Source organism: Citrobacter sp. Cpo015 (assembly GCF_030333035.1).
GTDB lineage: Bacteria > Pseudomonadota > Gammaproteobacteria > Enterobacterales > Enterobacteriaceae > Citrobacter > Citrobacter portucalensis.
Map to the genome: position 1 here is coordinate 1 of NZ_JAOWGS010000029.1, position 57,671 is coordinate 57,671.

Below are 57,671 nucleotides of genomic sequence, written 5' to 3' on the forward strand. Positions count from 1 at the left end.
GCTCTCCTGAGGAGGACAAATCCGCCGGGAGCGGATTTGAACGTTGCGCAGCAACGGCCCGGAGGGTGGCGGGCAGGACGGCCGCCATAAACTGCCAGGCATTAATTTAGTGAAGAAGCCCATCCTGACGGATGGGCTTTTTTGCGTCTGTGCGGAATGAAAACCGCCGGATGCGGCGTGCCGCCTTATTCGGCCTACAGGGGCCGGGCTGAACGTATTTTGTAGACCTGATAAGCGCAGCGCATCAGGCAACACGGCGGTACATTGCCGGATGCGGCGTACCGCCTTATCCGGCCTACAGGGGCTGGGCTGAACGTATTTTGTAGGCCTGATAAGCGCAGCGCATCAGGCAACGCGGCGGTACATTGCCGGATGCGGCGTACCGCCTTATCCGGCCTACAGGGGCTGGGCTGAACGTATTTTGTAGGCCTGATAAGCGCAGCGCATCAGGCAACGCGGCGGTACATTGCCGGATGCGGCGTAACAGCCTTAATCGACCAACAAAAGCACACTGTCTCGATCTACTACACGGATCTCTCCCTCAGAACATATCTGAATCCTTTCTCTGCTAATTAAAATCGTGATCTTTACCGCACAATAAGATATAACAATTATATAACATTCTATTCACTAAAAAACACACAACCATCATTGATAAATTCACGCGATCGTTGGCAGGGGTACAATTCTAATGGCTGATAGTAGTGTAACTGAGAACGGGGCGCTGGCAGACGGCGATACCCGTCGTCGTATATGGGCGATTGTCGGAGCATCATCAGGGAATCTGGTCGAATGGTTTGATTTCTATATCTATTCATTCTGCTCTCTTTATTTTGCTCATATCTTTTTTCCATCAGGAAATACCACCACACAACTCTTACAAACCGCCGGCGTTTTTGCCGCTGGCTTCTTGATGCGACCAATTGGAGGCTGGCTGTTTGGCCGTATCGCGGATAAGCACGGGCGTAAAAAGTCAATGTTGCTGTCCGTTTGTATGATGTGCATGGGATCGTTGGTGATCGCTTGTCTACCGGGATATGAAACTATCGGTACCTGGGCGCCTGCGCTATTACTGCTGGCAAGGCTATTCCAGGGGTTATCTGTCGGTGGTGAATACGGAACCAGCGCGACCTATATGAGTGAAGTCGCCGTTGAAGGTAAGAAAGGTTTTTATGCTTCATTCCAGTACGTAACGTTAATCGGCGGACAGTTACTGGCATTACTGGTTGTGGTCATATTACAGCACACGTTAGAAGACTCTGCGCTCAGAGAATGGGGTTGGCGTATTCCATTTGCGTTGGGCGCCGTGCTGGCTATTGTTGCGCTATGGTTGCGTCGCCAACTGGATGAAACCTCGAAACAGGATGTTCGCGCGCTGAAAGAAGCGGGTTCCCTGAAAGGTCTGTGGCGTAATCGCAAAGCTTTTGTCATGGTGCTTGGTTTTACCGCCGCGGGATCATTGTGTTTTTATACGTTCACAACCTATATGCAGAAGTACCTGGTTAACACAGCCGGTATGCATGCCAACGTAGCCAGCGGGATTATGACGGCGGCATTGTGTGTGTTCATGCTGGTACAACCGCTGTTCGGCGCCTTGTCAGACAAAATTGGCCGGCGTACTTCAATGCTGTGTTTTGGCGCGTTGGCCGCGATTTTCACCGTTCCCATTCTGACAGCATTGCAAAGCGTAACATCCCCGTATATGGCGTTTGCTCTGGTGATGTGTGCTCTGTTAATCGTCAGTTTCTATACGTCAATTAGCGGTATTCTGAAGGCTGAAATGTTCCCGGCGCAGGTGCGCGCTCTTGGGGTCGGCTTATCTTATGCGGTGGCCAATGCGCTGTTTGGCGGTTCAGCCGAATATGTCGCGTTGTCCCTGAAGTCTGTTGGTATGGAAACGACATTCTTCTGGTACGTCACTGGGCTGGCAGTAGTTGCGTTTTTAGTATCGCTAATGCTGCATGGGAAAGGGAAAGGTCTGCGCCTCTAGTAATGTGCCAGTTGCCAGACCGCATAGCCGGTAGATGCGCCTGCAACATCCCAGGCGAAGTCCTTCCAGCTCCAGCCGCTCCCTGCGGGACGGCTGTCCCATAGCTCTTTTGACGCACCCAGGCTGACTGAGAACATCAGGCCGATAGCCGCACTGCGATCGCGGCTGTTGCCCTGATGTTGGGCATATTCATTGCCGGCTGCGGCAAGCATGGCGGAGGCGATGAAGTGTTGAGCTTTGTCTTGTCCGCTCCACTGGTCGTTAGCCATATGGCTGCAGCCCGAAATGGCAAGGACACTGGTAAGAATGAACAGGCGCACCGTTACCTCCATATGAAAAACCCCGTCACTGGACGGGGTCTTGATTACAGAATACGGCTAATTAATCTGTCTATACGAATACGGCGTAGTCGACGGATGAGCTTACGCACTTTGACTGGATAGTCAGCAATGCTTTGCAGGTCGCGATAGTGCTTAACGACGGTAGTATGCGTACGGATAAGCTCCAGCTCTTTATCGCGCTGAGGGGTGAGCTCTTGCTTAGGATCGTGGATAAGGATGGCGTTTTCCAGATCCAGACGCCAGGCGCGAGGGTTAAGGTTGTTGCCGGTGAGCAGCATCCATTTATCATCAACCCACATACCTTTCAGATGATAGGTATTGTCATCATCTTTCCATAAGCGCACGACCAACTGGTCGGTATTCACGTAATACTGCAATCTGCTCAAGAAACGGCGCAGATTTATTTCATACAGATAAGGCAGCGCACCGATGATCTTGAATGGCTCATCTTCCGGGATGAAAAAGTCGTTGGCGGTTTTATCACCGACAATGATTTCAACCTTTTTCCCTTCACGCAGCAGTTGAATGATATTGCGCACCAGTATGGCGGGAAGGTTGAAATAAGGGGTACAGATTGTAAGCTTGTGCTCCGCGCAGGGCATAAGATGGAAAATGGTCTTATTTAACAGACTGGATTTCCCAAGGCCCACCAGAGGCGTAACCGAAAGCTGTTCGTTATCAGCATCACCCTGAAAATGGAATGACGCATCGCGCAGTTCCTGACGGTACAGGCGGATGTCGTTTTTAATTTCTGGGCTTTTAGGGCGGTTGATATCATCAAGACGGTTAACGCCGCGACCGTTCATCAGGTTTTGCGTCACCCAATCGAACATGATATCGGCCATTTGCGCGTTGCGAATCAACTGATAACGGTCATAGCGATATTTATCATGCTGATGCAGGTAAACATCGTTCAGACTGGCCCCGCTGTACAGGACGCTGTCATCAATGATAAAGCCTTTGAAATGCAGGACGCCAAGCGCTTCGCGGGTGTTAATCGGAACGCCATAGACAGGAATATCGATACCAGGGTTTTCTTGCGCCATTCGGCAATACCAGTCAGCATTGGTATTGGATGCCGCAGCACCAATACGACCGCGCTGGGCTCGGTGCCAGTCGACAAGCACCCGGACATCCAGTTCAGGACGCAGCCGTTTTGCCGCATAGAGAGCGTCAAGTATGCCTTTACCACCGTCATCCTGTTCCAGGTACAGCGCAATAATGCAGATCCGTCGCGTCGCGCTGGCTATTTTTTCCAGCAGAGTCTCCCTGAAATTAGCGGGAGCATAAAAGAAATCTACATCATCAACTGACTGAGAAATCTTGGGTAGTTGGGCAAGGTGTTGTTGATGTTTATTACGCTTAAATTTTGACAACATCACAGTGCATTTCTTCTCTGTTCATTGAAGGGTCCTCTGTGCTATGCAGACGACATAAGCGGGCAATGATACCACCAGTACCCATTAATGTGGTCAACATTTCCAGTACCTTACTCACGATTCCTCACATTGGGCCAGATTAAGCGTTAGCCCAACAATTCCCTCTTCGAGCTGGACGTCAACAACAAACCCGAGTTTTCGGGCCAGGGCGACCATCCCACGATTGTTCGGCATCGTAATACCATTCAAACGTATAAGTCCGTGATCTCGAGTATAGGCAATTAATTTTTCCATCAATCGGCGACCCAGTCCAAGCCCTTTGAGATCGGAACGAACCAGTACGGCAAACTCAGCGTCTACGTTATCAGGATCCGAGATTGCTCGCGTTACGCCGAGGATCTCTTCGTGATTATCTTTACAACGCACCGCAACAAAGGCCATTTCCCGATCGTAGTCGATCTGCGTCATATTGGCTAAATCTTCGTGGGTAAATTCGTTGATCTCACTGAAATAGCGATAATAAAGATCTTCTTTTGTCACCTGAGAAATGAACTGCTGAAGATGAGGTTCATCCTCCGGCAAAATGGGGCGGAACAGACAGCGCTCGCCGTTCTTCAACTCCACCCACTCTTCAAGCTGATGAGGGTAGGGACGTACAGCCAGTCTGCTTTCGTTATCGCCCGTGAAAGGGGCAATATCCAGCGTAACGTCCAGCGCGGTAAATTCTCCGGCCGAGGCCAGCAGCGGATGAATATCCAGACGCTGAATTTCCGGGCAATCGACGATCAGGTTGGAGACCTGCACCAGAAGTTGGCTCAACCCGGCGATATCCAATGGGCGCAGTGCGCTGCGCGCGCGGATCTTTTTATTTTTGATCCCCTGGATCACCAGATAACGCGCCAGATTCATGTTCAATGGCGGCAATGCCACCACGGCTTGATCTTCCGGTCGCCACTCAACACCACCTTCACCCAACATAATCAACGGGCCAAATACCGGGTCGTGTTCAACGACGACACGAAGCTCCTGAGCGCCGGCGCGATTCGCCATACTTTGCACTAATAAGCCGTGAATGCGTGCCTGCGGCCAGGCCATTTTTACCCGATCGAAAATTGCATTGGCGGCCTGCTGTACTTCAGTGGCTGTACGCAGGTAGAGCATCACCCCCTGAACTTCTGATTTATGCGGAATATCAGGAGAACGCAGCTTGAGCGCCACCGGGTAGCCGATTTGCTCCGCGATGTGTACGGCTTCCGCGCTGTCGCTGGCGATCCACGTTGGCAGCGTGTGTAAGCCATAAGCCTGTAAAATCGGCTGCACTTCATGGGTATCAAGCGATGTCGCTCCTTCAGCAATCGCCCGCTGTAACAGATTATGCGCTTCGGCGGTGTTGGAGGTCAGGCTGTCAGGCAGCGCAGGCGTTTCCCGCAGCTGCTTCTGGTTTCGCCGATACTCCACCATATGCATAAATGCGGTGATGGTACCTTCCGGCGTGCGGTAGGTGGGCAGTCCGGCTTCGCTAAACAGTCTGCGGGCTTCCTGAGAGGAAAACTCTCCGCACCAGTTGGTCAGCAACGAGACGAATTTTCCTCGGGGGTGATGCTTTACCGCTTCAATCAATGCCAGTGCGCTTTCGGTTCCGGGAGCGGCTGCGCTGGGTGAATGAATCACCATCAGCGCGTCGAAATCCTGGCTGGCGAGCAAAATATCCAGCGTCTTAACGTAGTGTTCGCTGCTGGCGTCATCACGCAGATCCAGCGGGTTGGCGATATCAACATGTTCAGGCAATGCATCGCGTAATTTCTGGCAGGTGTCTTCACTCAACGTCGCCAACTTGCCATTTTTTGACCACAGTTCATCTAATGCCAGTGCGGCAGGCGCGGCCCCATTGCTGATGATCATCAGCCTGTCGCCACGTAGTGGACGCATGTGGCTCAGGGTTTCGACCGCCGAAAACAGCTCGTGAGTGTCTTGCACGCGTAATAAACCGGCACGCTGAATAGCGGCATCCCACGCAGGGTCCATCCCGGCGCTGGTATGCAGTAAACGCTGCGCCGCTGGACTACGACCGCTCTTAATCACCAAAATAGGTTTATTGCGCGAGGCGCTGCGGGCGGCGGAAACAAAGCGTCGGGCATCACTTAAATGCTCGAGATACAGCAATATCGCGCTGGTTTTGCTGTCGCGCGCCAGGTAATCCAGCAGCTCATCAACGTCGATATCCAGGCTATCACCCAGCGCGATAAAGTAAGAAAAGCCCATTTCTCTCTGCTGTGCCCAGTCGAGTATGGTATTGGATACGGCAGCGGATTGAGAGATAAAAGCCAGCTTGCCGCGCTTAATCGGGACGGGGGAAAAGCTGGCGTTAAGCCCTTGCCAGGGCGCGAGAAGTCCCAGGCTGTTGGGGCCCAGCAAACGTATGTTGTAGCGTGATGCGCAGGCCAGCAGCTCTGCGTGCTGCGCCGCGGGAGCTGAAAGAATAATGCAGGTTTTACAGCCTTTCTCGCCAAGCGCTTCGAGTAACGCAAGGTTACGGCTGGCATTGGTGCACAACACGGCGAGATCCGGGCTAAAGGGCAGGCTGTTGATATTGGGCCATGCCAGTACGCCCAGCACCGCTTTCCATGCGGGCGTCACCGGTAAAACAGGTCCATTGAAACCGCCGGCAAGCAGGTTACGCATCATCAGGTAACCCGCGCGATTAGGCTTCATTGACGCCCCAATCACCGCAATGGATTTCGGTCGCAGTAGTGCTTCCAGACCACGCTGACTCATATCGGCTTCCTTAATGACACCAGTGACCGAATGATTTTAAACGTTTTCTGATGAATCTGCTGTGACGCTTCCCTGATGTTGAGTTTTTCCTGCCAGGTAGCGGGTTTTAAAGCGAGTGAAATGATCGCTTAACCCTTCTGCGGCTTGCGTATCTCCCGCCAGATCCAACAAGGCGATGGCCACTTCGGCAGTGCAATATTGCCCTTCAGCGTGAACGCCACGCAGGTGGTAAGCAGAAAGGCGTGATAAATCAACGGAGATCACCGGTAGGTTATCGAGGTACGGGCTTTTGCGGAACATTTTACGCGCCTCAGGCCAGGTACCGTCGAGCATGATAAACAATGGTGGCTTACCGGCTGGTGGCGTGAAAATCACTTCACGCTCTTCACCCGCATAGGAGGCCGGGAATACAACCATCGGCTGGTAATCCGGATTTTTCACCAGTTCCAGCAGCGCCTGCGGCGGCTCGGTGCGTGACCACTGAAAAGCCGTGGTATCGGGCAGAATATCAGCAATCAAACGCCCCGTGTTGCTGGGCTTCATCGGCTCGGTATCAAACATCACCAGACAAAAGCGACTTTTTGCCTCTGAGGGTGCCAGCGTTGCGCACAAGCAGAGTTTCTGCGGCAGCAGGCAGCGCTGACAGCGGCGAACGCGATTACCTCGGGCAAGGAAAGGACGCGTGGCGCGCGCGAGGCGCTCAGCGCGTAACTGAAGAACAGCGTTATCGGTCATGGGGAAACACGTTGAAAAACGCTATTGTCGCAGAGGTGAAAACGGGGCACAAGATGCGCCCCGTAGAGATTATAATGATTCGTTAAGCCAGCTATCAAATGGGGCTTTTGGTACAGCGCCGTTAAGCATGTCGACGATTTCCCCTTTTTTGAAAATCATAATGGTCGGAATGCTGCGGATACCGAAACGGGCGCTGAGTTCACGCTCGGCTTCCGTATTCACTTTAACAAAACGCACTTTACCGCTACGCTCTTCCGCGACATCTTCAAAAATCGGGGCGAAGTTACGACATGGACCACACCAGGGGGCCCAAAAGTCAACGACCACCGGGAGATCGTCTTTTAACAGTTTATCCAGTGTCTCACCGGTCGCATTGATCACCTCCCCATCAAACAGGTCGTGACCACAGCGTCCGCATTTAGCCGCTTCCTGGACACGATCGTCGGGGATGCGGTTGATAGCCTGGCAGCTGGTACAAACGGTATTCATAACTAACCTCTGGATGAGTGGAGTGGACTTCACGGCAGGAACGCCAGTATGTTTCTATTATGTTACATATTATCGGGGAGTCTGTTCTAAACAACAATGCGTTTTATTCAATGAGTACAATAGTCCTTAGCTTTTAAATGAAATAATGGCTAACGACGTGCACATCGGGTAATCTGCGCGCTTCGCGCAGAGCAGGTGGAGAAAAACATGAGCGACGAACTGAAGAACAAAAACGGCAAGGTCAAAGTGATGTACGTCCGCAGTGACGATGACTCGGATAAACGCACCCAAAATCCACGTACTGGCAAAGGCGGCGGTCGCCCCGGTACTTCCCGAGCCGAAGGCGGTCGTCGCCCTGCCCGTGATGACCGAAAGGGTCCGAACAGCGAACGCGGTCGTGAACGTGGTCGTGACCGCGATGTAGAACGTGACCGCAGACGTGAAGATTCACCGTGGCGTACCGTGTCCCGCGCACCGAATGATGACGCAGCGGATAAAGCCGATCACGGCGGTATTAGCGGTAAGAGCTTTATCGATCCTGAAGTATTACGCCGTCAGCGTGCGGAAGAAACCCGCGTTTACGGTGAGAATGCCTGTCAGGCTCTGTTCCAGAGTCGTCCGGACGCCATCGTCCGCGCCTGGTTTGTTCAGAGCGTAACCCCGCGCTTTAAAGAAGCATTACGCTGGATGGCGGCAAACCGCAAAGCCTATCACGTGGTTGACGAAGCCGAGCTGGCGAAAGCCTCTGGCACTGAACACCATGGTGGCGTCTGTTTCCTGATCAAAAAACGTAACGGTACTACCGTTAAGCAGTGGGTCGGTCAGGCAGGGGCGCAGGATTGCGTGCTGGCACTGGAAGATATCGCTAACCCGCATAACCTGGGCGGCATGATGCGTAGCTGCGCGCACTTCGGTGTGAAAGGCGTAGTGGTTCAGGATGCGGCGCTGCTGGAATCAGGTGCGGCCATCCGTACCGCTGAAGGTGGTGCAGAGCACGTTCAGCCGATTACCGGCGACAGCATTGTTGATGTGCTGGACGACTTCCGCCAGGCGGGTTACACGGTTGTGATGACCTCAAGCGCGAAAGGCAAACCGCTGTTTACTACCACGCTGCCGGAAAAAATGGTGCTGGTATTAGGGCGTGAGCGTGAAGCTCTGCCAGAAGCAGCATGCTCAGCCGACGATCTGTGTGTTGCAATTGACGGCACTGGCAAGGTAGAAACGCTCAACGTTTCTGTGGCAACAGGCGTGCTGCTCGCGGAGTGGTGGCGTCAGAACAAAGCCTGATAATAAAAATGCCAGCGAATCGCTGGCATTTTTTTACTCGCTTTCTGCGGGTAATACCGGCATCCAGTCAATTGGCTTTTCACCTCGTTGTTCCAGCCATTCATTCGCCAGTACAAAGTGATTGCAGCCAAAGAAACCGCGATGCGCAGAGAGCGGTGATGGGTGGGGCGCTTTCAACACATGGTGACGCTGCGTATCAATAATCGCGCCTTTCTTCTGTGCGTGAGAACCCCAGAGCAGGAAAACCACGTCTTCCCGATGTTGGTTAATCAGACTGATGACTTTATCGGTAAATGTTTCCCACCCAAGGCTGGCGTGAGAATGTGCCTGGCCGGCGCGGACGGTGAGTACGGTGTTAAGTAACAGTACCCCCTGGCGTGCCCAGCTTTCCAGATATCCGTGCGTTGGGCGCGTGAAACCTGGAATCGTTGCCTCCAGCTCTTTGTACATGTTCAGCAACGAGGGTGGAGTGGCAATGCCGGGGCGAACAGAGAACGCGAGACCGTGTGCCTGGCCTGGACCGTGGTAAGGATCCTGACCCAGGATGACGACTTTCACGTCACCAAGCTCGGTAAAGCGAAAAGCGTTAAACACATCTTTTTGCGGCGGATAAATTGTCATTCCCGATTGACGCTCGCCGGCAACAGTATGCAGTGTGTTAACAAAATAAGGCTGCTGTTTCTCTTCAGCCAGCACATCGTGCCAGGTTAATTCGGTGGCCATCTCGCTCTCCTGCGAATTTTCAATCCCCCTAGCTTAACTGCTTCTTTCGACGTCGCAAAATTCTGTACGTTACTCAATGGTCTACCCCTTAAAGATAGTTGAAAATTTATGTAAAAAGTTTATCTGCATACATGGCGTAAGTTGATGTAAAACAATAAAATCCACCTATCACCACTTTTCATGTGTGGTTTTTATTGATTTAAATCAAAGATTCAAGGGTGTGTGAGGGGTATATATACACTCAAGCAACAATGGTTTTACCAATTGGCCGGATGACGGCCAACCGAGATCAAATAATTTTGCCGGGGAGGCATCAAATGATTACAGGTATCCAGATTACTAAAGCTGCAAACGACGACCTGCTGAACTCTTTCTGGCTGCTGGACAGCGAAAAAGGCGAAGCACGCTGCATCGTTGCGAAAGCAGGTTTCAATGCTGATGAAGTCGTTGCAGTCAGCAAACTGGGCGAAATCGAATACCGTGAAGTACCGGTAGACGTACAGCCGGAAGTACGCGTGGAAGGTGGTCAGCACCTGAACGTGAACGTTCTGCGTCGCGAAACGCTGGAAGATGCAGTTAAGCATCCGGAAAAATATCCGCAGCTGACCATCCGTGTTTCTGGTTATGCAGTGCGTTTCAACTCTCTGACCCCAGAACAGCAGCGCGACGTTATTGCTCGTACCTTTACTGAGAGCCTGTAAGGCTCACGGGGAATAACCCCGTTTAGTAGAGAATCAAAAAGCGGAAGATGCCAGTGCGTCTTCCGCTTTTTTGCATCTGTTAGTAAAAGATCCTCACCGCGCAATACACCAACAGCAGCGCCAGAATGATATTCAACTGTCGACCGTAACGGCAAAAAACGCGCTGAAAAAGATGGCCCGCCAGCGCCCAGCAGGCATTCCCGAAGGTGCCGATCAGCGCTAACAGAATACTCACCCCAATCAGCCAGTGGGCGTCCTGAGTGTACGGTAATACGAACGTGGATAACGCGGTAATGCCGTACAAAATGATTTTCACGTTAACAAACTGCAAGCCAAAACTTGCCCAGAAGCTAATCGGCTCTGACTGCAATCTATCGTTCGAGGTCGGGCTGGTGGCGATCTTCAGCGCCAGCCACAGGATATAAGCGGCCCCAGCCCAACTAAGCAAATGGATGATGGCTGGATCCATGACCGCCAGTGAAAATGAAATCCCGGCGCACATCAGCATGACGATTAAAAAGCCCAGGCTCATTCCGGCCAGTACGCGTGTACTCTGACGAAAACCGTGTGACGTCGCGGCACTGAGCGCAAGGATGTTGTTTGGTCCGGGAGTTAGCGCGGTAATCAATGTATAGGTCCAGAATGCACTTAAAAGGGTGGGGGTCACTTGTTATCTCCTTTGTTTTGATAGACAGTACCCGAGACTAAATATTTAAAAAAATGAATGTTTTTGCATTCTGAATTCGATATTTTCGATGGGTTGGTGCGGATGGATTTACGTCGGTTTATTACGCTAAAAACGGTGGTGGAAGAGGGCTCATTTCTGCGGGCATCACAAAAACTGTGCTGTACGCAATCAACGGTTACCTTTCATATTCAACAGCTTGAGCAAGAGCTTTCGGTGCAGTTGTTTGAAAAAATTGGTCGCCGGATGTGTCTCACCAGTGAGGGAAAACGGCTGATGCCGCATATCCATGACCTGACGCGCGTGATGGCATCGATTCGACAGTCGGCACATCAGGATGCGCAGCCGAGCGGCGATCTACGTGTCGCAACAGGTGAAACGCTGCTGGCGTATAAAATGCCGCAGGTTTTACAGCGATTTAAACAACGTGCGCCCCATGTGCGGCTGTCTTTACAGTCGCTGAATTGTTATGTCATTCGCGATGCATTGCTCAGTGATGATGTTGATCTGGGGGTCTTTTATCGGGTGGGTAATGACGATGCCCTGGAGTTGATGCCGCTTGGCGATCAGTCACTGGCATTAGTTGCTTCGCCACTGCTTCAGCACGTTGATTTTACTCAGCATAACCAGCACATTCCCTGCAGTTTTATCATTAATGAGCCGCAATGTATTTTCAGACAACGCTTCGAGGGGCTACTGCGTAAACGACAGATTACGCTGGAAAATACCATTGAGTTATGGAGCATTGAAAGTATTAAGCAGTGCGTATCGGCAAATCTTGGGATCAGCTTTTTGCCGCATTTTGCCGTCGAGAAGGAGTTACGTTCAGGGGAGTTGATTGAATTACCGTTCAGTGAACAACCTGAGTTAATTACGGCATTGTGTGGTTATCATGCCGGAAAAGTCGTTAGCCCGGCGATGCGGGTGTTTCTTGAGTGCATTGAAGAGAGTTTTGCATCACGTGAAAAAATGCCGGGCTAAATGGCCCGGCATTCGGTTTACTCTTTGTCGGACTGCTGGGTAGCAGCTCCGCTCGGCTTACGACGTTTGCCGATATTTTTGGCGTCGCGGTGACGTTTTTTCACCCGCGGCTTCTCTTTCTCTTTCGCCTTTTTCTCAGCGCGCTTCGCCAGCACTTTCTTGGATGGCTTACCGTTAGATTTCTCACTTGGCGCGCGCGTGGTTGGACGCAGTTCGTCAATGACGCGAGCTTTCAGCGGTTCGTCAATATAGCGGCTCGCTTTGCCGAGCAGCAGGTGGTCGTGCGCTTCAACCAAAGAGATCGCAGTGCCTTTACGGCCAGCACGACCGGTACGGCCAATACGGTGCAGATAGGCATCGCCACTGCGCGGCATGTCGAAGTTAAACACGTGGCTGACGTCAGGAATATCGATCCCGCGAGCGGCGACGTCGGTTGCTACCAGCACGTTCACACGACCATCGGTCAGGCGTTTGATCGCTTCGTTACGTTTGTTCTGCACCATCTCGCCTTCGAGATAGCAGTTATTAATGCCCGCCTGGCGCAGCCAGCCTGCCAGTTCGTGCACACGCTCACGTTTGCGTACGAAGACAATCGAGCGAGTCGCTTCCGGCTGTTTTAACAGGTGGATCAGCATGGCAGTTTTGTGCTCGATGTCATCGGCACGGTAGTAAAACTGATGGATCTTCTTGCGTTCACGGGTGGACGGATCCGCTGAGACTTCGACCGGGTCTTCCAACAGACGCTCGGCAAAATCTTTAATCGCATCGCCTTCCAGCGTGGCGGAAAACAGCATGGTTTGCTTACGCCAGCGTGTTTCACCGGCGATATGCTCGATGTCCTGGGCAAAGCCCATGTCCAGCATACGGTCTGCTTCATCGAGAATTAGCGTTTCAACCGCATGGCAGTCGAAGTTTTCTTCTTTAATGTATTGCAGCAGACGACCCGTGGTGGCGACCACGATGTCCTGGTTTTCGCTAAAGACTTCCATGTGGTTCATGTAAGCCACGCCGCCGGTAATTGTAGCGATATCCAGATGTGTATTCTTCGCCAGCTCACGAGCGTGTTCGGCAACCTGCATCGCCAGTTCGCGCGTTGGCGTCAGGATTAAAATGCGCGGCGGACCAGATTTCTTGCGCGGGAAGTCGAGCAGGTGCTGCAACGCTGGCAGCAAATATGCCGCCGTTTTACCGGTGCCTGTCGGCGCAGAACCGAGTACATCACGGCCATCGAGCGCAGGCGGAATGGCGGCAGCCTGAATGGCGGTCGGGCGAGTGAAACCTTTTTCCTGGAGGGCATCCAGAAGGCTTTCATCGAGTTCAAGTTCGGAAAAAGTCGTTACAGTCATGTTCTACCTCTGAGTGGGGCGCTGATTATAGACGTTACGGCTGCAATCTTCATCTGTTTGTATGGATATACCTTCTCAGGTATTGTTTTTATCCTATGTTATCGTTTTTTTTCCAGGAAGGTTGTTCTTCATGCCCCAGTCTACATCCGTACTGAGACGTAATGGATTTACTTTTAAGCAGTTTTTTGTGGCACACGATCGCTGTGCAATGAAAGTCGGAACAGACGGCATTTTATTGGGGGCCTGGGCCCCCGTTGCGGGCGTAAAGCGGATCCTGGATATCGGTACCGGGAGCGGCCTGTTGGCGCTGATGTTGGCCCAGCGCACTGATGAAAACGTCATCATTGACGCCGTGGAGCTTGATGTCGATGCCGCGCAGCAGGCGCAGGAGAACATCGCGCAATCTCCGTGGATGCATCGCGTGAGTGTTCATACAGAAGATGCACAGCAGTGGATACCGCGTCAGACCGTGCGTTTTGATTTGATAATCAGCAACCCTCCCTATTATGAACAGGGCGTGGAATGTGCTACACCGCAGCGCGAGCAGGCGCGCTATACCACCACGCTCGATCACCAGGCGTTGCTTACGCTGGCGGCGGACAGCATTACGGAAGAAGGTTTTTTTTGTGTCGTGCTGCCGGAACAGATTGGGAACGCGTTTACCCAGCAGGCATTAAGTATGGGCTGGCATCTGCGATTACGTACGGATGTAGCAGAAACGGAAGCCCGACTACCGCATCGGGTATTGCTGGCATTCTCCCCGCAGGCCGGGGAGTGCTTTAGCGACAGGCTGGTGATTCGTGGGCCAGACCAACGTTACTCTGAAGGTTATACGGCGCTGACCCAGGCGTTTTACCTGTTTATGTGATGACTTAGCGGCGAGAGAATGGACGGGCCGGCTTCTGGAAGCTGCTCTGGGTAATCCAGCGTGTAGTGCAGGCCCCGACTCTCTTTGCGCATCATTGCGCAGCGGACAATCAGCTCGGCAACCTGTACCAGATTGCGCAGTTCCAACAAATTGTTCGACACGCGGAAATGGGCGTAATACTCGTCGATTTCCTGTTGCAGCATGGTGATACGGCGCAGAGCGCGCTCCAGGCGCTTGGTCGTACGCACAATACCGACGTAATCCCACATAAACAGCCGCAGCTCATGCCAGTTATGCTGGATAACAACCAACTCATCCGGATTTTCTACCCGGCTTTCATCCCAGCCCGGGAGCGTGCTAACGCCGCGAGCATAAGGCATGCGCCTGTCGATATCTTCAGCCGCGGACCAGCCATAAACCAGACACTCCAGCAATGAGTTTGATGCCATCCGGTTGGCACCATGCAGGCCGGTGTAACTCACTTCGCCGATCGCATACAGCCCGTCGACATCGGTACGGCCAAAGTCATCCACCATCACACCGCCGCAGGTATAGTGCGCTGCAGGCACGATGGGAACCGGCTCTTTGGTTAAATCAATGCCCAATCCCAGCAACTTTTCATAAATCATCGGGAAATGCTGACGAACAAATTCTTCCGGCTTATGGCTGATATCGAGGAACATGCAATCTGCACCAAGGCGCTTCATTTCATGATCAATGGCGCGGGCGACAATATCGCGGGGAGCCAATTCGCCACGTTCGTCAAAATCGGGCATAAAGCGTGAACCGTCCGGGCGCTTCAGGTGCGCTCCTTCGCCGCGCAGCGCTTCGGTTAGCAGAAAATTGCGCGCCTGCGGATGATACAGCGCTGTCGGGTGAAACTGGTTAAACTCCAGGTTGGCGACGCGGCATCCTGCGCGCCAGGCCATTGCAATCCCGTCACCCGAGGAAATATCCGGATTGGTGGTGTATTGATACACCTTTGATGCGCCGCCGGTGGCCAACACTACCGACTTCGCATGGCAGGTTTCGACGGCTTCTTTATTACGATTCCAGATCCAGGCACCAACAACCCGACGCGTTCCCGGCAGACCGATTTTATCGGAGACAATCAGGTCGACGGCGTTGCTACGCTCAAGAACCCGGATATTGGGATGATTTTGTGCCTGGCTGACGAGGGTGGTTTCGACTTCTTTGCCGGTAGCATCCGCAGCGTGCAGGATGCGTCGATGGCTGTGACCGCCTTCACGGGTCAGGTGATAGCTCTCTTCGCCGTTAGGCTGAACCTGTGTATCAAATAAGACGCCCTGATCGATAAGCCATTGAACGCAGGTGCGAGCATTGCTGGCGACAAATTCAACCGCATGGCGATCGCACAGCCCGGCCCCGGCAATCAGCGTATCTTCAACGTGGGAGTCGATACTGTCGGTTTCATCGAAAACCGCGGCAATACCCCCCTGGGCATAAAATGTCGAGCCTTCGCTGACCGGCCCTTTGCTCAGGATAATAACCTGATGTTTTTCAGCCAGGCGCAGCGCCAGTGAGAGTCCGGCAGCCCCGCTGCCAATGATCAGCACGTCACAGGATAATTCAGGAGTCGTATTCATGATGTTTGTTTAATTTACTAAACAGTGTTTGGTCACCATAGCACCACATTGCGCGATACTGCACGTTTTATTTTTAAATGTGTTGCAATGACTAAACATGAAAGAAAAGCATGATGAGGGCGAAATAGGCAAAAATATTTTGTGAAGCAGGCCGTTAGCATCAGATTATGTGATGAAATAAAGTGCCCGTTGGGTTACTCTGCAAGCGGTGAAATGGGCATTTCTGTACAGATAGTGCGTTGATCGGGTTATGTAGACTTATAATGAGAGATAAGACCTGTCTACAACATGACAAACAAAAAACAATGCGTAACGGAACTTTACGAAACTTGAGCACTCTAAGCATTTGCTTGCTCATAGTGAAGCTGATGGAGTGGCGTTTCGAAAGCGCGTGGAAATTTGGTTTGGGGAGACTTTACCTCGGATGAGCGAGCAGTTAACGGACCAGGTCCTGGTAGAACGGGTCCAGAAGGGAGATCAGAAAGCCTTTAACCTACTGGTAGTGCGCTATCAGCATAAGGTGGCGAGTCTGGTTTCTCGCTATGTACCGTCGGGTGATGTACCCGATGTAGTACAAGAAGCATTTATCAAAGCCTATCGTGCGCTGGATTCGTTCCGGGGAGATAGTGCTTTTTATACCTGGCTGTATCGTATTGCAGTCAATACAGCGAAGAATTACCTGGTCGCTCAGGGGCGTCGTCCACCTTCCAGTGATATTGATGCGATTGAAGCAGAAAATTACGAAAGTGGCGGAGCACTGAAAGAAATTTCGAACCCTGAGAACTTAATGTTGTCAGAAGAACTGAGACAGATAGTTTTCCGAACTATTGAGTCCCTCCCGGAAGATTTACGCATGGCAATAACCTTGCGGGAGCTGGATGGCCTGAGCTATGAAGAGATAGCCGCTATCATGGATTGTCCGGTAGGTACGGTGCGTTCACGTATCTTCCGAGCGAGGGAAGCTATTGATAATAAAGTTCAACCGCTTATCAGGCGTTGACGATAGCGGGATACTGGAAAAGGTATTAGGCATGCAGAAAGAGAAACTTTCCGCTTTAATGGATGGCGAAACGCTGGATACTGAGTTACTCAAAGAGCTAACTCACGACCCGGAAATGCAAAAAACCTGGGAGAGTTATCACCTGATTCGCGATTCCATGCGAGGTGATACCGCCGACGTTCTCCATTTCGATATTTCCGCCCGCGTAATGGCCGCCATCCAGGATGAGCCAGTACGTCAGACGGCGCCATTGATTCCTGAGGCCCAGCCAGCACCGCACCAGTGGCAGAAAATGCCATTCTGGAAGAAAATGCGTCCGTGGGCCGCGCAGCTTACCCAAATGGGTGTGGCCGCGTGCGTATCACTTGCAGTTATCGTTGGCGTCCAGCACTATAATGGGCAATCTGAAACGTCCCAGCAGCCCGAAACACCGGTATTTAATACATTACCGATGATGGGTAAAGCCAGTCCGGTTAGCTTGGGTGTACCTTCTGACGCGACGGCCAGCGGCGGTCAACAACAGCAGGTACAGGAGCAGCGTCGTCGTATTAATGCCATGTTGCAGGATTACGAATTGCAACGTCGACTGCACTCTGAACAGCTTCAGTTTGAGCAGGCCCAAACACAGCAAGCCGCTGTGCAGGTGCCAGGAATTCAAACTTTAGGAACGCAATCGCAGTAATGAAGCAACTTTGGTTTGCCATGTCACTTGTGGCTGGTAGCCTGTTCTTCTCTGTAAACGCCTCGGCCAATCCTGCGTCCGGGGCGTTGTTGCAGCAGATGAATCTGGCCAGCCAGTCGCTAACCTATGAGCTGTCATTTGTCAGCATCAATAAGCAGGGTGTTGAATCCCTACGTTATCGTCATGCCCGCCAGGATAACCGTCCACTCGCGCAACTATTACAAATGGATGGACCGCGCCGGGAAGTGGTGCAACGCGGCAACGAAATTAGCTATTTTGAGCCTGGTCTCGAACCGTTCACGCTGAACGGCGATTATATCGTTGACTCTCTGCCATCCCTGATTTACACCGATTTCAAACGCCTTGCTCCCTACTATGATTTTATCTCAGTAGGCCGCACCCGTATTGCCGATCGGCTCTGTGAAGTGATCCGCGTTGTGGCGCGTGACGGCACCCGTTACAGCTATATCGTTTGGATGGACACGGAGACCAAACTGCCAATGCGTGTCGATCTCCTCGATCGTGATGGCGAAACGCTGGAACAGTTCCGTGTGATCTCCTTTACCGTGAATAACGGTGTTAGCGACAGCATGCAGACGTTAGCAAAAGCGAATTTACCACCGTTGCTGTCGGTTCCTGCAGGCGAGAAAACCAACTTCAACTGGAGTCCGTCGTGGTTGCCACAAGGTTTCAGTGAGGTCTCAAGCAGTCGACGTCCGCTGCCGACGATGGATAACATGCCGATTGAATCACGCCTTTATTCTGATGGCCTGTTTAGTTTCTCCGTGAACGTAAACCGTGCGACGCAGAACAGCGCCGATCAACTGCTGCGTACTGGCCGCAGAACGGTCAGCACCAGCGTGCGTGATAACGCGGAAATTACGATTGTGGGCGAGCTTCCACCACAAACGGCGAAGCGTATCGCGGACAATATCAAGTTCAGGGCAGCACAATGATTAAAGAGTGGGCGACGGTCGTCTCCTGGCAAAATGGTCTGGCGACGGTCAGCTGTGATGTTAAAGCATCATGTAGCAGCTGTGCTTCCCGGGCCGGATGCGGGAGCCGCGTACTGAACAAACTGGGACCACAGACCACACACACTATCGTGGTGCCCTGCGACGAACCCTTGACCCCTGGTCAAAAAGTTGAACTGGGCATTGCCGAAGGTAGCCTGCTGGGTTCGGCGATGCTGGTCTACATGTCTCCGTTGGCGGGACTGTTTCTTTTCGCGGCGCTGTTCCAGGTGCTGTTTGGTTCCGATCTTGCGGCATTAAGCGGCGCAGTGCTGGGGGGCGTGGGCGGATTCCTGATTGCTCGTGGATACTCTCGTAAGCTTGCTGAGCGCGAAGCCTGGCAGCCGGTCATTCTGAACGTTGCTCTCCCACCCGATCTTATTCGCGTCGAAACCCAGCAGTGATATCTTTGCCTGATGGCGTTGCGCTTATCTGGTCTACAGCGTGCTCAGATGCAGGCGTAGGCCGGATAAGGCGTTTATGCCGCCATCCGGCAAAAGTTTCACCGACTTTGCAAGGTTGTTTCCAGTTCCCGCTATCCTTGCTCTATGAACGTTTCCTCGCCTCAGCGTTGTAGTGTAGAATGCGGCGTTTCACTTAAACAGACGTTAAGCTCAGATCAGCGACTTCTCAGAGCCTGCTTCGGCGGGCGTAAGGCACAATAATTACACTATATGAAGAACATACGTAACTTTTCAATCATAGCTCACATCGACCACGGTAAATCGACGCTGTCTGACCGTATTATCCAGATCTGCGGTGGCCTGTCTGACCGTGAAATGGAAGCGCAGGTTCTCGACTCGATGGATCTTGAGCGTGAGCGCGGTATTACTATCAAAGCGCAGAGCGTGACGCTCGATTTCAAAGCATCTGATGGTGAAACCTATCAGCTTAACTTTATCGACACCCCGGGCCACGTTGACTTCTCGTATGAAGTTTCCCGCTCGCTTGCTGCCTGTGAAGGCGCATTGCTGGTGGTTGATGCCGGACAGGGCGTAGAAGCGCAGACCCTGGCTAACTGCTATACCGCCATGGAAATGGATCTGGAAGTAGTACCGGTACTGAACAAAATTGACCTGCCAGCCGCCGATCCTGAACGCGTAGCGGAAGAGATCGAAGATATCGTCGGTATCGATGCGACAGATGCCGTTCGCTGCTCGGCGAAAACCGGCGTTGGCGTCACTGACGTTCTTGAACGTCTGGTACGCGACATTCCGCCGCCGGAAGGCGATCCGGAAGGCCCATTGCAGGCGCTGATCATCGACTCCTGGTTCGATAACTACCTTGGCGTGGTGTCACTGGTGCGTATTAAAAACGGCACCATGCGTAAAGGCGACAAAATTAAAGTGATGAGCACCGGTCAGGTCTATAACGCTGACCGTCTGGGTATCTTCACGCCAAAACAGGTTGACCGTACCGAGCTGAAATGCGGCGAGGTAGGTTGGTTGGTTTGTGCGATTAAAGACATCCTCGGCGCACCGGTTGGCGATACCCTGACGCAGGCGCGTAACCCGGCAGACAAACCGCTGCCAGGCTTTAAAAAAGTGAAGCCGCAGGTTTACGCCGGTCTGTTCCCGGTGAGCTCTGACGACTATGAAAACTTCCGTGACGCGCTTGGCAAACTGAGCCTGAACGACGCCTCCCTGTTCTACGAACCGGAAAGCTCTACCGCGCTGGGCTTCGGCTTCCGTTGTGGCTTCCTTGGTCTGCTGCACATGGAGATCATTCAGGAACGTCTGGAGCGTGAATACGATCTGGATCTGATCACCACCGCGCCGACCGTAGTCTACGAAGTCGAAACCACGGCGAAAGAGACTATCTACGTCGATAGCCCGTCCAAGCTGCCGCCGCTGAACAACATCTACGAACTGCGTGAGCCGATCGCTGAGTGTCACATGCTGCTGCCGCAGGCTTACCTTGGCAACGTCATCACCCTGTGTATCGAGAAGCGTGGCGTCCAGACCAACATGGTTTACCACGGTAACCAGGTGGCGCTGACGTATGAGATTCCAATGGCGGAAGTCGTACTCGATTTCTTTGACCGTCTGAAGTCGACCTCTCGCGGCTATGCGTCGCTGGACTATAACTTCAAACGCTTCCAGGCGTCTGACATGGTGCGTGTTGATGTCCTTATCAACAACGAACGTGTCGATGCGCTGGCGCTGATTACCCACCGCGACAACTCCCAGAGCCGTGGCCGTGAACTGGTTGAGAAGATGAAAGATCTGATCCCTCGCCAGCAGTTTGATATCGCGATCCAGGCGGCCATTGGTACGCACATCATCGCGCGTTCAACGGTTAAGCAGCTGCGTAAAAACGTTCTGGCGAAATGCTACGGTGGTGATATCAGCCGTAAGAAAAAGCTGCTGCAAAAACAGAAAGAGGGTAAAAAGCGCATGAAGCAGATCGGTAACGTCGAACTGCCGCAGGAAGCGTTCCTCGCCATTCTGCATGTCGGTAAAGACAGCAAATAATCTTAAGGAGTTGGCATGGCGAACATGTTTGCCCTGATTCTGGTGATTGCCACACTGGTGACGGGCATTTTATGGTGCGTAGATAAATTCATCTTCGCGCCAAAGCGCCGGGAGCGTCAGGCAGCAGCGCAAGCTGCTGCAGGTGATTCACTGGATAAAGCTACGCTGAAAAAAGTGGCACCTAAGCCAGGCTGGCTGGAAACCGGGGCGTCCGTTTTCCCGGTACTGGCGATTGTGCTGGTGGTGCGTTCATTTATCTATGAACCATTCCAGATCCCGTCAGGTTCGATGATGCCGACGCTGCTTATCGGTGACTTTATCCTGGTGGAGAAATTCGCCTACGGGATTAAAGATCCGATTTACCAGAAAACGTTGATCGAAACCGGTCATCCGAAACGCGGTGATATCGTGGTGTTTAAATACCCGGAAGATCCGCGTCTGGACTACATTAAACGTGCTGTCGGTTTACCGGGAGACAAAGTAACGTACGATCCAGTGGCGAAAGAGGTGACTATTCAGCCTGGATGCCGTTCCGGTCAGGCGTGTGAAAACGCGTTGCCGGTAACGTACTCTGATGTTCAGCCAAGTGATTTTGTACAGACCTTTGCTCGTCGTAACGGCGGTGAAGCGACCAGCGGCTTCTTTGAAGTTCCGCTGAACGAAACAAAAGAGAACGGTATTCGCCTCTCTGAGCGTAAAGAAACGCTGGGTGAGGTTACGCACCGCATTCTGACCGTGCCGATTGCGCAGGATCAGGTGGGGATGTATTACCGTCAACCTGGTCAGCCGTTGGCAACCTGGATCGTTCCGCCGGGACACTACTTCATGATGGGTGATAACCGTGATAACAGCGCGGACAGCCGTTACTGGGGATTTGTACCGGAAGCGAATCTGGTTGGTAAAGCGACCGCTATCTGGATGAGTTTCGATAAGCAAGAAGGTGAATGGCCGACCGGTGTGCGTTTAAGCCGTATTGGTGGCATTCACTAATCACCGATAATCGTTCACGTTGTCGTCATTACGGCGGCAGCGTGAATTATTTCTCGGATAAATTCCCGCAGACTAACGACATCCCTTGTCGTTGTGTATAGAATATTCCCCCGAAGTTTTAGGTTGGCACCGACAGGTTGCCACGGCACACGAAACAGCGTTGGTTTGTATATAAATGCATGCAGGCGAAGCCAGATGGCTCAGCGAAGTGCGTATATCAGGTCTGTTTCGTGTGCTGAATTGTTGACGCATTCATTTATTGGTATCGCATGAACCCCATCGTAATTAATCGGCTTCAACGGAAGCTGGGCTACACTTTTAATCATCAGGAGCTGTTGCAGCAGGCATTAACTCACCGGAGCGCCAGCAGCAAACATAACGAGCGTTTAGAATTTTTAGGCGACTCTATTTTGAGCTTTGTTATCGCTAATGCGCTGTATCACCGTTTCCCGCGTGTGGATGAAGGTGATATGAGCCGCATGCGCGCGACGCTGGTTCGCGGCAATACGCTGGCTGAATTAGCCCGTGAGTTTGACCTCGGTGAATGTTTACGTTTGGGGCCAGGTGAGCTGAAAAGCGGCGGCTTCCGTCGTGAATCAATCCTGGCGGATACCGTTGAAGCTTTGATCGGCGGCGTCTTCCTCGACAGCGATATTCAAACCGTTGAGCAATTGATCCTGAACTGGTATCAAACTCGTCTGGATGAAATTAGCCCAGGCGACAAACAAAAAGATCCGAAAACGCGCCTGCAGGAATATTTGCAGGGCCGCCACCTGCCTCTGCCGTCTTATTTGGTTGTACAGGTCCGTGGTGAAGCACACGATCAAGAATTTACTATCCACTGCCAGGTCAGCGGCCTGAGTGAACCGGTGGTTGGCACAGGTTCGAGCCGTCGTAAGGCTGAGCAGGCTGCCGCCGAACAGGCGTTGAAAAAACTGGAGCTGGAATGAGCGAAGAGAAAACCTACTGCGGATTTATTGCTATCGTCGGTCGCCCGAACGTCGGCAAATCCACCCTGTTGAATAATCTGCTTGGGCAGAAGATTTCTATTACCTCACGTAAGGCTCAGACAACACGTCACCGTATTGTTGGCATCCATACCGAAGGCGCGTATCAGGCGATTTATGTTGATACCCCGGGTCTGCATATGGAAGAAAAACGGGCTATTAACCGCTTGATGAACAAAGCGGCGAGCAGCTCTATCGGTGATGTTGAACTGGTTATTTTCGTTGTTGAAGGCACCCGCTGGACGCCGGACGACGAAATGGTGCTCAACAAGCTGCGTGATGGCAAAGCCCCGGTTATTCTGGCCGTCAACAAAGTCGACAACGTTCAGGAAAAAGCCGATCTGCTGCCGCACCTGCAGTTCCTGGCAAGCCAGATGAACTTCCTTGATATCGTACCGATTTCTGCCGAAACCGGCTTGAATGTCGATACCGTTGCGGGCATCGTGCGTAAGCATTTGCCGGAAGCTATTCATCACTTCCCGGAAGATTACATCACCGACCGTTCTCAGCGCTTTATGGCCTCTGAAATCATCCGTGAAAAGCTGATGCGTTTTCTGGGTGCTGAACTGCCGTACTCCGTTACCGTGGAGATTGAGCGTTTTATCTCTAACGAGCGCGGTGGCTACGACATCAACGGTCTGATCCTCGTTGAACGTGAAGGGCAGAAGAAGATGGTTATTGGCAACAAAGGGGCCAAGATTAAAACCATCGGCATCGAAGCGCGTAAAGACATGCAGGAGATGTTCGAAGCGCCCGTTCACCTCGAACTGTGGGTGAAAGTGAAATCCGGCTGGGCCGATGACGAACGCGCGCTGCGTAGCCTCGGTTACGGCGACGACGTCTAAACACATCCTCTGAAACACGGCGAGTATATGGAAGGATGGCAACGCGCTTTTGTCCTGCATAGTCGCCCCTGGAGCGAAACCAGTCTCGTGCTGGACGTCTTCACGGAAGAGTCGGGTCGCGTGCGCCTTGTGGCTAAAGGCGCACGTTCCAAACGCTCCAATCTTAAAGGCGCACTCCAGCCTTTTACCCCGTTGTTGCTTCGCTTTGGTGGACGTGGCGAGGTCAAAACCTTGCGCAGCGCCGAAGCCGTTTCTCTGGCACTCCCCCTTAGCGGAATCACGCTGTACAGCGGCTTGTATATTAACGAGCTTATCTCGCGCGTACTCGAATACGAAACCCGTTTTTCTGCACTCTTTTTCGATTATCTGAACTGCATTCAGGCGCTGGCTGGCGCGACGGGTTCGCCAGAACCTGCGTTGCGTCGCTTTGAGCTAGCCTTACTTGGTCATCTGGGGTATGGCGTCGATTTTACCCACTGTGCGGGCAGCGGCGAGCCGGTAGACGACACCATGACCTATCGCTACCGGGAAGAAAAAGGGTTTATCGCAAGCGTAGTGATTGATAACGCCACCTTTACCGGACGCCATCTGAAAGCACTCGAATCGCGGGAATTTCCGGATGCTGATACGCTTCGCGCCGCGAAACGCTTTACCCGCATGGCGTTAAAGCCGTATCTTGGTGGTAAGCCCTTAAAGAGCCGCGAATTATTCCGGCAGTTTATGCCGAAGCGAAAATAAAAAACGAGGATTGTCATGGCCGAATTACTGTTAGGCGTCAACATTGACCACATTGCCACTTTACGTAATGCACGCGGTACCGCATATCCGGACCCGGTTCAGGCAGCGTTTATCGTTGAACAGGCGGGCGCGGACGGTATTACCGTACACCTGCGTGAAGACCGTCGTCATATCACCGACCGTGACGTACGTATTTTGCGCCAGACGCTGGATACGCGCATGAATCTGGAAATGGCAGTCACCGAAGAGATGCTGTCGATTGCCGTTGAGACTAAGCCGCATTTTTGCTGCCTGGTGCCGGAAAAACGTCAGGAAGTTACCACTGAAGGTGGGCTGGACGTCGCCGGTCAGCGTGACAAGATGCGCGATGCCTGCAAACGGCTGGCGGACGCAGGCATTCTGGTTTCGCTGTTTATCGATGCCGATGAAGAACAGATTAAGGCCGCTGCGGAAGTTGGCGCACCGTTTATTGAGATTCACACCGGCTGTTACGCCGATGCGAAAACCGACGCAGAACAGGCCAGCGAACTGGCGCGTATCGCCAAAGCGGCAACCTATGCTGCAAGTCTTGGCCTGAAGGTGAATGCGGGTCACGGTCTGACGTATCACAACGTTAAAGCTATCGCGCGGATCCCGGAAATGCACGAGCTGAACATTGGCCATGCCATTATTGGACGTGCGGTGATGAGCGGCCTGAAAGAGGCCGTAGTCGAAATGAAGCGCCTGATGCTGGAAGCGCGTGGCTAATGGCGATTCTGGGACTAGGTACGGATATCGTGGAGATTGCCCGCATCGAAGCGGTGATCTCCCGTTCCGGCGACCGCCTGGCAAGACGTGTGCTCAGCGACAACGAATGGGCAATCTGGGAAACGCATCAGCAGCCGGTGCGTTTTCTGGCGAAGCGTTTTGCAGTCAAAGAGGCGGCAGCAAAAGCCTTTGGCACGGGTATTCGCAATGGGCTGGCGTTTAATCAGTTTGAAGTCTTTAACGATGAACTCGGTAAGCCGCGTCTGCGATTATGGGGAGAGGCGTTAAAACTGGCGGAAAAACTCGGCGTTGCGCACATGCATGTGACGCTGGCCGATGAGCGTCACTACGCCTGCGCCACGGTGATTATCGAAAGTTAGATTCAGGACGATGCCGGATGGCGACGCGTAGCGTCTTATCCGGCCTACGGGTTATGCGTTTGTTGCAGGGGCAGGGTAGGGGCTTCATCGCCAGATGGCGACGCGGCTAAAGTTTATCGGCGTGATGCATCAGCACAAACTTATCCCACAGCTGCTCTTCTGTTTCGACATGCGCCGGATCTTTCAAAATAGTATTGGGGATCGGGCACACCTTCTGGCAGGTTGGCGTGTCGTAATGGCCTACGCATTCCGTACACTTGTCGCTGTTAATCTCGTAAATGCTATCACCCATCGAAATCGCCTCATTCGGGCATTCGGGCTCGCACATATCGCAATTGATACACTTTTTAGTGATTAACAGGGCCATCAGGAAACTCTCAAAACATCACAAATCGGGCGGGCATTATACGCGCATTCTTTGCTCAGACCAGTTTTTTTACCAGTGCCTCACTGTGGCGAATACGTTCCGGGGCATGCTCCAGATCCTGCTGTACCAGCGCCATAAACAGTAAATCAGTGAGCATCATTTGCGCATGGGTGGAGGAAATCGCTGCGCTGCGCGTGGCCTGCTCCTCGGCAATGGTGTACAGACAATGACTTGCCCGTTGCTGCAGTGCGTTCGGTGTAAATCCGGTGATGGCGAGGATTTTCGCGCCGGTGCGCAACGTTTCATCCGCAGCCAGGTTGAGCTCGCGACGCTCTCCGGTATACGAAATGGCCAGCAGTAGATCGTTGGGCGAAAGCGCCTGCACCGTCGCCAGTAGGGCGTGCATATCGCGTTCCACCACCGCGTTAAAACCAATCTTCAGCAGCTTCCAGGCAAAATTCTGCGCTACCAGACCCGATGCGCCAATCCCGGTCACGATAATGCGGCGGGCTGAACGCAGCATCGTGACGCTCTCCATCAGTTTCTCTTCGCTGTTGACGTCCAGCGTCGCATGCATCGCCGCCACGTTCTCTTTAATCAGTTTCTCGCCTACCATTCGCATCGGGTCGTCACCGCGAATCTGATTATGTACCGGAATGGAATGGGGGTTGGGATTGCTGGCCAATGCTTCGCTAATCGCCAGTTTGAGTGCCGGGAATCCTTTAAAGCCCATCTTTTGCGCGAATTTCACCACGCTGGACTGGCTGACGCCCGCTTCAAAGGCCAGCTGCTGTGAACTGAGATGACGCGCAGTATCCGGCTGAGCAAGAAGATAATCCGCAAGTTTTTTATCGCTTTGCGCGAGATCCGGATAACGCTGACGAATGCGAATTAAACAGTTCATGCTTTCTCCTGGCGAAAATGTGATGGCGATTACAAAACAAAATATCACTCGCCTTAGTGAATATAATATTCCATTATGACAGATTATTATGAATTAAAAATTCCTAAGGAACAAAAAATGAATCTCGGTGCGTTAGTTTCAGAAACCCGCAATCCTCAGACCATGGATCTGGATGCGCTCTCCACTCTGGAGTTGGTTCATCGTTTTAATCAACAGGATACGCTGGTAGCTGAAGCAGTAAAAGCAACTCTTCCTGAAGTTGCGCGTGCGGTTGATGCGGCAACTGACGCGCTAAAAGCCGGTGGACGCATTATTTACATGGGAGCAGGTACCAGCGGGCGTCTTGGGGTGCTGGACGCGTCTGAATGCCCACCGACCTTCGGCGTCCCGCACGGTCTGGTGGTTGGGCTGATTGCCGGGGGACCGGGCGCTTTGCTGAAGGCAGTAGAAGGCGCAGAAGACAACCCGCAGCTAGGCGAAGACGATCTGCGCGGGCTCAATCTTACCGCACAGGATCTGGTGGTGGGGCTGGCAGCTTCTGGTCGCACGCCGTATGTAATTGGCGGGTTGAAATATGCGCGTTCGGTGGGCTGTACAACGGCGGCTATTTCTTGCAATCCGGATTCCCCTATCGCGCATGAAGCGGATATTGCTATTTCTCCGGTAGTGGGGCCTGAGGCGCTGACCGGGTCAACACGACTGAAATCCGGCACCGCGCAAAAGCTGGTGCTCAATATGATCTCCACCGGCGCGATGGTGAAATTTGGCAAGGTGTACCAGAACCTGATGGTGGATATGCAGGCAACCAACGTCAAACTGGTCGATCGGGCGTGCCGTATGGTGGTTGAAGCCACCGGTATTGCGCGGGCTCAAGCTGAAACGCTGCTGAAACAGACGGATTATGATGTTAAGCCAGCTATTTTAATGGCGCTCACCGGCCTGGATGCCGCTGCCGCCCGCGAAAAGCTTGCCGCTCACCAGGGTTTTTTACGCGCGGCGTTAGAACACTAAGAGGTGTATATGGATAAGACGGCGTTGCTGGCCAGCGACATCTTGCTGGGCGTTGGCGGAGAGAACAATATTCTGCGTCTGGAAAACTGTATGACCCGTGTCAGGGTGGAAGTTCAGGATGATGGGCAGATCGATATTCCCCGCCTCAGGCAACTGCCCGGCGTTAGCGGCTACGTGAAGCAGGGCGCACAGCACCAGATTATTGTCGGCCCCGGTAAAGCTGCCAAAGTGGTGGATGCCATGCGTTCCCTGATTGCCGATGGCGGCGAGCGAGCAGGTGCCAATGATATTGAGCGCACCAAGTCAGAGGCCAAAGCGAAGTACAAAGCGCCGATGAGCGATGCGCTGCGCAAGCTGGCGAACGTCTTTATCCCTCTTATTCCGGCGTTTATCGCCTCCGGTTTGATTACCGGCATTATTAACATCCTTAAGCGCCCGGATATCGTGGGGGATTTTGCGACCCACTATCCAAATATGCTGGGGTTGATGGGCATATTTGGCAGCGCCGTGTTTGCCATTATGAATATTCTGGTCGGGGTGAATACCGCCAAAGTTTTCGGTGGCTCCCTGGCAATGGGCGGGGTGATGGCGGGGATCCTTTCCAGCCCTCAACTGGCGCAAATTACCCTGTTTGGCGAAGCGTTGCAGCCGGGGCGCGGTGGGGTGATCGCGGTATTGCTGGTGGTTGCGCTGATGTGCTGGATCGAACGTAAATTCCGCACGCTGTTGCCGGAATCACTGGAGCTTATCCTTAACCCGCTGCTAACCACCATCATTACCGGCGTAATCGCGATTGTGGCGCTGCAACCGCTTGGCGGATGGATTTCTGAATCTATCGCTCACGGCGCATCATGGGCTATCGATCGCGGCGGTTTTCTGGTCGGTGCCGTGCTGGCAGGTACCTTTCTGCCGTTGGTGCTCACCGGACTTCATCAGGGATTGGTGCCCATCCACGTTGAGCTGGTTCAGGCACACGGTTATAACGCGCTTTTTCCGATCCTGGCGATGGCGGGCGTTGGGCAAATAGGTGCTGCGATCGCGGTTCTGATGAAAACTCGTAATGCGCGGCTAAAGAAAGTGATCAAAGGGGCGCTACCGGTCGGACTGCTGGGGATTGGCGAGCCGCTCATTTTTGGCGTAACGCTGCCGTTGGGTAAGCCGTTTATCGGTGCTTGTCTTGGCGGCGCGGTAGGTGGGGCGCTGATTAGCTACTGGAAGGTGGCGACGGTCATCACCTTTGGCATCTCCGGATTACCGCTGGCACTGACGATTGTTGCCGGAAAAGTGATGTTCTATCTGTTAGGCTATCTGGTAGCAGTTATCGCCGGGTTCCTGTTTACCTGGCTATTGGGATTCACTGATCCAGAGGAATAAGGTTTGATCAATCACCAGCGCCGCGTTGTCTTTTTTGATTTGGATGGCACGTTACACCAGCAGGATATGTTCGGTAGTTTTATTCGTTATCTGCTGCGTCGCCAGCCGCTGAACGCGTTGCTTGTGCTGCCTTTGTTACCGGTGATTGCGCTGGCGTTGCTGATAAAAGGACGTGCCGCCCGCTGGCCAATGAGCCTGCTGTTATGGGGATGCACTTTTGGCCGCAGCGAAGCGCGTCTGAAAGCGCATCAGGCCGACTTTGTGCGCTGGTTTCGCAGTAACGTGACGGCGTTTCCGCTCGTGCAGCAGCGGCTGACAACCTATCTGTTAAGTTCTGACGCTGATATCTGGCTTATTACCGGCTCTCCGCAGTCACTGGTCGAGCAGGTTTACTTTGATACTCCATGGCTACCGCGAGTCAATCTGATCGCCAGCAAAATGGCGCGGGGCTACGGCGGCTGGGTACTGACTTTGCGCTGTCTGGGCCATGAGAAAGTGACACAACTGGAACGCCACATTGGCGCGCCGCTACAGCTTTACAGTGGCTATAGTGACAGTAATCAGGACAATCCGCTGCTCTCCTTTTGCCAGCATCGCTGGCGCGTCACGCCGCGCGGAGAGCTTCAGCAACTCGAATAGCTAACGCACATGCAATTTGAAGTATGACGTGTATAATTCGCCCGCTTTGATTACTGGAGTTACCCCTTTGTCAGATGTTGAATTTAGCCACGAATACTGGATGCGTCATGCTTTAACGCTGGCTAAGCGCGCCTGGGATGAGCGTGAAGTCCCGGTGGGTGCGGTATTGGTACATAACAACCGAGTGATTGGCGAAGGCTGGAACCGCCCGATTGGACATCATGATCCGACTGCCCACGCTGAGATTATGGCGTTGCGTCAGGGCGGCCTGGTGCTGCAAAACTACCGCCTGTTAGATGCCACCCTGTACGTCACTCTGGAACCGTGCGTGATGTGCGCGGGCGCGATGGTGCACAGCCGTATCGGTCGGGTCGTTTTTGGCGCGCGCGATGCGAAAACGGGCGCTGCCGGGTCATTAATGGATGTACTGCATCACCCTGGAATGAATCATCGGGTTGAAGTGACAGAGGGGGTACTGCGGGATGAATGTGCCACGTTGCTCAGTGATTTCTTCCGCATGCGCCGGCAGGAAATCAAAGCCCTGAAAAAATCTGCTAATCAGTAACTCTCAGCCTGATGGCAGTGCGCTTATCAGGCGTACAAGACTACTTCTCCTCTTTTTTATGCGGTGAAAACAGCAGGGAAGGGGAGTGCGTCAGGTAGTTTGACGACGTTTGAGACAGAAACGCCGAAAGCGGGAATTTCTCTTTACCTAATAGTTCTGCGGGCGTCACCGTCGGGTAATCCTGCGCCAGTTGCTGCGTTTCTATCGCCTGTTTTTCTTTCTCTTGCAGATATCCCACCAGGCTAATCTGATACTTACGGATATTTTCCACATAGGCGTAAGCTTCGTGGCCACGCGCATAGCCATAGGTCAGCTTGTTGTAATACGGCTTTTGGCTGAGCAGCGGTAATCGCTGTTTTACGTCAGACCAACTGTTCGGATTGCCTTTGGTTTTCACCGTCAGCGCCCGCGCATCCAGCATGTGTGCATAACCCATGTTATAGGCTGCAAGGGCAAACCAGATGCGTTCTCCTTCGGGGACGGTATCCGGTACTTTACTCATCATATCCTGCAAATATCGCGCGCCGCCGCTGATACTCTGTTCGGCATCGGTACGGTCGGTCAGCCCGAGACTCTGGGCAGTATTTTTGGTCAACATCATCAGCCCACGTACGCCGGTTGGAGAGGTGGCCTGCGCGTCCCAGTGTGATTCCTGATATGAGATAGCGGCCAGCAGTCGCCAGTCTATCTCTTGCGCATATTTCTCAAACAGCGGCTTGAGGTCCGGCAACACGCTGTCTACGGCGCGTAAAAAGGAGCGGGTATCGACATAGTCAAAATCATCGCCATGCCCGAGATATTTCTCTTCCAGCCGTGCCAGAGAACCGTCTTCATTCATAGTGTTGAAGAAATCCAGTAGGGCGGCAGACAGCGTGTTGTCATCGTCCAGCCGACTAAACCATGTCACCGGTTGTTCGTCAGAGACGTCGAGCGCTACGGCCAGCTCAGGATGCACGCGTTGATATAAGCTGATGGCGACAGAATCGGCAATGGTGTAATCCAGCTTTCCGGCGATTACATCATCAAGCAGTTCGGTGGTGCCCTTTTTGTCATCGACTTTCCAGCTCAGATCGGGAAATTTTTTCTCTTTTAGCTGCTGGAGGTCATTAACCACCACGTGCCCCGGGGCGATAGTCAGTTGGTTTTCGTTCACGGTGGCAAGTGTGCGCGGGCGGTATTGCCCAACCCGGTACACCAGCTGTTGTGAAACCGAATAATAGGTCGGGCCTGGCTGGTAATTTTTCACCCGCTCGCTGTTATAGACCAGACCAGCGGCTAACAGGTCGGCATTGCCGTTATCCAGGTCGTCAAAAAGCTGGCTGATGTTCTGGCGTACGGTAACTTTTAACTTCACGCCTAAGTAGTCGGCAAATTCCTGGGCCAGTTCATAATCCAGGCCGAATTTTTTGCCGTTGAGGGTCGCGTAAGTTAACGGTGAGTCGATGGTACTGACGCGCAGCTCTCCCCGCGACTGAATGGCGGCGATACGATTTTCGGCTTTACCGAACCAGGGGATAGATGGCCAAAGGGCCGCTGCCAACAACAGCGTCAATATGCCGATGAACAGATAATTAATCTTTAATTTTTTCAATTAGTTAATTCTCTGAACCGTACGTTGTCTCTGTCTGCTGTGGTGTTGATTAAGAAGTGAAGTCGTCATTAATGAACGGCATTTTGCTTAAACTTGCGTCAGTTGGCAACTTATTCAGAAATCTGACCGCATTTGATGATAAGTGACGGTCGTGATTTTATTTCGACGCAAACGGTTTCGTCGGCGCGGTAGATTCTTTATAATGACGCCCGTTTCCCCCACTTGGGCACACCGAAAGCTTAGAAGACGAGAGACTTATGATGGAAATTCTGCGTGGTTCACCTGCACTGTCTGCATTCCGTATTAACAAACTGCTGGCACGTTTTCAGGCTGCCAACCTCCAGGTCCACAACATTTACGCCGAGTACGTCCATTTTGCCGATCTGAATGCACCGTTAAATGAAGATGAGCACGCGCAGCTTGCACGCCTGCTGAAATATGGTCCTGCTCTGCAAAGCCACGCCCCGGAAGGCAAACTGCTGCTGGTTACGCCTCGCCCAGGCACCATCTCCCCGTGGTCTTCTAAAGCGACTGATATTGCCCACAACTGCGGTCTGCACCAGATTAGCCGCCTGGAACGTGGCATTGCCTGGTATGTAGAAGCCTCTACGCTGACCGCTGAGCAATGGCAGATGGTGGCCGACGAACTGCACGACCGCATGATGGAAACGGTTTTCTCTGCGCTGAACGATGCCGAAAAACTGTTTGCCCATCACCAACCGGCGCCGGTCTCCAGCGTTGATCTACTGGGTGAGGGACGTCAGGCGCTGATCGACGCTAACCTGCGTCTGGGTCTGGCGCTGGCGGAAGACGAAATTGACTATCTGCAGGATGCGTTCACCAAACTGGGACGTAACCCGAACGATATTGAACTATACATGTTTGCGCAGGCCAACTCTGAGCACTGTCGCCACAAGATTTTTAACGCCGACTGGGTTATCGATGGTAAACAGCAGCCGAAGTCGCTGTTTAAGATGATCAAGAATACCTTCGAAACCACGCCGGACCACGTGCTGTCTGCCTATAAAGACAACGCTGCGGTAATGGAAGGCTCTGAAGTGGGCCGCTATTTTGCCGATCACAAAACTGGCCGCTACGATTTCCATCAGGAACCAGCCCACATTCTGATGAAGGTTGAAACTCACAACCACCCGACGGCCATCTCTCCGTGGCCAGGTGCTGCAACCGGCTCCGGCGGCGAAATCCGCGACGAGGGCGCAACAGGTCGCGGTGCAAAACCGAAAGCCGGGCTGGTGGGTTTCTCCGTTTCCAACCTGCGTATTCCTGGCTTTGAACAGCCGTGGGAAGAAGACTTCGGTAAGCCGGACCGTATTGTTACCGCGCTTGATATCATGACCGAAGGTCCGCTGGGCGGCGCGGCATTTAACAACGAATTTGGTCGTCCGGCGCTGACTGGCTACTTCCGTACCTATGAAGAAAAGGTCAACAGCCATAACGGCGAAGAGCTGCGCGGTTACCATAAACCGATCATGCTGGCAGGCGGGATCGGTAACATCCGTGCCGATCACGTGCAGAAGGGCGAGATCGTCGTTGGCGCTAAGCTTATCGTCCTCGGCGGCCCGGCAATGAACATTGGCCTTGGCGGCGGGGCAGCCTCCTCTATGGCTTCTGGCCAGTCTGATGCCGATCTTGATTTCGCTTCCGTACAGCGTGACAACCCGGAAATGGAACGTCGTTGCCAGGAAGTTATCGACCGTTGCTGGCAGATGGGTGATGCGAACCCGATTCTGTTTATCCATGACGTTGGCGCGGGTGGACTGTCTAACGCTATGCCGGAGCTGGTAAGCGATGGCGGTCGTGGCGGTAAGTTCCAGCTGCGCGATATCCTCAGCGACGAGCCGGGTATGAGCCCGCTGGAAATCTGGTGTAACGAATCCCAGGAACGCTACGTGCTGGCGGTTGCTGCCGATCAATTACCGCTGTTTGACGAACTGTGTAAGCGCGAGCGCGCGCCGTATGCGGTGATTGGTGAAGCTACCGAAGAACAGCATCTGACCTTGAGCGACAGCCACTTCGACAACCAGCCGATCGACATGCCACTTGATGTGCTGCTGGGTAAAACACCGAAAATGACCCGCGATGTGCAGACGCTGAAAGCCAAAGGCGATGCCCTGAATCGTGGTGAAATCTCGATTGCAGATGCGGTTAACCGCGTGCTGCATCTGCCGACTGTCGCGGAGAAAACGTTCCTCGTGACCATCGGTGACCGTACCGTTACCGGCATGGTTGCGCGTGACCAGATGGTTGGTCCATGGCAGATCCCGGTCGCTAACTGCGCGGTCACTACCGCAAGCCTCGATAGCTACTACGGCGAAGCGATGTCTATCGGCGAACGCGCGCCGGTTGCACTACTGGACTTCTCTGCCTCTGCGCGTCTGGCGGTCGGTGAAGCGCTGACCAACATTGCGGCAACGCAGATTGGTGACATCAAACGTATTAAGCTGTCGGCAAACTGGATGGCGGCTGCGGGTCACCCTGGTGAAGATGCTGGCCTGTACGAAGCAGTAAAAGCCGTTGGGGAAGAGCTATGCCCGGCGCTCGGCCTGACCATTCCAGTGGGTAAAGACTCTATGTCGATGAAAACCCGCTGGCAGGAAGGTAACGAGCAGCGTGAAATGACCTCGCCGCTGTCGCTGGTGATTACCGCCTTTGCCCGCGTAGAAGATGTGCGCCACACCATTACCCCGCAGCTGTCTACTGAAGACAACGCCCTGCTGCTGATTGACCTCGGTCTTGGTCACAATGCGCTGGGCGCTACGTCGCTGGCGCAGGTTTACCGTCAACTGGGCGATAAGCCTGCCGACGTGCGTAACGTTGAGCAACTGAAAGGCTTCTACGATGCGATTCAGGCGCTGGTCGCTGCGCGTAAGCTGCTGGCCTATCATGACCGTTCTGACGGCGGTCTGCTGGTTATGCTGGCGGAAATGGCCTTCGCCGGTCACTGCGGTATTGACGCTGATATCCACTCTCTGGGTGAAGATCGTCTGGCGGCGCTGTTTAACGAAGAACTGGGTGCGGTGATTCAGGTTCGTGCTGCTGAGCGTGAGGCGGTGGAAGCGATTCTGGCTGCCCACGGCCTGGCAGACTGCGTACACTTCCTCGGTAAAGCCGTTGAAGGTGATCGTTTCACCCTGACCGCTAACGGCCAGCCGGTGTTTAGCGAAAGCCGTACAACCCTGCGTATGTGGTGGGCGGAAACCACCTGGCAGATGCAGCGTCTGCGTGACAATCCGGAATGCGCCGATCAAGAACACGACGCTAAAACCAACGATGCGGACCCTGGTCTCAACGTTAAACTGTCGTTTGATATCAACGAAGATGTTGCCGCTCCGTACATCGCCACCGGTGCGCGTCCCAAAGTGGCCGTACTGCGCGAGCAGGGTGTGAACTCCCACGTTGAAATGGCAGCAGCCTTCCACCGTGCGGGTTTCGACGCCATCGATGTGCACATGAGCGACCTGCTGGGCGGACGTATCGGCCTGGGTAACTTCCAGGCGCTGGTGGCCTGCGGCGGCTTCTCTTATGGCGATGTGCTTGGTGCTGGTGAAGGTTGGGCGAAGTCGATTCTGTTCAACAACCGCGTCCGTGATGAGTTCGAAACCTTCTTCCATCGCCCGCAAACGCTGGCACTCGGCGTGTGTAACGGTTGTCAGATGATGTCTAACCTGCGTGAGCTGATCCCAGGAAGCGACCTGTGGCCGCGCTTTGTACGTAACCACTCCGATCGTTTTGAAGCCCGCTTCAGTCTGGTCGAAGTGACGCAAAGCCCATCCTTACTGCTTGCTGATATGGTGGGTTCGATGATGCCGATTGCCGTTTCTCACGGTGAAGGTCGTGTGGAAGTGCGTGACGGTGCGCATCTGGCTCAGCTTGAGAGCAAAGGTCTGGTGGCGCTGCGCTACGTTGATAACTTCGGTAAGGTGACCGAGACCTATCCGGCTAACCCGAACGGTTCGCCGAACGGTATTACTGCAGTGACCACTGAAAATGGTCGCGTCACCATTATGATGCCGCACCCGGAACGTGTGTTCCGTACCGTGAGCAACTCCTGGCACCCGGAAAACTGGGGCGAGGATAGCCCGTGGATGCGTATTTTCCGCAACGCGCGTAAACAGCTCGGTTAATTCGCTCAATAGTCATCAAGCCCCTCTTCGCGAGGGGCTTTTTTTTGTCTGCCGGATGAAACCCGCCTGATGACGCTACGCTTATCAGGCCTACAGGGAAAATGCGGTTGTAGGCCGGATAAGGCGTTCACGCCGCCATCCGGCAATAAACTCAGCGCTTGCACCTAAAAGTAAAGTGTCGGGAAATGCCGACATGGACAGGGTTGTGGTGTCGTCAAAAAGAGACGTTTAATTATTTGATTTAATAGGGATTTGTTTTTAAGTGCTGCAAGTGTTGCTGATTGGCGACAGAGAGAACAAAAAACAGCCAGAATTGTTATTTGTGAAAATAATAATATTTTTCATACTTATCATTGTGTTAATAAAGTGTTTTGAATATTGGCACAGATGCTGCATAATATTAACCAGTGGCTCATTCACCTTCTTATGTCAGCCCCTTCGGGACGTGCTACATAAACTTCGAATGACGCACAACAAGGTGCCTGCCGTCCAACATCTGATATTAGCATTGCTCATATCAACCTCCGGGCGAAACGTCGAGTTAGGCACCGCCTTATTCCACAACAAAGCCGGGTTAATCCCGGCTTTGTTGTATCTGGCGTTCCCCTCAGTTAGCATCAATCTATTCCTGTCCATTGAGAGTAACGCCTTGAAGCGCTGGTCAGTTTTTCCCCGATCTTTACGTCAATTGGTGACGTTGGCCTTCTTGCTTATCCTGCTGCCGTTGTTAGTTCTGGCCTGGCAGGCATGGCAAAGTCTGAATGCCCTGAGCGCGCAGGCTGCGCTGACAAACCGCACCACGCTGATTGATGCCAGACGCAGCGAGGCGATGACCAACGTCGCGCTGGAGATGGAGCGCAGCTATCGGCAATACTGCGTGCTTGATGACCCAACATTGGCCAGGGTCTACCAAAGCCAGCGTAAACGCTACAGCGACATGCTGGATGCGCATGCGGGGGTGTTGCCGGATACCAAGCTCTACCAGGCGTTGCGTCAGGATCTTAACGATCTCGCGCAGTTGCAGTGTAAAAACAGTGGTCCTGACAGTGTGTCGGCTGCACGGCTGGAAGCGTTCGCCAATGCCAATACCGAGATGGTGCAAGCGACGCGTACCGTGGTCTTTTCTCGTGGGCAGCAGTTACAGCAGGAAATAGCCGAACGCGGGCAGTTTTTTGGCTGGCAGGCACTGGTGCTGTTTCTCGTCAGCCTGGCGATGGTCTTGCTGTTTACCCGCATGATTATCGGTCCGGTGAAGGGCATTGAACGGATGATCAACTGTCTGGGAGAAGGGCGCTCGCTGGGGGATAGCGTATTATTTACCGGGCCGCGGGAATTGAGATCCGTGGGGCAGCGTATCATCTGGTTAAGCGAACGCCTCTCCTGGCTTGAGTCGCAACGGCATCAGTTTTTACGCCATCTTTCCCATGAGCTGAAAACACCGCTGGCGAGCATGCGCGAAGGTACCGAATTGTTGGCCGATCAGGTGGTTGGCCCGTTAACACCGGAGCAAAAAGAGGTGGTCGGTATTCTGGATGACAGCAGCCGTAACCTGCAAAAGCTGATTGAACAACTCCTCGATTACAACCGCAAGCTGGCGGATGACGAGGTGGAACTTGAAAGTGTGGAAATCGCGCCGCTGGTGGAAAGCGTTGTTTCTGCGCATAGCCTGCCCGCTCGCGCCAAAATGATACATACTGATGTTGCGCTTGCGGTGAACACTTGCCTGGCAGAACCGATGCTGTTGATGAGCGTGCTGGACAATCTTTATTCCAATGCGGTGCACTATGGTGCTGAATCCGGTAACATTTGGATCCGCAGCAGTTTGCATGGCTCAACGGTATACATCGATGTAATGAATACCGGCACACCGATTCCAGAAGCAGAACAGACCATGATCTTCGAGCCTTTTTTCCAGGGGAGTCATCAGCGAAAAGGGGCGGTAAAAGGAAGCGGGTTGGGGCTAAGCATTGCCAGAGATTGCATCCGCCGTATGCGGGGCAAGCTGTATCTGGTTGATGACCATGCGCAAAACGTTTGTTTTCGCATAGAACTGCCGCTAGCTGCTGCGAAAAATCACTAAAATAAACCTAAGTCTGGTGAGTATGCCATACGTTGTTGTCCGAATGCTTAAACGACATTTTCTTCGTCGCGTCATCCTCGCAAGCCTGCCGTGCCTGGCGCTGGTTGGTTGTGTCCCGAACGCGGTGAATCATATTATCGGCGATCCCTCGCAGGAGAAAATTCCGCCTAATCAACTGGCGGACTACCTTGCAACCGACTGTACGGATATCTGGTCGCTGTCTGGCCAGTCTACAGAAACCAATCCGTTGTACTGGCTGCGGGCGATGGATTGCGCCAATCGCCTGATGCCGGTGCAGGCGCGTAGTGAAGCCAGCACCCTGATGGCAGATACCTGGCAGGGCGCTTTCAGGCGTGGGATCCTGCTCGATAATGCCAATATTACGCCGCCAGAAAGGCGGGAGGCTGTTACGCGCCTCGATGCGTTAAGCCCGCAAATTCCGCCACAGGTACGCCCGCTGTATCAGGTCTGGCGCAGCAGCCAAACGTTGCAGTTGCAGCTTGCCGAAGAGCGTATGCGCTACAGTAAACTCCAGCAGGCATCCGACAGCGATCTCGATACGCTGCGTCAACAGCAGCAGCATTTGCAGTCCCAGCTCGATCTCACGACCCGCAAGCTGGAGAATCTGACCGATATTGAGCGCCAGCTTTCCACGCGCAAACCTGGCGGTAACTACAATCCTGATGCGCTGCACGGGAACGATAAACTCACTACGCCTGATAACGAAGAAGGCGCAGCGCCGTCTGCCGATGAGGTTACGCCATGATAAGCCGTAAGCCCGCGCATCTGCTGCTGGTGGATGACGATCCGGGCCTGTTGAAATTACTTGGAATGCGACTGACCAGCGAAGGCTACAGCGTCGTGACCGCGGAAAGTGGGCAGGAAGGGTTACGGGTGCTGAACCGTGAAAAAGTGGATCTGGTTATTAGCGATCTGCGCATGGATGAAATGGATGGCATGCAGCTGTTTACTGAAATCCAGAAAGTACAGCCTGGAATGCCGGTGATTATCCTGACCGCTCACGGCTCCATCCCGGACGCCGTTGCGGCGACCCAGCAAGGGGTGTTCAGTTTCCTCACTAAACCAGTCGACAAGGACGCGTTATATCACGCGATTGACGGGGCGCTGGAACAGTCTGCGCCCGCCACCGATGACAGCTGGCGCGAATCTATCGTTACCCGCAGCCCGCTGATGCTACGCCTGCTGGAACAGGCGCGAATGGTGGCGCAATCGGACGTTAGCGTCTTGATCAACGGTCAAAGCGGAACCGGGAAAGAAGTTTTCGCTCAGGCTATTCACAACGCCAGCCCACGCAGCCAAAAACCTTTCATTGCCATTAACTGCGGCGCGTTGCCGGAACAACTGCTGGAATCAGAACTGTTTGGTCATGCGCGCGGTGCTTTTACCGGTGCGGTGAGCAATCGTGAAGGGCTGTTTCAGGCCGCAGAAGGAGGTACGCTGTTTCTCGATGAGATTGGCGATATGCCTGCGCCGTTACAGGTGAAACTGCTGCGCGTATTGCAGGAACGAAAAGTCAGACCGTTGGGCAGTAACCGCGATATCGACATTGATGTGCGGATCGTTTCTGCGACCCACCGCGATTTACCCAAAGCGATGGCACGGGGCGAATTTCGCGAGGATTTGTACTATCGCCTCAATGTGGTGAGCCTGAAGATCCCTGCGCTGGCCGAGCGTACGGAAGATATTCCGCTGCTGGCGAACCATCTGCTGCGCCAGTCTGCTGAACGGCACAAACCGTTCGTACGCGCCTTTTCAACCGATGCCATGAAGCGGTTAATGACCGCCAGCTGGCCGGGCAACGTGCGTCAGCTGGTCAACGTAATTGAGCAGTGCGTGGCGTTGACCTCTTCGCCGGTGATCAGCGACGCGCTGGTGGAGCAGGCGCTGGAAGGGGAAAACACCGCGCTGCCGACCTTTGTTGAGGCGCGTAACCAGTTTGAGCTCAACTATCTGCGTAAGCTGCTGCAAATCACCAAGGGCAATGTGACCCACGCGGCAAGAATGGCGGGGCGCAACCGCACCGAATTCTATAAATTGCTTTCTCGGCACGAGCTGGATGCAAACGATTTCAAAGAATAAATCTGCGGATTATGTTAGCTTTATTCGATCAAAAGACAGGCGACCTTTTCAAGGAATAGCATGAAAAAGATTGATGCGATTATTAAACCCTTCAAGCTGGACGACGTCCGCGAAGCGCTGGCAGAAGTCGGCATTACCGGTATGACTGTGACAGAAGTGAAAGGTTTTGGCCGTCAGAAAGGCCATACCGAGTTGTACCGTGGCGCGGAATATATGGTGGATTTTCTGCCGAAGGTAAAAATTGAAATTGTGGTTACCGACGACATCGTCGATACCTGCGTCGACACCATTATCCGTACTGCCCAGACCGGCAAGATCGGTGACGGTAAGATTTTTGTCTTCGACGTGGCACGCGTTATTCGTATTCGTACCGGTGAAGAAGACGACGCGGCAATCTAAGCCGCGCCGTTAATTTGTAGGCCTGATAAGCGTAGCGCATCAGGCAGAGTGATTGCCGGATGGCGGCGTAAACGCCTTATCCGGCCTACTCGCGTAACACATTACAAGACTTTGTGCGGACCGAAGCATTCGTAATGAATGTTCTCGTTTTTCACGCCCAGACCGACCAACTGCTTCGCGGCGAACTGCATGAAACCAACCGGACCGCACAGATAAAACTGCATCGCCGGATCGCTGATTGCGCTTTCCAGTTTGTTCAAATCCATCAGACCTACGCTATCAAAGGCACCTTTCGCACGATCGGCTTCGGTTGGCTCACGATACCAGGTGTGTGCGCTAAAGCGTGGCAGCGTTTTGCCGAGTTCGTTGACTTCATCAGCGAAGGCATGCACGTCACCATTTTCTGCCGCGTGGAACCAGTTAACCTGCGCCGTATGCTTCGCTTTTGCCAGCGTATCCAGCATCGCCAGCATTGGGGTTTGTCCCACGCCTGCGGAGATCAGAGATACCGGGGTGTCGGTCGCGACGTCCATAAAGAAATCGCCCGCTGGTGCGGCCAGGTGAACAACGTCGCCAACATTCGCATGGTTGTGCAGCCAGGTTGAAACCTGACCACCGTCTTCACGCTTAACCGCAATACGGTAGCCTTTGCCATCGGGTTTACGGGTCAGTGAGTACTGACGAATTTCCTGATGCGGGAAACCTTCCGGCTTTAACCAGACGCCCAGATATTGCCCCGGATGATATTCAGATACTGCGCCACCGTCGACAGGTTCAAATTCAAAGCTGGTGATAAGTGCACTGCGTGGGGTTTTTGCCACGATGCGGAAAGGACGGGTACCTTCCCAGCCGCCATTTTTATTGGCATTTTCGCTGTAAATCTGCGCTTCACGGTTGATGAAAACGTTCGCCAGCACGCCATATGCTTTGCCCCACGCATCCAGAACTTCCTGGCCTGGGCTGAACATTTCGTCCAGCGTTGCCAGTAAATGGCCACCCACGATGTTGTACTGCTCGGGTTTAATCTGGAAGCTGGTATGCTTCTGTGCGATTTTCTCAACAGCCGGCAACAGTGCCGCCAGATTTTCGATATTGCTGGCATACGCGGCAATAGCATTAAACAGCGCTTCACGCTGATCGCCATTACGCTGATTACTCATGTTGAAGATTTCTTTCAGCTCTGGGTTATGCGTAAACATGCGGTCGTAGAAATGGGCGGTCAGCTTCGGACCTGTTTCAACCAGCAGGGGAATGGTGGCTTTCACTGTAGCGATGGTTTGTGCGTCAAGCATACGGTCTTCCTTTATCTGAAACTTTAATGATGTATGTCAAATACATCTTATAAAAAATACCCCTGCATTGTAAATGGTTCTTTGTAACTTTGCGTTGTAAAGGTTACATCGTGAAAAATCTGCATCACAAACCTGAAAAGAAATCCGTTGAAATTCAGCAGACCTTTGTTCTCCAAAGCCTTGCGTACCTTGAAGGTAATCGTTTGCGTAAAATCCTTTGTCAAGACCTGTTATCGAAGAATGATTCGGTTATACTGTTCGCCGTTGTCCTACGGACCGCCTTTTAAGGCCGAAAATTTTATTGTTAGCTGAGTCAGGAGATGCGGATGTTAAAGCGTGAAATGAACATTGCCGATTATGATGCCGAACTGTGGCAGGCTATGGAGCAGGAAAAAGTACGTCAGGAAGAGCACATCGAACTGATCGCCTCCGAAAACTACACCAGCCCGCGTGTTATGCAGGCGCAGGGTTCTCAGCTGACCAACAAATATGCTGAAGGTTATCCGGGCAAGCGCTACTACGGCGGTTGCGAGTACGTTGATATCGTTGAGCAACTGGCTATCGATCGCGCAAAAGAGCTGTTTGGCGCTGACTACGCTAACGTACAACCGCACTCCGGCTCTCAGGCTAACTTTGCTGTTTACACCGCTCTGCTGCAACCGGGCGATACCGTTCTGGGTATGAACCTGGCACAAGGCGGCCACCTGACTCACGGCTCCCCGGTTAACTTCTCCGGCAAACTGTACAACATCATCCCTTACGGTATTGATGAGTCCGGCAAAATTGACTACGAAGACATGGCGAAGCAGGCCAAAGAGCACAAACCGAAGATGATCATCGGTGGCTTCTCTGCTTACTCCGGCGTTGTTGACTGGGCAAAAATGCGCGAAATCGCCGACAGCATCGGTGCATACCTGTTCGTCGATATGGCGCACGTTGCGGGTCTGATTGCCGCAGGCGTTTATCCGAACCCGGTTCCACACGCACACGTTGTGACCACCACCACCCACAAAACCCTGGCGGGTCCACGCGGTGGCCTGATCCTGGCGAAAGGCGGTGACGAAGAGCTGTACAAAAAATTGAACTCCGCTGTGTTCCCAAGCGCGCAGGGCGGCCCGCTGATGCACGTGATCGCGGCGAAAGCTGTGGCGCTGAAAGAAGCGATGGAGCCTGAGTTCAAGGTTTACCAACAGCAGGTTGCCAAAAACGCCAAAGCGATGGTGGAAGTGTTCCTGAACCGTGGCTACAAAGTGGTTTCTGGCGGTACTGAAAACCACCTGTTCCTGCTGGATCTGGTTGATAAAAACCTGACCGGTAAAGAAGCTGACGCCGCGCTGGGCCGTGCTAACATCACCGTTAACAAAAACAGCGTACCGAACGATCCGAAGAGCCCGTTTGTGACTTCCGGTATCCGTATCGGTTCTCCGGCTGTGACTCGCCGTGGCTTTAAAGAAGCTGAAGTGAAAGAGCTGGCTGGCTGGATGTGTGACGTTCTGGACAACATCAATGACGAAGCTGTTATCGAGCGCGTCAAAGGTAAAGTGCTGGATATCTGTGCACGTTTCCCGGTTTACGCGTAAGTCATACGGATTGCCTGATGGTGGTGTAAACACCTTTTCTGGCCTACAGGTAACTCACATGTAGGCCAGATAAAACGAAGTGCCATCCGGCAGTTATATTGACTTAAGCAAGATTGTTTCATCGATTAAAGCCGCCACTGGCGGCTTTTTCTTTGCCTGAATCCATTTTCTCAATAAACGTATTTCTCGGCCCTGATTCAACGTTACTGCCCCAACAATCACGCCATCCTGTAGGTTAAACCATATTGCTCTCTGCGCATCTGAATTGCCGCGTATGAGCCAGCTGTCTCCCTGCATTTCGCCAATAAACTGCAAATTATCGCGATATTGATCGGTCCAGAACCAGCCCGGCGTTGCTGCTGGCTGCGGTTGATTGAGCATCGCGGCGGCGGCAACCTGTGCCTGAAAATTGGCGTTTTCCCAGCTTTCCACGCGTACTAACGAACCGTCAGCCTGGCGTGTTATCGCTACGTCACCGGCGGCGAAAATCGCGGGATCGGAGGTGGTGCAGGCGGTATCAACGATAATGCCGTTCGCCGTCTCCAGCCCCGCTTCGCGGGCCAGCATATCGTTCGCCACGATACCGATGCCATAGATCACCGCATCAGCGGTGAGAGTTTCGCCGTTTTGTAGCGTGAGCGAGAGAGACTCTCCTGCTTCGACATGCTCTATCGCGCTGTTAAGCAATACCCGCACGCCCGCAAGTTGGTGGCGGGCTAGCAGGTAGTCGCGCGCCGGAGCAGGCGCGTTGCGGCCCATGACCGTTGGCGCCAGCTCCACCACCGTCACCTGACAGTCGCGTTGAGTCGCGCTGGCCGCCAGTTCCAGACCAATGGTGCCCGCACCGACAATGACAATCGACTTGCCCGGCAATAAATTGTCGCGCAGGCGCTCGGCATCGCCCGCGTGGCGCAGGGTGAAGCAACGATCGCCCAGCTTATCCAGTTGCGGAAGGGGGCGTGCCGCAGCGCCCGTCGCAATCAGTAGCCGATCCCATGGATAACTCTGCCCATTAGCCAGCACCAACTGATGCGTTTGGCGGCCGAGCGTCTGCACAGTAACCCCCAGATGCAGCTGTACGTTGTGTTCCCGCCACCAGTCAGCGGGGAGTATCGGCTGAAGTTGCGGATTGTCGTCCAGTAGCATCGCTTTGGAGAGCGGTGGGCGTTCATAGGGTAGATGCTGCTCATCGGAAAACAGGTGTAATTCGCCGTCAAAACCTTGTTGGCGCAGTGCAGCGGCAGCCATAGCCGCCGCCTGACCGCCGCCGACGATAGCAATAGTTTTTGGGTTCATAACGTCTCCTCAGAGATCCAGTCCGGCGGCGACGTGACGAATACCGCGAATACCCAGACCGGCGTCGGCATTGATCATCACGCCACTTAATGTGCGGTTGTTGCGTTTTGACGCCAGCATTACATACGGGCCGGTAAAATCCGCAGGCTCAGGGAAAAACTGTAGCGGCAAAATAGCGGCGATTTTTTCCGGCGTCAGCGACTGCATAATCGATGTATCGTTTTGTCCCAGCGCCTGCGGGCCGCGTAGATCTGTCGCCATACCGCACGGACCGACACCGTTAACACGTACCTTTGGTGCCAGCTCGTAGGCCAGCTGGCGAATCAGCCCGGTAGCCGCATGTTTGCTGGCGGTATACAGCGGGCCGCCGCCGCCGGGATACCACGACGCATTGGACAGGGTAAAGATGATGCTGCCTTCGCTGGCGATAAGTGCGGGAGCGCAGGCTTTCGCGCCCAGCAGATAGCCCAGGACGTTAACGTTAAACAGCTCGTGGAAGCCGCTCTCCAGCGCCTCCGCAGGCGTATTGACCAACGAGGCGTTGTGATCCCATATCCCCGCATTTCCGATAAAACAGTCCAGCGTACCGTAATGCGTCAGGATTTGATCTACCGCGCGCTGATAGTCGGCGTAGCAGGTGACGTTGCCTTCGATTGCCAGCACATGTTCGCCAAAGCGCTGACGCAGGCTGGCAACTTTAGCTGGCGACAGCTCCAGCGTGGCGACCCGCGCACCTTCTTCGATGAAACGCTCGACCAGTGCCAGACCAAGACCGGAGCCGCCGCCGGTGATAAAGACCACGTTATCGCGTAAATCGCTCATCTTGCGTCCTCTGGAATATCAACAAACACATCGCTACCGTCTACATATACCGCGTAGGTGGTGAGCGCGTCGGTGGCGGGTAGACACAACGCCTTGCCGGTTTTCAGGCAAAAACTGGCGGCATGCAGCGGGCATTCCACCGTAGCGTCGTCTTCCAGATAGCCTTCCGACATCGAGGCGTTACCGTGGCTACAGCGATCGTTAATGGCATAGAACTCGCCGCCAACGTTGAACAGCGCGATGACGGGCGAAGTATCAAGCCGGAGCGCTTCACCCTCCGGCAAATCCCCTACGGGGCAAGCATAAACACGACTCATCAGAACAGTACACTCAGGTTATGGGAGGTGATCACCGCTTGATCCAGCACGATCTCACGCTCCAGTAAGCGCCACTCATCGCCCGGCAAACGGCGCACTTTGTCTATGCGCATGCCGACGTAAAAGGTTTCATCGCGCTCTTTTTGCGCGCGATACAGCAGATAATTAAGGCGAACGGCAAAGACGTCGGGAACTCCAGTTTCACTGACCTGGCAGTTGCTGATCAGGTGCCGGGTACGCGACGGTGGCTCTTCCGCCCAGGCCATGCCGGTTTCCAGCCGCGCGATACGACGTTCGAGCTGGTCTTTGTTGTCGTTGAAAATCCAGGTGGTCGGCGGCTGCACGCCTTTGCGACGATCGCGCGTCTGGGCATTGACCGTCGTACGCATGGTGTAGCGAATGTCTTCATCCAGTTGTGCCAGCCAGTCACGAAACTTCCAGTCATCCAGCAGGCTGGCTTCATGGTAGAGAAACTGTGTAATGAGGTGGTGTAGTTCCTGAGAAACTAAGGTGCTCATTTCATCACCTCCTGCTGGTAAGCGGCGGTTTTTTCCTGCACTTCCTGCCAGCTTTCGCTGCTGAGTAAATCGGCCCAGCGCTGATACATGCCGCGCGCGGCGGTTTCCGAAAAGATGTAGTTGGTGATCCCCGGAATGCCGTCTTCACGACGTTTCTCCTGGCCAAGCCCCATTTCCAGACACAACCTGGTGTTGCGTGCGCGATGACCCTTCAGCAGTTTTTGAATTTCACACCAGTTTTCCGAGTCGTCCTGCTCCAGGAATCCGGCGGGGCCAAAGGCGCGCGTGGCGCTGTTTTCAAACGCAGCTTTCACTTCATCAGAGGCGGCTTTATCGGTAATACAGAATGCCCATACTTCAACTTGATCCGGCCCGCGCGGATGCCAGACCCTTAAGGTGGCAGTGCCGTTGAGCCAGGAAAGCGTTGGGAAAATGTTGTTGTGACCGGCCAGACGCAGGGCGCGAACTTTACCCAGACGCTGCTCGGCTTCCGCGTAGGTGTCGCGGTAATAGCTGGAGACTTCGCCGTCGACCCAGACGTTGGCATCGGGATTTTCGGTAAAGAAAAATCCGCTACCGTGCCCATCCTGACCGAACTGTAGCGCGTCTTTGGCGGTTTCCCACACCGGGCGGGCGGTTTGTCCGTCGCCCAGGCGTTTGTCGCTGCCGTCGTCTTTTGCCCCCAGTACCTGCACGGCCGAGGCATGGCTGAACAGCGCGTGATACTGGTCGCTGGCAAACTGTTCAGCGGGGAATTTCCAGTTACAATCGATGGTCCACTTTTGTACGCCACCGACGATTTCGGTGCCGCCTTCACGACGATCCAGCACACCGTCGAGATACCAGGCGATGTCGCCGAGATAATCGCGCAGCGCAGGCGCGGAGGTATCCCAGTTGCCGAAAATCAGTCCCTTGTAGCTCTCTACGCCAGGAACTTCGTTCAGACCCCAGTGCGATTTGCACAGCCCTTGCGGGTAGGCGCGCGGTTCCAGCGGGACGTCGATCAGCTCGCCGTTAATGCCGTACGACCAGCCGTGATACGGGCAGGTGAAGGCGCGGGTATTGCCGCAGTCGGCGTAGCTGACGCGCATAGCGCGGTGGCGACACTGGTTGAGAAACGCTTTGATGCTGCCGTCTTTTTGGCGAACCACCACAACTGCATCCTCGCCCATGTAGGTGTTAAAAAAATCACCGGGTTTGGGGATTTGGCTTTCGTGGGCGAGAAATAACCAGCAGCGTCCGAAGATGCGTTCCAGCTCCAGTTGGTAAATTTCAGGGTCGGTATAAATTCGTGGGGTTACGCGACCGTTTTGCGTGTCGATCAGTTGGTAGATGTCTAAATTTGAGGGTGTGGTCATATTTTTTAATCCTGAAAGCTAAGATGTATTGACCTTCTTTTTTTGTACCTTAAGGATGTTGCTGGTTAGTTATCAATCTGTGAAATAGTAAATTTCTACCAGTTGAGACATTTTTTCGATAACAAGGAGAAGGGCATGGAACTGAGGCACTTACGCTATTTCGTAGCGGTGGCGCAGGCGCTGAATTTCACCCGAGCGGCAGAAAAGCTGCATACCTCTCAGCCGTCGTTAAGCAGCCAGATCCGCGATCTGGAAACGTGCGTGGGCGTTCCGTTGCTGGTGCGGGATAAACGAAAAGTTGCGCTGACGGCGGCGGGAGAGTGCTTTTTGCAAGATGCGCTGGCGATCCTCGAACAGGCGGAAAACGCCAAAGTTCGTGCCCGTAAAACGGTGCAGGAAGATAATCATTTCGCCATCGGTTTTGTCCCTTCCGCAGAGGTAAATCTGCTGCCGAAGGTGCTACCTCTGTTTCGTTTAAAACAGCCGGATACGCACATTGAGCTGGTAAGCCTGATCACCACCGAGCAGGAAGAGAAAATCCTCAGTGGAGAGCTGGATGTGGGCTTAATGCGCCACCCGGTTTATAGCCCGGATCTCGATTATCTGGAGCTGATTCATGAGCCGTTGGTAGTGGTATTACCGGTGAATCATCCGTTAGCTAATGAGCAAGCAATCTGCGCAGAACAACTACACGGCGTGAATTTTGTCAGCACCGATCCGGCCTACTCCGGCGCGTTAGCGATGATTGTCAAAAACTGGTTTCAGCAGCAAAAAAGCCAGCCCAATATTGTGCAGGTTGCAACCAACATTCTGGTGACCATGAACCTGGTCGGCATGGGGCTGGGGGTGACTTTGATACCCGGTTATATGAATAATTTTAATACCGGACAGGTGGTTTTTCGCCCCATTGTTGGCGATGTTCCGACCATTGCCTTGCTGATGGCATGGAAAAAAGGGCCAATCAAACCGGCTTTGACCGATTTTATCGCCACGGTACATGAACGTTTAGCGGTGAGCCTGACGGAGTAATGGCTATAACTCGCTAAGCTGTGACTCGACATACAGATAGCCAATGCCCATAAGTTGCTGAGTGCGATTAAGCTGACCGAAGCTTATCTGCGTGGCTCTGGCTCGTGGGTTATCGCCGTGATCGAACGGGTTAAACCCAGTTTGCTGCACCAGCGTATTGAGCCAGCTGTCGCCAAATGCACAGCTACGCCCATACAACCATATTTGGTTAATATTCAGTATATTCAAAAAGTTATAAAGACTCAGTCCGATGGCGCTGGCGGCATTTTCGGCCCAGGCCTGAATGCGGACATCTCCGTGCTGCCAGGCCGCAATTAGCTGGTCAGTGGTGAGCGTTTCCGGATCGTAAAGGGATGTCGGCTGCGATTTCATCCACACCCGGGCCTGCTTTTTCAATGCGCTTAATGACGCTACGGTTTCCAGACAGCCATAGCGACCACAGTCACAGGCGACGCCATCGGGATGAATGATGGTATGCCCAATCTGACCGCTGCCATACAGGCTACCGCGCCAGATGTTATCGTTAATCACAAACGATGAGCCAATACCGTAATCAACGTTAATCACGCAGAAATCACCGTTGGCCGCCGGGTTTTGCCATTTTTCCGCCAGCGCCAGCATCACGCAGTCATTGTCCAGCCGGACCTGCACGCCGAGCTTCTCCTCAAGCAGATATTTTATTTCCACCGGGGTTTTCCACGGGGCCTGGGGCATGGTTTTTGATGCACCGGTTATCGGATCAACTTGACCATGAACGCCAAGCGCCAGATTAATCGTCACATCGGGAAATTCCCGACGATACTCCCGCCAGTGTGCCGCCAGGGCTGACAGCAGCGCTTTTGGCGATTCGGGGTTGATGACTTCATGCTGCCAGTCGCCTACGGCCACCAGTCGCGCGTCAGCCAGTTGACTGGTGATGCTGGTGGGGGTGACGTTGATGCACAGTGTCCAGGCGCCTTTTTCTGGCAAATGATAGCTGCCGCTGCTCAAACCGCGCTGGCTTAAGGTTTCTCGCGAATGGCTGATTCTCCCTTCATCCATCAGTTCTTCGAGGATATTGCTGACCGCCGGGATCGACAGGCTGGTGAGCTGCGCCAGCTGTGACTTGCTGAGCTGTTTTTCCCGCCACAGGTGAGACAAAAAGATCTGTTTATTCGCCTGACGGACCCTGACATTGTTGAACCCCGAACGCTGCATTCACTTAACTCCCTTAACTATATTGCGTGAGCATTGCGCATTTTAACGCCACCTAACTGCCGCAGAATAGCATCAAGTTGAATTTTTACTTTTGTTTATTGAGTGGAGAGCGGCATGTACGGTTCAGTTAAAGTCTGGCAGGAAACGATCACCCTCCCAACGTGGGCGGCGGGTGAAGAAGATGCCAACCCAATGTTTCTGGAAAAACGGGTGTATCAGGGATCTTCTGGAGCGGTTTACCCTTACGGCGTGATTGATACGCTGACCGGCAAACGTGAAATGCGCGACTATCAGGCGGTGTGGATGGAGAACGACTTCATTCGCATCATGCTGCTGCCGGAGTTAGGCGGGCGTATTCATCGAGCGTATGACAAAGTGCAGCAGCGCGACTTCGTCTACTACAACGAAGTGGTGAAACCCGCGCTGGTCGGTCTGCTTGGGCCGTGGATCTCCGGCGGTATCGAGTTTAACTGGCCGCAACATCATCGCCCGACCACCTTTATGCCGGTGGATTTTACTCAACAGCAGGGTGAGCAGGGTGAATACACCGTGTGGATGGGTGAGGTTGAACCCATGCGCGGTTTACAGGTGATGACCGGATTCACGCTGTATCCGGATCGCGCGTTGATCGAGATAACCGGGAAGGTGTTTAACGGTAACGCTACCCCGCGCCACTTCTTATGGTGGGCGAATCCGGCGGTGAAGGGCGGCGACGATCATCAGAGCGTGTTCCCTCCGGATGTGACGGCGGTATTTGACCACGGTAAGCGCGATGTCTCAGCGTTTCCAATCGCCACCGGCACATACTACAAAGTGGACTATTCGGCCGGTGTGGATATCTCACGCTACAAGAACGTACCCGTACCGACCTCCTATATGGCTGAAAAATCAGATTATGATTTTGTTGGCGCGTGGCATCACGGCGAGCGTGGTGGGTTGCTGCATGTGGCCGATCACCATGTTTCGCCGGGGAAAAAACAGTGGACCTGGGGATACGGCGACTTTGGTGTTGCCTGGGATCGTAATCTCACCGATGACAACGGTCCGTATATTGAACTGATGACCGGGGTCTTTACCGATAATCAGCCGGATTTCACCTGGCTTGCGCCGTACGAAGAGAAAGTCTTCGTGCAAAACTTCTTGCCCTACAGCGAACTGGGAATGGTGCAAAACGCCAGCACGCAGTTGGCGCTTCGTCTGGTGCGTGAGCGTAGCCAGCTTTCTGTGGGCGTTTATGCTATTGCGCCGCTACGCGATGTTCAGGTTACGCTTGCTGCGCACGGGCAGCCGTTCTATGAAAATACCCTCACCCTTGAGCCTGGACAGAGCTGGCTGGCCGATGTGTCTGACAATGGCCATGCCCGGGTGACGATGACCGTCACAAGCGTCGATGGCACTACGCTTTTGCAGTACGAAGAGCACATCGCGAAAGAATTACCGCTGCCTTCGGCGGCCGTTGCGCCAGCGCTGCCAGAAGCGCTTTCTAATACCGATGAACTCTATTTTATTGGTCAGCATCTGGAGCAGTACAACCACGCCAGCCGCTATGCCGAAGATTATTATCGCCGCGCGCTGGACGTTGATCCGCTGGACTACCGCAATAATGTGGCCCTGGGGACGCTGGCGCTAAACCGCGCCGACTGGGCGCTGGCGGCACAATGTGCTGGCAAGGCGCTGGAGCGGGCGCATAAGCTCAATAAAAATCCGCGTGATGGTGAGGCAAGTATGCTGCTGGCCGCCGCACAGGAACGTCAGGGCGATGATGACAGCGCGTGGGATAATTATTATAAGGCCAGCTGGAGCGGCAACTGCCGGGATGCGGCTTTCTGGTCGTTAGCGCGTCTGGCGATGAAGCGTCAGGACTACGCTGGCGCATTGGAAAAGGTCGAGCAGAGCCTGCGCTTTAACGGCAGTAATAACCTGGCAATGGGGCTGAAAGCGCTGGCGCTGGCAAAGCTTGATCGCAATGCGCAAGCGCTGGACTACATTCGCCAACAGCTGGTGGATTATCCGCTGAGCTATACCCTGCACTATGCGCGCTGGGCTATCTGCCAGGACGAGGCGACGGCGCAAGCTCTGATCTCAATTACCGGGCGGCGCGGGACCAACGCGTGTGAACTGGCAGGCTGGCTGACTTCTTTGGGGCAAAAGGATGCTGCCCGTAGCGTGCTGGAACTGCTCGACAGCCAGGAAACGCTGCCGATGCTGTGGCGCGCTTCGCTGAGCGATAATCCACAACCGTTCATTGAACGTGCTCGTGAGTGTCTGCAAAACCGCGTGCGCTTCCCCAATACGCTGGATGAAGTGCAGATGCTGCAAACTCTTGAGCAAAGTGCTTTTGCCCGCTATTTCCTCGGCTGCTTCTGGTACAGCAAACGGCGTTATGTCGAGGCGGTTTCCTGCTGGCAGTTCACGCTTGCGCAGGAAGCGGATTTCGCACCGGTACACCGTTTACTGGGAATCTATGCCTGGAACAAACTGCACGATGCACAGCAGGCGATGCAGTATTTGTCGCAGGCCGTGGCGCTGGAACCACAGAATGCTCGCTTCCTGTTTGAACTCGACTATCTCAAGAAGTTAATGGCACAACCCGCTGAGCAGCGTCTGCAGCGACTGGAAGCCAGTAAAGAGATTGTCTTCCATCGAGACGATCTGACGGTGGAACTGCTCAGCTTGTGGAATGGGGTGGGGCGCTACGACGATGCCGCCGCAGTGTTACGTGAACGCGTGTTCCATCCGTGGGAAGGTGGTGAAGGTAAAGCCACCGGGCAATATCTGCTGAATCAGATGCATCGTGCCCTTGCTGCCGTTCAGTCCGGCGACCTGCAAACCGCCATCGCGCAGCTGCAACAGGCGTTGCACTACCCACAAAACCTCGGGGAGGGGCGTCTGCCTGGGCAAACGGATAATGACATCTGGTATTTGTTGGGGCATTGCGCGCAGCTGCAAGGCCATTTCGAAGAATCTCAGCGCTACTTCTCCCGTGCGACGCGCGGCGGCAGCTCACTGGATGCCGGACGTTACTACAACGACCAGCCAGTGGACTATCTCTTCTGGCAGGGTATGGCGCAGAGAAAACTTGGCGATGACGCAGAGGCGGACGCTCTGTTCAATAGCTTCCTGCAATGGAGCGAGTCGCATCACGACAACGTGCCGGATGTCGATTTCTTTGCCGTATCGCTACCCGACCTGGTGGTGCTGGATACCTCAGCACAAGCAAAACACCAGCAACACTGCCTGTTTATCAATGCGCTCGGGCATCTGGGGCTGGGAAATAGCGCCGCCTGTCAGCGCGGACTTGATGAACTCCTGCAACTCAATCCGGCACATGACAAGGCATTACTGCTGCGTCACGCCATTAACGTAAGGCTTTTCCAGTAACACCCGAAACGGGTGGGGGTAACCTCACCCGAAACCTACTGTACCCTGCGTTTCCCTGAAAGAGGAATCATAATGAATAACGCGCAGACACATTTAAAGATTGGTTACGTCTGGACTATCTGCCTGGTTGCGGCCTGCGGAGGTTTACTGTTTGGCTATGGCTGGGTGGTGATCGGCGGGGCAAAACCCTTCTATGAAGCATATTTCTCGATTACCGATCCGGCACAATCCGGCTGGGCGATGAGTTCCGCGCTGGTTGGTTGTATCTTTGGCGCGCTGATTTCCGGCTGGTGCGCCGATAAATTTGGCCGAAAAATGCCGCTGATTCTCTCAGCGATCCTCTTTAGCGCTTCCGCCTGGGGAACTGCCGTCGCCAGTAACTTCGATATGTTTATTGTTTATCGCATCGTTGGCGGCGTGGGGATTGGTCTGGCGTCTGCGCTAAGCCCACTGTATATCGCCGAGGTTAGCCCCGCTGAAAAGCGTGGTCGCTTTGTGGCCGTTAACCAGCTCACCATCGTCATTGGCGTGCTGGCGGCGCAGCTTATCAACCTGATGATTGCCGAACCTGTCGCCACAGGCGCTACGCAGCAGGCAATTGTTGAAAGCTGGAACGGTCAGACGGGCTGGCGCTGGATGTTTGGCGCAGAATTAGTGCCCGCGGTAATTTTCCTGGTGCTGATGTTCTTTGTTCCTGAATCGCCGCGTTGGCTGGTGAAAGCGGGGAAAGCCGATCGTGCGCGTGCCATGCTGCAGCGCATTGGTTCGGCGGAATATGCCGGGCAAACGCTGAAAGAGATTGAACATACGCTGCAAAAAGATAATCACAAGGTCGCGTGGTCAACGCTGTTACAACCACAGATCAAACCGATCGTGATTATTGGCATGGTGCTGGCAGTGTTTCAGCAGTGGTGTGGGATCAACGTTATTTTCAACTATGCGCAGGAGATCTTCGCCTCTGCCGGATTCGACATCAACGGTACGTTAAAATCGATCGTAGCGACCGGGATCATCAATCTGGTCTTTACCCTTGCCGCTCTGCCGTTAGTGGACAAAATTGGGCGTCGTAAACTGATGCTGTTTGGTGCATCAGGGCTGACGGTTATCTACGTACTCATTGCCGGGGCATACGGGTTGGGCATTCTGGGCTGGCCGGTTTTGGTTCTGGTGCTGGCGGCGATTGCCATTTACGCCCTGACGCTGGCTCCGGTGACCTGGGTACTGCTGTCTGAAATTTTCCCTAACCGCGTTCGTGGGTTGGCGATGTCGCTGGGGACGCTGGCGCTGTGGATTGCCTGCTTCCTGCTGACCTATACCTTCCCACTGCTGAATGCGAGTCTGGGCGCGTCGGGAAGCTTCCTGCTGTACGGTGTGATTTGCGCGATGGGCTTCATATATGTTCTGCGTAATGTGCCGGAAACCAAAGGTGTGACGCTGGAAGCGCTGGAAGAACAGCTTGCGGCGCAACATATAAAAGCTGGCGCATCAGCCCAGCAACGAAGCGCCCGATAATGGATGGTCTGCTGACGCTACAAAACGCACATCTGCGGATGTGCGTAGACTCGCAGGGCGGCTCGCTATTAAGTCTGATTTCGTTACAACATCAACAGGCCATTTTACGCGAAGGTCATGGTCAGCAACCCGGTGATTGCGGCCTGTTCCCGATGCTGCCGGTCGCGAATCGGGTGGCGGGAAATCGTTTTATGCTGCGCGGTGAAGAGGTGGTTTTACCTCAACATGGCGCAGATGACACCTTTTTCCTGCACGGTGACGGCTGGCTGCAACGCTGGCAGGTTATCACTGTCACCCAAAGCGGTTGTTTGCTGCAGTTGCGCAGTTGGCATCCCTGCGGCTATGACTATACGGCGCAGCTTTGCTATCAACTGGAAACCTCGAGCCTGCACGCCTCGTTGACGCTCACTCATTGCGGTGAGCAGCCAATGATTTACGGCTGCGGGTTCCATCCGTTTTTCGCCTTTGATAAGCGCAGTACTGCGCAGTTCACCGCCAGCGGCTACTGGCCGGAGGGGGAGCAGCATCTGCCGCTGGAATGGCAACGTGATATCCCTTCAGCGGCTGATTTCATGCATGCGCAATACGGTGAGGATAGCTGGCTGAATGTCGGATATTCTGGCTGGAGCGGGCGGGCCGTTATTCATCGGGATGTGATGAAAGTCACGATTTTAGCGCAAACTCCGTGGTTGATGCTGTTCAGAATGTCGGGTGAGGAGTTCCTGTGTCTGGAGCCGCAAACGCATCCGGTGAATGCCCACAACATGCAGGGGCAGCCGGGATTGCAGGTTTTAGCCCAGGGAGAACGCTGCCATTTTGCGATGCAAATTAGTGTCGAATAGGGCAAAAATCATGTTATCTGCCTGTTAATGCTCTCTTGCGCCAGCCTGCGTTTGTCGCCAGACTATCGCCTCCAAATGGGAGGGATTCATGGCTTTGCATTCCACGCGCTGGCTGGCGCTCGGTTATTTCACCTACTTCTTTAGCTACGGTATCTTTCTGCCATTCTGGAGCGTCTGGCTCGAAGGGTTAGGGCTGACGCCGGAAACCATCGGTTTACTGCTGGGCGCGGGGCTGATTGCCCGTTTTCTCGGTAGTTTGCTGATTGCGCCGCGTGTGAGCGATCCCTCTCGGCTGATCTCAGCGTTACGTATTCTGGCCCTGTTGACGCTGGTGTTTGCGCTGGCCTTCTGGGCGGGAACCAACGTGGCGTGGCTGATGGTGGTGATGGTCGGCTTCAACCTGTTTTTCTCACCGCTGGTACCGCTGACCGATGCGCTGGCCAACACCTGGCAGAAACAGATAACCATGGATTACGGTCGGGTGCGACTGTGGGGATCCGTGGCTTTTGTGATCGGCTCCGCGCTAACCGGCAAACTGGTGGGCCTGTTTGACTATCGGGTGATCCTGGTCCTGCTATCGCTTGGCGTCGCCTCGATGCTGCTGGGCATGATGATTCGCCCGAGCGTGCAGCCAGCGGGTGAAAACCGTCAGCAGGAGAGTGCGGGATGGCCCGCCTGGCGCGCGCTGATAACCCAGAGCTGGCGTTTTCTTGCTTGCGTGAGTCTGCTACAGGGGGCGCATGCTGCGTATTATGGTTTCAGCGCCATCTATTGGCAGTCTGCCGGATATTCCGCTTCGGCGGTGGGCTATTTATGGTCACTAGGTGTGGTGGCGGAGGTGATTATTTTCGCACTTAGCCACAAGCTGTTCCGTCGCTTCAGCGCCCGCGATCTGCTGCTGCTTTCCGCCATTTGCGGGGTGGTGCGTTGGGGATTGATGGGCTGGAGCACCGAGCTGCCGTGGCTGATCGTGGTGCAAATCCTCCATTGCGGAACCTTTACCGTCTGCCACCTGGCGGCAATGCGTTATATCGCGGCACGCCAGGGGAGCGAAGTTATTCGTTTGCAGGCGGTGTATTCCGCGATAGCGATGGGCGGCAGTATCGCCATCATGACCGTATTCGCGGGCTATCTGTACCAGAATCTGGGCAGCGGCGTGTTCTGGGTGATGGCGCTGGTGGCGCTCCCGGCAATCGTTCTGCGCCCGAAGGTGGTCGCGCAGCCTGCAACGTTATGATTCGAGGATTTTGCGGATCTGCTGCTGCTGATGCGGCGTAAGCGCCAGATCCGCATGAATCAACGGGGGTGAAAATAGCGGTAACGGCGTGGTGTACGGCGTAATAATCAGCGTTACGCCGCGCGGGGCACCCTCTTTTTGAAAGTCCTGCATCGGCATATGTTTTACGTTGAGCGGCAGCAGCGTCAGTTCGCGCAGCTGTTGCTCTATATGTACTTCAAGTTGTTCGTTACTACCGGTCAGCAGGATAATCTGCTTTTCGTGTAAATCCTTCTCCTGCATCAGCCAGGCGCCAAAAATAACGGCCACCAGCCCGATCTCTTCTTCGGAAA

52 protein-coding genes (1 of these 52 running past the window's edge) are annotated in these 57,671 nt (G+C 53.7%); 32 read left to right on the forward strand and 20 right to left on the reverse strand.

Annotated features, from left to right (window positions below; translation table 11 throughout):
* The first annotated feature begins 691 nt into the window (after nucleotides 1-691).
* A complete protein-coding gene (locus tag OGY67_RS10570; protein WP_286573941.1) occupies nucleotides 692-1,990 on the forward strand; it encodes an MFS transporter in 1,299 nt (432 codons plus the stop codon).
* On the opposite strand, the gene OGY67_RS10575 is transcribed toward OGY67_RS10570, so the two are convergent.
* From OGY67_RS10575 to trxC, 5 genes are all read right to left on the reverse strand, one after another.
* Nucleotides 1,987-2,322, reverse strand: coding sequence for a YfiM family lipoprotein (locus OGY67_RS10575; RefSeq protein ID WP_008785509.1), 336 nt, complete (start codon nucleotides 2,320-2,322; stop codon nucleotides 1,987-1,989). The two genes, OGY67_RS10570 and OGY67_RS10575, sit on opposite strands and share 4 nt — an antisense overlap.
* Before the next feature lie 32 nt (nucleotides 2,323-2,354).
* On the reverse strand, nucleotides 2,355-3,710 hold the full coding sequence (gene pssA / locus OGY67_RS10580; RefSeq protein WP_286573953.1) for a CDP-diacylglycerol--serine O-phosphatidyltransferase: 1,356 nt from the start codon (nucleotides 3,708-3,710) through the stop codon (nucleotides 2,355-2,357).
* Between the two features lie 114 nt (nucleotides 3,711-3,824).
* Nucleotides 3,825-6,485, reverse strand: a complete 2,661-nt coding sequence (locus OGY67_RS10590) for a bifunctional acetate--CoA ligase family protein/GNAT family N-acetyltransferase (protein ID WP_057066699.1) — start codon at nucleotides 6,483-6,485, stop codon at nucleotides 3,825-3,827.
* A 36-nt stretch (nucleotides 6,486-6,521) separates the two neighbouring features.
* A complete protein-coding gene (tapT, locus tag OGY67_RS10595; RefSeq protein ID WP_003835347.1) occupies nucleotides 6,522-7,220 on the reverse strand; it encodes a tRNA-uridine aminocarboxypropyltransferase in 699 nt (232 codons plus the stop codon).
* A 69-nt stretch (nucleotides 7,221-7,289) separates the two neighbouring features.
* Nucleotides 7,290-7,709: a thioredoxin TrxC gene (trxC, locus tag OGY67_RS10600; protein ID WP_008785506.1), complete on the reverse strand. Its 420-nt coding sequence runs from the start codon at nucleotides 7,707-7,709 to the stop codon at nucleotides 7,290-7,292.
* A gap of 207 nt (nucleotides 7,710-7,916) precedes the next feature.
* Here trxC and OGY67_RS10605 point away from each other — a divergent pair, with 207 nt between their 5' ends.
* Entirely contained in the window at nucleotides 7,917-8,996 is a 1,080-nt protein-coding gene (locus OGY67_RS10605; protein WP_048234691.1) for a tRNA/rRNA methyltransferase, read from the forward strand.
* Between the two features lie 33 nt (nucleotides 8,997-9,029).
* Here OGY67_RS10605 and ung read toward each other — a convergent pair whose 3' ends face one another.
* A complete protein-coding gene (ung, locus tag OGY67_RS10610) occupies nucleotides 9,030-9,719 on the reverse strand; it encodes a uracil-DNA glycosylase (protein ID WP_060683405.1) in 690 nt (229 codons plus the stop codon).
* A 317-nt stretch (nucleotides 9,720-10,036) separates the two neighbouring features.
* Between ung and grcA the strand changes: the two genes are divergently transcribed.
* Nucleotides 10,037-10,420, forward strand: a complete 384-nt coding sequence (gene grcA, locus OGY67_RS10615; protein WP_003037563.1) for an autonomous glycyl radical cofactor GrcA — start codon at nucleotides 10,037-10,039, stop codon at nucleotides 10,418-10,420.
* 79 nt (nucleotides 10,421-10,499) lie between these two features.
* Here the strand turns inward: grcA and eamB are convergent, their stop codons facing one another.
* Nucleotides 10,500-11,087, reverse strand: a complete 588-nt coding sequence (gene eamB, locus OGY67_RS10620) for a cysteine/O-acetylserine transporter (RefSeq protein WP_128611209.1) — start codon at nucleotides 11,085-11,087, stop codon at nucleotides 10,500-10,502.
* A gap of 102 nt (nucleotides 11,088-11,189) precedes the next feature.
* Between eamB and OGY67_RS10625 the strand changes: the two genes are divergently transcribed.
* Nucleotides 11,190-12,086 carry a LysR family transcriptional regulator gene (locus tag OGY67_RS10625; protein WP_100247265.1) on the forward strand — a complete coding sequence of 299 codons (897 nt, stop codon included), beginning with the start codon at nucleotides 11,190-11,192 and terminating at the stop codon, nucleotides 12,084-12,086.
* A 17-nt stretch (nucleotides 12,087-12,103) separates the two neighbouring features.
* On the opposite strand, the gene srmB is transcribed toward OGY67_RS10625, so the two are convergent.
* Nucleotides 12,104-13,432 (reverse strand): ATP-dependent RNA helicase SrmB, encoded by a 1,329-nt coding sequence (srmB, locus tag OGY67_RS10630; protein ID WP_003835340.1) that lies wholly within the window; start codon nucleotides 13,430-13,432, stop codon nucleotides 12,104-12,106.
* Nucleotides 13,433-13,562: 130 nt separating this feature from the next.
* Here srmB and trmN point away from each other — a divergent pair, with 130 nt between their 5' ends.
* Complete coding sequence (trmN, locus tag OGY67_RS10635; RefSeq protein WP_048215761.1) at nucleotides 13,563-14,300, forward strand: tRNA(1)(Val) (adenine(37)-N(6))-methyltransferase TrmN; 738 nt, start codon at nucleotides 13,563-13,565, stop codon at nucleotides 14,298-14,300.
* On the opposite strand, the gene nadB is transcribed toward trmN, so the two are convergent.
* Entirely contained in the window at nucleotides 14,285-15,907 is a 1,623-nt protein-coding gene (gene nadB / locus OGY67_RS10640; protein WP_286573942.1) for an L-aspartate oxidase, read from the reverse strand. The two genes, trmN and nadB, sit on opposite strands and share 16 nt — an antisense overlap.
* Nucleotides 15,908-16,170: 263 nt before the next feature.
* On the opposite strand from nadB, the gene rseD reads away from it, so the two are divergent.
* The 12 genes from rseD (at nucleotide 16,171) to acpS (ending at nucleotide 25,783) form a co-directional block, all read left to right on the forward strand.
* The gene (rseD, locus tag OGY67_RS10645) at nucleotides 16,171-16,335 is read left to right on the forward strand and encodes a rpoE leader peptide RseD (protein ID WP_122973798.1); all 165 of its coding nucleotides are present in this window, start codon (nucleotides 16,171-16,173) and stop codon (nucleotides 16,333-16,335) included.
* Entirely contained in the window at nucleotides 16,332-16,907 is a 576-nt protein-coding gene (rpoE, locus tag OGY67_RS10650) for an RNA polymerase sigma factor RpoE (protein WP_003037573.1), read from the forward strand. The genes rseD and rpoE overlap by 4 nt, the downstream gene beginning before the upstream one ends.
* Before the next feature lie 31 nt (nucleotides 16,908-16,938).
* The gene (gene rseA / locus OGY67_RS10655; protein WP_008785497.1) at nucleotides 16,939-17,589 is read left to right on the forward strand and encodes an anti-sigma-E factor RseA; all 651 of its coding nucleotides are present in this window, start codon (nucleotides 16,939-16,941) and stop codon (nucleotides 17,587-17,589) included.
* Complete coding sequence (gene rseB, locus OGY67_RS10660; RefSeq protein ID WP_003835334.1) at nucleotides 17,589-18,545, forward strand: sigma-E factor regulatory protein RseB; 957 nt, start codon at nucleotides 17,589-17,591, stop codon at nucleotides 18,543-18,545. The genes rseA and rseB overlap by 1 nt, the downstream gene beginning before the upstream one ends.
* A complete protein-coding gene (gene rseC / locus OGY67_RS10665; protein ID WP_003037576.1) occupies nucleotides 18,542-19,006 on the forward strand; it encodes a SoxR-reducing system protein RseC in 465 nt (154 codons plus the stop codon). The genes rseB and rseC overlap by 4 nt, the downstream gene beginning before the upstream one ends.
* A gap of 270 nt (nucleotides 19,007-19,276) precedes the next feature.
* Nucleotides 19,277-21,076, forward strand: coding sequence for a translation elongation factor 4 (lepA, locus tag OGY67_RS10670; RefSeq protein WP_003037577.1), 1,800 nt, complete (start codon nucleotides 19,277-19,279; stop codon nucleotides 21,074-21,076).
* Between the two features lie 15 nt (nucleotides 21,077-21,091).
* Nucleotides 21,092-22,066: a signal peptidase I gene (gene lepB, locus OGY67_RS10675; RefSeq protein ID WP_003835329.1), complete on the forward strand. Its 975-nt coding sequence runs from the start codon at nucleotides 21,092-21,094 to the stop codon at nucleotides 22,064-22,066.
* A 269-nt stretch (nucleotides 22,067-22,335) separates the two neighbouring features.
* Complete coding sequence (gene rnc / locus OGY67_RS10680; protein ID WP_003037579.1) at nucleotides 22,336-23,016, forward strand: ribonuclease III; 681 nt, start codon at nucleotides 22,336-22,338, stop codon at nucleotides 23,014-23,016.
* Nucleotides 23,013-23,918: a GTPase Era gene (era, locus tag OGY67_RS10685; RefSeq protein WP_003037581.1), complete on the forward strand. Its 906-nt coding sequence runs from the start codon at nucleotides 23,013-23,015 to the stop codon at nucleotides 23,916-23,918. Before rnc ends, era begins: the two co-directional genes overlap by 4 nt.
* A 27-nt stretch (nucleotides 23,919-23,945) precedes the next feature.
* The gene (recO, locus tag OGY67_RS10690) at nucleotides 23,946-24,656 is read left to right on the forward strand and encodes a DNA repair protein RecO (protein ID WP_008785495.1); all 711 of its coding nucleotides are present in this window, start codon (nucleotides 23,946-23,948) and stop codon (nucleotides 24,654-24,656) included.
* A gap of 15 nt (nucleotides 24,657-24,671) precedes the next feature.
* On the forward strand, nucleotides 24,672-25,403 hold the full coding sequence (gene pdxJ / locus OGY67_RS10695) for a pyridoxine 5'-phosphate synthase (RefSeq protein ID WP_008785494.1): 732 nt from the start codon (nucleotides 24,672-24,674) through the stop codon (nucleotides 25,401-25,403).
* The gene (gene acpS, locus OGY67_RS10700; RefSeq protein ID WP_003037588.1) at nucleotides 25,403-25,783 is read left to right on the forward strand and encodes a holo-ACP synthase; all 381 of its coding nucleotides are present in this window, start codon (nucleotides 25,403-25,405) and stop codon (nucleotides 25,781-25,783) included. Before pdxJ ends, acpS begins: the two co-directional genes overlap by 1 nt.
* Before the next feature lie 106 nt (nucleotides 25,784-25,889).
* On the opposite strand, the gene OGY67_RS10705 is transcribed toward acpS, so the two are convergent.
* Together OGY67_RS10705 and OGY67_RS10710 are read right to left on the reverse strand one after the other, a co-directional pair.
* Nucleotides 25,890-26,150 (reverse strand): YfhL family 4Fe-4S dicluster ferredoxin, encoded by a 261-nt coding sequence (locus OGY67_RS10705; protein WP_003037590.1) that lies wholly within the window; start codon nucleotides 26,148-26,150, stop codon nucleotides 25,890-25,892.
* Nucleotides 26,151-26,205: 55 nt separating this feature from the next.
* The gene (locus OGY67_RS10710; protein WP_032944256.1) at nucleotides 26,206-27,054 is read right to left on the reverse strand and encodes a MurR/RpiR family transcriptional regulator; all 849 of its coding nucleotides are present in this window, start codon (nucleotides 27,052-27,054) and stop codon (nucleotides 26,206-26,208) included.
* Between the two features lie 117 nt (nucleotides 27,055-27,171).
* Between OGY67_RS10710 and murQ the strand changes: the two genes are divergently transcribed.
* Genes murQ through tadA form a run of 4 tightly spaced genes read left to right on the forward strand, consistent with a single transcriptional unit; the run spans nucleotide 27,172 to nucleotide 30,643 of the window.
* Nucleotides 27,172-28,065 (forward strand): N-acetylmuramic acid 6-phosphate etherase, encoded by an 894-nt coding sequence (gene murQ, locus OGY67_RS10715; RefSeq protein ID WP_234692675.1) that lies wholly within the window; start codon nucleotides 27,172-27,174, stop codon nucleotides 28,063-28,065.
* 9 nt (nucleotides 28,066-28,074) lie between these two features.
* The gene (locus tag OGY67_RS10720) at nucleotides 28,075-29,439 is read left to right on the forward strand and encodes a PTS transporter subunit EIIC (protein ID WP_008785492.1); all 1,365 of its coding nucleotides are present in this window, start codon (nucleotides 28,075-28,077) and stop codon (nucleotides 29,437-29,439) included.
* A gap of 3 nt (nucleotides 29,440-29,442) precedes the next feature.
* Entirely contained in the window at nucleotides 29,443-30,078 is a 636-nt protein-coding gene (yfhb, locus tag OGY67_RS10725) for a phosphatidylglycerophosphatase C (RefSeq protein WP_234692676.1), read from the forward strand.
* A 28-nt stretch (nucleotides 30,079-30,106) separates the two neighbouring features.
* Nucleotides 30,107-30,643 (forward strand): tRNA adenosine(34) deaminase TadA, encoded by a 537-nt coding sequence (gene tadA / locus OGY67_RS10730; RefSeq protein ID WP_286573943.1) that lies wholly within the window; start codon nucleotides 30,107-30,109, stop codon nucleotides 30,641-30,643.
* A gap of 40 nt (nucleotides 30,644-30,683) precedes the next feature.
* Here tadA and mltF read toward each other — a convergent pair whose 3' ends face one another.
* Nucleotides 30,684-32,234, reverse strand: a complete 1,551-nt coding sequence (mltF, locus tag OGY67_RS10735; RefSeq protein ID WP_234692677.1) for a membrane-bound lytic murein transglycosylase MltF — start codon at nucleotides 32,232-32,234, stop codon at nucleotides 30,684-30,686.
* Between the two features lie 257 nt (nucleotides 32,235-32,491).
* Here mltF and purL point away from each other — a divergent pair, with 257 nt between their 5' ends.
* The 5 genes from purL (at nucleotide 32,492) to glnB (ending at nucleotide 40,958) form a co-directional block, all read left to right on the forward strand.
* Nucleotides 32,492-36,379: a phosphoribosylformylglycinamidine synthase gene (gene purL, locus OGY67_RS10740; protein ID WP_286573944.1), complete on the forward strand. Its 3,888-nt coding sequence runs from the start codon at nucleotides 32,492-32,494 to the stop codon at nucleotides 36,377-36,379.
* A gap of 649 nt (nucleotides 36,380-37,028) precedes the next feature.
* Complete coding sequence (gene qseE / locus OGY67_RS10745) at nucleotides 37,029-38,459, forward strand: two component system sensor histidine kinase QseE/GlrK (protein WP_103286014.1); 1,431 nt, start codon at nucleotides 37,029-37,031, stop codon at nucleotides 38,457-38,459.
* 22 nt (nucleotides 38,460-38,481) lie between these two features.
* Nucleotides 38,482-39,225: a two-component system QseEF-associated lipoprotein QseG gene (gene qseG, locus OGY67_RS10750; protein WP_032944248.1), complete on the forward strand. Its 744-nt coding sequence runs from the start codon at nucleotides 38,482-38,484 to the stop codon at nucleotides 39,223-39,225.
* Nucleotides 39,225-40,559, forward strand: coding sequence for a two-component system response regulator GlrR (glrR, locus tag OGY67_RS10755; RefSeq protein ID WP_304502732.1), 1,335 nt, complete (start codon nucleotides 39,225-39,227; stop codon nucleotides 40,557-40,559). The genes qseG and glrR overlap by 1 nt, the downstream gene beginning before the upstream one ends.
* Nucleotides 40,560-40,619: 60 nt before the next feature.
* Nucleotides 40,620-40,958 carry a nitrogen regulatory protein P-II gene (glnB, locus tag OGY67_RS10760; protein ID WP_002914032.1) on the forward strand — a complete coding sequence of 113 codons (339 nt, stop codon included), beginning with the start codon at nucleotides 40,620-40,622 and terminating at the stop codon, nucleotides 40,956-40,958.
* Between the two features lie 101 nt (nucleotides 40,959-41,059).
* Here the strand turns inward: glnB and hmpA are convergent, their stop codons facing one another.
* Entirely contained in the window at nucleotides 41,060-42,250 is a 1,191-nt protein-coding gene (gene hmpA / locus OGY67_RS10765; protein WP_286573945.1) for an NO-inducible flavohemoprotein, read from the reverse strand.
* A 326-nt stretch (nucleotides 42,251-42,576) separates the two neighbouring features.
* Between hmpA and glyA the strand changes: the two genes are divergently transcribed.
* Nucleotides 42,577-43,830: a serine hydroxymethyltransferase gene (gene glyA, locus OGY67_RS10770; protein WP_003835277.1), complete on the forward strand. Its 1,254-nt coding sequence runs from the start codon at nucleotides 42,577-42,579 to the stop codon at nucleotides 43,828-43,830.
* Nucleotides 43,831-43,923: 93 nt separating this feature from the next.
* On the opposite strand, the gene hcaD is transcribed toward glyA, so the two are convergent.
* From hcaD to hcaE, 5 genes are read right to left on the reverse strand one after another with little or no spacing between them, the layout of a single operon-like run.
* Complete coding sequence (hcaD, locus tag OGY67_RS10775) at nucleotides 43,924-45,126, reverse strand: phenylpropionate dioxygenase ferredoxin reductase subunit (protein ID WP_286573946.1); 1,203 nt, start codon at nucleotides 45,124-45,126, stop codon at nucleotides 43,924-43,926.
* Nucleotides 45,127-45,135: 9 nt separating this feature from the next.
* A complete protein-coding gene (gene hcaB, locus OGY67_RS10780; protein WP_111465244.1) occupies nucleotides 45,136-45,948 on the reverse strand; it encodes a 3-phenylpropionate-dihydrodiol/cinnamic acid-dihydrodiol dehydrogenase in 813 nt (270 codons plus the stop codon).
* On the reverse strand, nucleotides 45,945-46,265 hold the full coding sequence (gene hcaC, locus OGY67_RS10785; RefSeq protein WP_032944244.1) for a 3-phenylpropionate/cinnamic acid dioxygenase ferredoxin subunit: 321 nt from the start codon (nucleotides 46,263-46,265) through the stop codon (nucleotides 45,945-45,947). The genes hcaB and hcaC overlap by 4 nt, the downstream gene beginning before the upstream one ends.
* Nucleotides 46,265-46,783, reverse strand: coding sequence for a 3-phenylpropionate/cinnamic acid dioxygenase subunit beta (gene hcaF, locus OGY67_RS10790; protein ID WP_128611200.1), 519 nt, complete (start codon nucleotides 46,781-46,783; stop codon nucleotides 46,265-46,267). The genes hcaC and hcaF overlap by 1 nt, the downstream gene beginning before the upstream one ends.
* Nucleotides 46,780-48,141 (reverse strand): 3-phenylpropionate/cinnamic acid dioxygenase subunit alpha, encoded by a 1,362-nt coding sequence (gene hcaE / locus OGY67_RS10795; RefSeq protein WP_063941929.1) that lies wholly within the window; start codon nucleotides 48,139-48,141, stop codon nucleotides 46,780-46,782. Before hcaE ends, hcaF begins: the two co-directional genes overlap by 4 nt.
* A 135-nt stretch (nucleotides 48,142-48,276) precedes the next feature.
* On the opposite strand from hcaE, the gene hcaR reads away from it, so the two are divergent.
* Complete coding sequence (gene hcaR / locus OGY67_RS10800; protein ID WP_286573947.1) at nucleotides 48,277-49,170, forward strand: DNA-binding transcriptional regulator HcaR; 894 nt, start codon at nucleotides 48,277-48,279, stop codon at nucleotides 49,168-49,170.
* Nucleotides 49,171-49,173: 3 nt separating this feature from the next.
* Here hcaR and OGY67_RS10805 read toward each other — a convergent pair whose 3' ends face one another.
* Nucleotides 49,174-50,367, reverse strand: a complete 1,194-nt coding sequence (locus OGY67_RS10805; protein ID WP_286573948.1) for an ROK family transcriptional regulator — start codon at nucleotides 50,365-50,367, stop codon at nucleotides 49,174-49,176.
* Between the two features lie 114 nt (nucleotides 50,368-50,481).
* On the opposite strand from OGY67_RS10805, the gene OGY67_RS10810 reads away from it, so the two are divergent.
* From OGY67_RS10810 to OGY67_RS10825, 4 genes are all read left to right on the forward strand, one after another.
* Nucleotides 50,482-53,748 carry a DUF5107 domain-containing protein gene (locus OGY67_RS10810; protein ID WP_286573949.1) on the forward strand — a complete coding sequence of 1,089 codons (3,267 nt, stop codon included), beginning with the start codon at nucleotides 50,482-50,484 and terminating at the stop codon, nucleotides 53,746-53,748.
* Nucleotides 53,749-53,820: 72 nt separating this feature from the next.
* Nucleotides 53,821-55,260 carry a sugar porter family MFS transporter gene (locus OGY67_RS10815; protein ID WP_286573950.1) on the forward strand — a complete coding sequence of 480 codons (1,440 nt, stop codon included), beginning with the start codon at nucleotides 53,821-53,823 and terminating at the stop codon, nucleotides 55,258-55,260.
* The gene (locus OGY67_RS10820; RefSeq protein WP_286573951.1) at nucleotides 55,260-56,102 is read left to right on the forward strand and encodes an aldose 1-epimerase; all 843 of its coding nucleotides are present in this window, start codon (nucleotides 55,260-55,262) and stop codon (nucleotides 56,100-56,102) included. The genes OGY67_RS10815 and OGY67_RS10820 overlap by 1 nt, the downstream gene beginning before the upstream one ends.
* Before the next feature lie 88 nt (nucleotides 56,103-56,190).
* Nucleotides 56,191-57,339, forward strand: a complete 1,149-nt coding sequence (locus OGY67_RS10825) for a 3-phenylpropionate MFS transporter (protein WP_286573952.1) — start codon at nucleotides 56,191-56,193, stop codon at nucleotides 57,337-57,339.
* Here the strand turns inward: OGY67_RS10825 and csiE are convergent.
* Nucleotides 57,334-57,671, reverse strand: the final stretch of a protein-coding gene (gene csiE, locus OGY67_RS10830) for a stationary phase inducible protein CsiE (protein WP_032944230.1). Its footprint extends 940 nt past the window's final position; 338 of the gene's 1,278 nt are visible here — the last part of the coding sequence; the start codon falls outside the window, past its right edge; the stop codon is at nucleotides 57,334-57,336. The two genes, OGY67_RS10825 and csiE, sit on opposite strands and share 6 nt — an antisense overlap.

Bases quoted from the DNA above. Each gene is read 5' to 3' on its own strand.
- ung (WP_060683405.1), bottom strand. From the start codon at position 9,719: ATGGCCACCGAATTAACCTGGCACGATGTGCTGGCTGAAGAGAAACAG.
- OGY67_RS10820 (WP_286573951.1), top strand. From the start codon at position 55,260: ATGGATGGTCTGCTGACGCTACAAAACGCACATCTGCGGATGTGCGTA.
- qseG (WP_032944248.1), top strand. From the start codon at position 38,482: ATGCCATACGTTGTTGTCCGAATGCTTAAACGACATTTTCTTCGTCGC.
- lepA (WP_003037577.1), top strand. From the start codon at position 19,277: ATGAAGAACATACGTAACTTTTCAATCATAGCTCACATCGACCACGGT.
- hcaF (WP_128611200.1), bottom strand. From the start codon at position 46,783: ATGAGCACCTTAGTTTCTCAGGAACTACACCACCTCATTACACAGTTT.
- OGY67_RS10605 (WP_048234691.1), top strand. From the start codon at position 7,917: ATGAGCGACGAACTGAAGAACAAAAACGGCAAGGTCAAAGTGATGTAC.
- pssA (WP_286573953.1), bottom strand. From the start codon at position 3,710: ATGTTGTCAAAATTTAAGCGTAATAAACATCAACAACACCTTGCCCAA.
- rseA (WP_008785497.1), top strand. From the start codon at position 16,939: ATGCAGAAAGAGAAACTTTCCGCTTTAATGGATGGCGAAACGCTGGAT.
- srmB (WP_003835340.1), bottom strand. From the start codon at position 13,432: ATGACTGTAACGACTTTTTCCGAACTTGAACTCGATGAAAGCCTTCTG.
- OGY67_RS10815 (WP_286573950.1), top strand. From the start codon at position 53,821: ATGAATAACGCGCAGACACATTTAAAGATTGGTTACGTCTGGACTATC.
- tapT (WP_003835347.1), bottom strand. From the start codon at position 7,220: ATGACCGATAACGCTGTTCTTCAGTTACGCGCTGAGCGCCTCGCGCGC.
- rseB (WP_003835334.1), top strand. From the start codon at position 17,589: ATGAAGCAACTTTGGTTTGCCATGTCACTTGTGGCTGGTAGCCTGTTC.
- hcaR (WP_286573947.1), top strand. From the start codon at position 48,277: ATGGAACTGAGGCACTTACGCTATTTCGTAGCGGTGGCGCAGGCGCTG.
- OGY67_RS10570 (WP_286573941.1), top strand. From the start codon at position 692: ATGGCTGATAGTAGTGTAACTGAGAACGGGGCGCTGGCAGACGGCGAT.
- hmpA (WP_286573945.1), bottom strand. From the start codon at position 42,250: ATGCTTGACGCACAAACCATCGCTACAGTGAAAGCCACCATTCCCCTG.
- era (WP_003037581.1), top strand. From the start codon at position 23,013: ATGAGCGAAGAGAAAACCTACTGCGGATTTATTGCTATCGTCGGTCGC.
- hcaE (WP_063941929.1), bottom strand. From the start codon at position 48,141: ATGACCACACCCTCAAATTTAGACATCTACCAACTGATCGACACGCAA.
- nadB (WP_286573942.1), bottom strand. From the start codon at position 15,907: ATGAATACGACTCCTGAATTATCCTGTGACGTGCTGATCATTGGCAGC.
- murQ (WP_234692675.1), top strand. From the start codon at position 27,172: ATGAATCTCGGTGCGTTAGTTTCAGAAACCCGCAATCCTCAGACCATG.
- OGY67_RS10805 (WP_286573948.1), bottom strand. From the start codon at position 50,367: ATGCAGCGTTCGGGGTTCAACAATGTCAGGGTCCGTCAGGCGAATAAA.
- acpS (WP_003037588.1), top strand. From the start codon at position 25,403: ATGGCGATTCTGGGACTAGGTACGGATATCGTGGAGATTGCCCGCATC.
- trxC (WP_008785506.1), bottom strand. From the start codon at position 7,709: ATGAATACCGTTTGTACCAGCTGCCAGGCTATCAACCGCATCCCCGAC.
- glyA (WP_003835277.1), top strand. From the start codon at position 42,577: ATGTTAAAGCGTGAAATGAACATTGCCGATTATGATGCCGAACTGTGG.
- rseD (WP_122973798.1), top strand. From the start codon at position 16,171: ATGAGAGATAAGACCTGTCTACAACATGACAAACAAAAAACAATGCGT.
- recO (WP_008785495.1), top strand. From the start codon at position 23,946: ATGGAAGGATGGCAACGCGCTTTTGTCCTGCATAGTCGCCCCTGGAGC.
- OGY67_RS10825 (WP_286573952.1), top strand. From the start codon at position 56,191: ATGGCTTTGCATTCCACGCGCTGGCTGGCGCTCGGTTATTTCACCTAC.
- trmN (WP_048215761.1), top strand. From the start codon at position 13,563: ATGCCCCAGTCTACATCCGTACTGAGACGTAATGGATTTACTTTTAAG.
- OGY67_RS10575 (WP_008785509.1), bottom strand. From the start codon at position 2,322: ATGGAGGTAACGGTGCGCCTGTTCATTCTTACCAGTGTCCTTGCCATT.
- hcaC (WP_032944244.1), bottom strand. From the start codon at position 46,265: ATGAGTCGTGTTTATGCTTGCCCCGTAGGGGATTTGCCGGAGGGTGAA.
- purL (WP_286573944.1), top strand. From the start codon at position 32,492: ATGATGGAAATTCTGCGTGGTTCACCTGCACTGTCTGCATTCCGTATT.
- grcA (WP_003037563.1), top strand. From the start codon at position 10,037: ATGATTACAGGTATCCAGATTACTAAAGCTGCAAACGACGACCTGCTG.
- OGY67_RS10705 (WP_003037590.1), bottom strand. From the start codon at position 26,150: ATGGCCCTGTTAATCACTAAAAAGTGTATCAATTGCGATATGTGCGAG.
- hcaB (WP_111465244.1), bottom strand. From the start codon at position 45,948: ATGAGCGATTTACGCGATAACGTGGTCTTTATCACCGGCGGCGGCTCC.
- rnc (WP_003037579.1), top strand. From the start codon at position 22,336: ATGAACCCCATCGTAATTAATCGGCTTCAACGGAAGCTGGGCTACACT.
- pdxJ (WP_008785494.1), top strand. From the start codon at position 24,672: ATGGCCGAATTACTGTTAGGCGTCAACATTGACCACATTGCCACTTTA.
- OGY67_RS10720 (WP_008785492.1), top strand. From the start codon at position 28,075: ATGGATAAGACGGCGTTGCTGGCCAGCGACATCTTGCTGGGCGTTGGC.
- OGY67_RS10710 (WP_032944256.1), bottom strand. From the start codon at position 27,054: ATGAACTGTTTAATTCGCATTCGTCAGCGTTATCCGGATCTCGCGCAA.
- OGY67_RS10625 (WP_100247265.1), top strand. From the start codon at position 11,190: ATGGATTTACGTCGGTTTATTACGCTAAAAACGGTGGTGGAAGAGGGC.
- rseC (WP_003037576.1), top strand. From the start codon at position 18,542: ATGATTAAAGAGTGGGCGACGGTCGTCTCCTGGCAAAATGGTCTGGCG.
- glnB (WP_002914032.1), top strand. From the start codon at position 40,620: ATGAAAAAGATTGATGCGATTATTAAACCCTTCAAGCTGGACGACGTC.
- OGY67_RS10810 (WP_286573949.1), top strand. From the start codon at position 50,482: ATGTACGGTTCAGTTAAAGTCTGGCAGGAAACGATCACCCTCCCAACG.
- hcaD (WP_286573946.1), bottom strand. From the start codon at position 45,126: ATGAACCCAAAAACTATTGCTATCGTCGGCGGCGGTCAGGCGGCGGCT.
- rpoE (WP_003037573.1), top strand. From the start codon at position 16,332: ATGAGCGAGCAGTTAACGGACCAGGTCCTGGTAGAACGGGTCCAGAAG.
- OGY67_RS10590 (WP_057066699.1), bottom strand. From the start codon at position 6,485: ATGAGTCAGCGTGGTCTGGAAGCACTACTGCGACCGAAATCCATTGCG.
- lepB (WP_003835329.1), top strand. From the start codon at position 21,092: ATGGCGAACATGTTTGCCCTGATTCTGGTGATTGCCACACTGGTGACG.